The organism is Paraburkholderia sp. J41, assembly GCF_905220235.1.
In the GTDB taxonomy this organism is placed as follows: domain Bacteria; phylum Pseudomonadota; class Gammaproteobacteria; order Burkholderiales; family Burkholderiaceae; genus Paraburkholderia.
Genome location: NZ_CAJMZE010000012.1, coordinates 115,344 through 172,099, shown reverse-complemented (window position 1 = coordinate 172,099; position 56,756 = coordinate 115,344). Strand labels below are relative to the sequence as shown.

The window sequence follows — 56,756 nt, the reverse complement described above, 5'->3', positions numbered from 1 at the left end:
GCATCGCGAAGACGCGCCGCTCGCGCCGCAAATGGCGCTCCAGCGCCTTGAGAGCCTCGGAAGGCGAATTGGGAGTGAGGCCGCCCGGGCGTGCGGAGCGGAACATCACGCGAATCCGTGCTCGCTGGCGTATCGGATCAAGTCGGCGTTCGAATCGAGGTGAAGCTTGCGCATTGCGGCGCGCTTTTGCGTGGCGACCGTCGTCACCGAGCGGTGCAGGCGTTTGGAGATTTCGGTGACGCTGAGGCCGGCCGCGAACAGCCGCACGACTTCGAGTTCGCGCGGCGAAAGCGGGTGGCTGCGTTGGAATTCGGCGGTGGTCGAGCCTTCCTTGGCGAGCCGTTCAGCGATGCGCGCCGAGAGCGCCGTGCCCGCTTCTGTCAGCGCGCGGTGGCAGACATCGCCGAGTGTAGGAATCGGCTCGTCTTTGCCGATAAGCCCGGCTACGCCCAGTTGCGCGAGTTCGTGCAGGATGCCGCCGTTCGTGAGCATCGTGAAAACGACGACCGGTGTGTTCGGATACAGCCGTCGCAAGCGGCTGATGAGGCGCAGGCCGTCTTCGTCCTCGAGGTCGCCTTGCATCGAGAAGTCGGTGACGATGAGGTCGCAGCGCGCGTCACGCAGCGCGTCCATGAGATCCGTGCCGGTGTTCGCCTTCGCGACGACCTTGAAGCGTGGCACGGTGTTCAGATAGTCGCTGATCGCTGTCAGCACGACTGGATGATCGTCAGCCACCACGATCCGCACGTCTTGCGTTGCATTCGTCATGGGCGTGAGCGTCTTGCCTGTAAGCGTAATCTGAAGGGCGCTACCTGGAAACACATCGGTCAAAGCTGCCGACCGCCGTAAGGTTTTTGTTCATTATATGTCAGTGTTTCTTGACGGTTGTCAGCGTTAGCCCTAGCTCTGCTCGGCGTTCGCTTCAGCCGTGGCGGCCGCGCAGTTCGCGTGGAAGCACGACACCATGAAGCGCGTGCGCACGCGGTCGGATTCGCCGCAGACCTGGCTGCACGGGCGCGTGCGCATTTGCACGAAGCGCAACGGCATGACGCGCACGCTGGAACGAAGCGGTGCGGGGGATGGGCCGCGGCGTCCGGCCGGCGCGAGCCGGCTCGCCAGATGAAAGACGATGGCCGCGACGCCCATCATGCCGGTGAGCGTCAACGCGGCGGCGGCCGGCCAGAGCGCGCGATGCGGCGCGCACCAGAGTGCGAACAACGTGGCGCAGAAGCCCATGTAGAAAAGCGGCAGCAGCCATACGCCGGCATGGCTCAAGCGGTCGCAGGCGCGGGCGAGCGCGGTGCGGAACGCGGAAGAAGGGCTTTCGGGGCGGCGGACAGTCATGACGGCTCTTTTCAGCAAGTGACGAAAATCGGAGCGTGCCGGCCGCGTTTTGTTGCGCCAGCACGATCTCAATTTTGTCGGGGCCGCCCTGGCGCCGATATCGAACAATTTCGAGAAAGCGCGCCCGGTGCGTCGAAATCCGCCGACATTCCCCGAGCGCCGAAACGGCCGCGCGGCGCCCCTGCCGTTCTCGCGTCGCACCTGAAAATCGAACTCGATGCCGCCTGCATGGTCCTATCCCCCCAAGGATGGCCGGACGTGGCGTCTCCCTTGGCGATGCCGCGTCGTGAAAGTCGCGGCTGAAATGGGGCATGAACACGGCCGCGCGCGCTATCCTGTGACTTTCGCGCCGCCGGCCCCGCCGGTTTGCGCGCAATCGAAGCCCTTTTCTACAGGAACGCACATGCGCCGACGTCAATTTCTCCTCAGCTCCAGCGCCGCGCTTGCCGCGAGCGGTCTCGCGCTCGCGGGGTGTACGACCACGCCGCTGGGTTCGCAGGACAGCGCCGCGCAGAACGCGGCCAAGCGCCATTCGATCGACGCCGGCGTGGACGCCACGCTCGCGCGCCTCTACAGCACCGTCGAAGGCTCGCGCGAACTCATTTCGAAGGCGAGCGGCGTGCTGGTTTTTCCGCAGGTTCTCGCGGCGGGATTCTGGATCGGCGGGCAGTACGGCACGGGCGCGCTGCGTGTGGACGGCCGCACCACGGGCTACTACAGCACCGTCGCGGGCTCGTTCGGCTTGCAGATCGGCGCGCAGTCGAAGGCCATCATTTTCGCGTTCATGAATCAGGACGCGCTCAACGACTTCACGAACAGCCAGGGCTGGTCGGCGGGCGCGAACGCCACCGTGGCGGTCGTGACCGTGGGCGCGAACGGCAACGTGGATACGTCCACGGCCATGAGTCCTGTCGAAGCGTTCGTGCTGACCAACGCCGGGCTCATGGCCGGCGTGTCGCTCGAAGGCGTGAAGGTCTCGCGCCTCGTCATCTGAGCGGCTCTCGCGGCGGGCCGTGGCGCGCCCGCCGCCGTATGTTGCACCGCATCGTCGCGTGCGCTTTTCGGCGCCTTTCTCCGCTCTTTCCCCGCTTGCTCCCAGTCTGCTCCCCGCCTCTTTCCGCCAGATCCCGCCACACCGTTCACGCCGTGGTTTCCGAATCATTTTGAATGTTGTAGCTTGCGCAATTGACCCCGATGCCACGTCGGCCCGCGCGTGCCGAAACGCGTATTCACGGGGTTAACTATGATTTTGGAAATATTTAAATCTAAACTATACTTGCCCCACGCATGACGATGCGAAGTCGTGCGCCACGAGTCGATCATCGGAAGGGACGGTCATGGCAGAGCGGTCGTTTGTCGAGGAAGTGAAGAAGCTGCGCCTCGGCGCAGGCGAGGTTTTCAGCGGCGAGGGCATTCTCGCCGTCACCAAGGCGCTGCTGGAATCGGGCGTGGCCTACGTGGCCGGCTACCAGGGCGCGCCCATTTCGCACTTGATGGATGTGCTCGCCGACGCGCAGGACATTCTTTCCGAGCACGGCATTCGCTTCGAGAACAGCGCGAGCGAAGCGACGGCCGCGGCCTCGCTGGCCGCTTCGGTCAATTACCCGCTGCGCGGCGCCGTAACCTTCAAGGCGACCGTGGGCACCAACGTGGCTTCGGACGCGCTCGCGAATCTCGCCTCGGGCGGCGTGACGGGCGGCGCGCTCATCATCGTCGGCGAGGATTACGGCGAAGGCTCGTCGATCATGCAGGAGCGCAGCCACGCGTTCGCGATGAAGTCGCAAATCTGGCTGCTCGATCCGCGCCCGAATCTGCCTTGCATCGTGCAGGCCGTGAAGGACGGCTTCGATCTTTCCGAGGCGAGCAGCACGCCGGTAATGCTGCAACTGCGCATTCGCGCATGTCACGTACACGGCCAGTTCGTCGCTTCCGACAATCGCCGGCCGTCGTTCACGATCCAGCAGGCGCTCGATCAGCCGCGACGCGACGTCGACCGCATCGTGCTGCCGCCCGCGAGTTTCCTGCACGAAAAAGAGAAGATTCACGAGCGCTGGCCCGCGGCCGTGAAGTTCATCGAAGATCGTCAGCTCAACGAATTTTTTTCCGCCGATGCGCGCGAGATCGGCATCGCGGTGCAGGGCGGCAGCTACAACACGGTGCTGCGCGCGCTGGAGCGTCTCGGTCTCGCCGACGTCTACGGCGAATCGGCAATTCCGCTGTACGTGATGAACGTCGCGTATCCGCTGATCGATTCCGAGTGGCAGCGTTTTTGCGCCGGCAAACGCGCGGTGCTCGTGATCGAGGAAGGCCAGCCGAATTTCGTCGAGCAAAACGCGAGCGCGATCCTGCGTCAGCAAGGCGTGGACGTCGCGCTGCACGGCAAGGACATGCTGCCGCTCGCGGGCGAGTACAACGCCGCGACGGTGATGAAGGGCTTGCGCACGTTCTTCGAGCGTTACGGCGTACTCGAACCGCAACCGCAGCCGCGCAAGGTGATTCCGGTCGCGGTCGTGGCCGCCGATGCGCCGGCCTCCGCTGCCGCCTTGACGGCGACGCAGGACGAGTTGCCGCCGCTCGACACGAATGTGCATGCACGTCCGCCCGGTTTCTGCACGGGCTGCCCCGAGCGCCCGATTTTCACGGCGATGAAACTCGTCGAGCGCGAGCTCGGCCCGCATCATGTGAGCGCCGACATCGGCTGTCACCTGTTTTCGATTCTGCCGCCGTTCAACCTCGGCGCGACGACGATGGGCTACGGCCTCGGCAGCGCGAGCGCGGCCGCGTTCAACACGAGCGGCAGCAAACGCGCGATCTCGGTGATGGGCGACGGCGGCTTCTGGCACAACGGCCTCACGAGCGGTATCGCGAACGCGGTGTTCAATCGCAGCGACAACCTCACGATCGTGGTCGACAACAGTTATACGTCGGCGACGGGCGGGCAGGACATTCTCTCTTCGAAGGCGCTCAATCCCACGCGCAGCACCGGTCATGAAATCGAGCAGGCGGTGCGCGGCGTGGGCGTGAAATGGGTCAAGACGGTGCGCCGCACCTACGATCTCAAGACGATGATGGGAACGCTGCGCGAAGCGCTCACCACGGGCACGAAAGGCCCGAAGGTGCTGATCGCGCAGAGCGAGTGCATGCTCAACAAACAGCGCCGCGAAAAGCCGAAACAGCGCAAGGCGATGGCGGCGGGCGAGCGCGTGGTGCGCGAACGCTTTGGCGTGGATTCCGATACCTGTACGGGCGATCACTCGTGCATCCGGCTTTCGGGTTGTCCTTCGCTGTCGATCAAGCCGAACCCCGATCCGCTGCGCACCGATCCGGTGGCGAGCGTGCTCGACAGTTGCGTGGGCTGCGGCTTGTGCGGCGAGGTTTCGCATGCGGCGGTGCTGTGCCCGTCGTTCTACCGCGCGCAGATCATCAGTAATCCTACGAAATGGGACAAGCTGAAGCAACGCGTGCGCGACGCCGTGATCGGCTCGCTGCAACGCCGCGACGCGGCAAAGCGCGCACGCTACGCGTTCTGAACGAAGGACTGACGATGACGAAGACACAACCCATCAAGATCGCGATTCTCGCCATGGGCGGCGAGGGCGGCGGCGTGCTTGCCGACTGGATTGTCGATCTCGGCGAGCACAACGGTTATTTCGCGCAAACCACGTCCGTGCCTGGCGTCGCGCAACGCACCGGCGCGACGATCTATTACGTCGAGCTGTTTCCGCGCGAAGAAGGGGAAGCGCGCCCGCCCATTCTCGCGCTCATGCCGCTGCCTGGCGACGTGGACGTGGTGCTTGCCTCCGAGTTGATGGAAGCGGGGCGCGCCGTGCAGCGCGGGCTCGTGAGCGCGGATCGCACGACGCTCGTGGCATCGACGCATCGTGTGTTCTCGATCGCCGAAAAAACCGCGATGGGCGACGGCCGCGTGGACAGCGACGCGCTCGTCGCGCACGCAACCCAAGCCGCGAAGCGCTTCGTGCGCTTCGACATGGCGCAGGCCGCGCAGGATACGGGCAGCGTCATCAGCGCGGTGCTGTTCGGCGCGCTGGCTGGCACCGGCGTGTTGCCGTTCAGCCGCAAGCAGTTCGAGGAAACCATCGAGCGCGGCGGCGTGGGCGTGAAGCCGAGCTTGCGCGCGTTCGATCTCGCGTATGGTCGCGCCGGCGATGCGGGCGAGCCAACCAGCGACTACGCCGCGAAAATGCAACCCGGCGCGCAAGCGGCCGTTGCCGCGCCGCGCGACCCGCAAGTCGCGAAGCTGCTCGAACGGGTGCGCGCGGAATTGCCCGCTGGCGTGCATCATTTTGCCGTCGAAGGCGTGCGCCGACTGATCGACTATCAAGACCCGGCGTATGCCGCGTTCTATCTCGATCGTCTCTGCGCGTTGCGCCGGGCGATTCCCGATGCCGACGACGCGCTGCTGCGCGAAACGGCGCGCCATCTCGCGCTGTGGATGTCGTATGAGGACGTGATTCGCGTGGCCGATCTCAAGACGCGCGGCACGCGTTTCGAGCGTGTGCGCGGCGAAGTGAATGCGCAGGAAAACCAGTTGCTCGCCATCAACGAGTTCATGCACCCGCGTCTCGAAGAAATTTGCGAGACCTTGCCCGCTTCACTCGGGCGCTGGCTCGCGCGGCCGCATTGGGTCAACCGCTTCGTGGGCAGCCGCACGCAAGCGGGCCGCGTGGTGCAGACGAGTTCGCTGCGCGGCTATCTCATGCTTTACGTGATCTCGCGTTTGCGCGGCATGCGCCGCCGCACGCTGCGCTACGAGCTGGAAAACCGGCGCATCGAAGCCTGGCTCGCGCAAATCGTCGATGCGGCGAAACACAATCCCGCGCTCGCCACGGAAGTCGCTCAATGTCAGCGCATGGTGAAGGGCTACAGCGACACGCACGCGCGCGGGCTCAAGAACTACGAGACGGTGATGGCGGCCGTGGTCAAGGCGGGCGCGCAACTCGCGCCGGCCACGTTGCGCGACTTGCGCGACGCCGCGCTTGCCGACGAGCACGGTCACAAGCTGCGCGCGGCGCTCGCGCGGCACGCGTTGGCGTAATCGACGCCGCGCGAACCCTGACAGGAGACAGTTGAATGGCAATGCCGACGTTCCGGCGCAAGCACAAGATCCACTTTTCGGAGTGCGATCCGGCCGGCATCGTGTTTTATCCGCAGTATTTCGTGTTGTTCAACGATTTGATCGAGTCTTGGTTCGATGAAATGCTGCCCGAGGGTTATCACGGCGTGATCGGCGCGCGGCGTATCGGCATGCCGACCGTGCGGCTCGAAGTGGATTTCACGGCCGTGAGCAAGATGGGCGACGAAGTAGGGTTGTCGCTGAACGTCGAGCGCATCGGCGAAAAGTCGCTCACGCTCGCGTGGGCCTGCACGGGCGAGGACGGCGTGCTGCGCATGGCCGCGCGTCAAACCCTCGTGACGACTTCGCTGGACACGCACAAATCCGTTGGGATACCTGACGATATTCGCAGTGCGATTGAAGCGGCCGTGACGGCCGCGGCCAGGCACGGTTGAGCGCGTGCGTGCGTTGAATTACGCGGGCGGCCGATGCAGTTCGATGAGCAGGCGCAGCGTGGCCTTGAGTTCTTCGGCCTTTTCCTGGCCGAGCGGCGCGAGCACCTGCTCCTCGTGCGCTTTTGCCTGCTCCATCAGCGCGGAAACGAGTTTTTGGCCGCGCGGCGTGATGCGCACAAGCGTGACGCGCCGGTCCGCGTCGTGCGGAATGCGCTTGACGTAGCCCTGCGCTTCCATGCGGTCGAGCAGACGCGTGACGGTGGGTTGTTTGGTGACGGAGACTTGCGCGAGACGGCCGATGCTGATGGCCTTGCCGTCGGAGAGTGTGGAAAGCACGCGCCAGTCGGAAATTTCGAAGCCGCTGGCTTGAACGATGACGTGGAATTCGCCGGAAATCAACTGGCTGACCTGGGCGAGCAGCGCGGGTGTGTAGCTATCGACAAAGCTGGAAGTGGCTTGGCTCATACGTGGATATCGCGGGAAGCCGGCGTGAGGCGCGAACTGCGCCCGCCGACCCGCCAACATACCACGGCGCCCGATTTATCGAGAGCTGGCCGTAAGCAAAAAAGGGGTTAACCATGATTATGGATTAATTTATGCCTCAAGATAATCGGATCGAAGACAACCCCACGTGCTGGCGCCCGCGCCACACACCACGATGACGCGCGAACGAAAACGAGGAGTGCAAGATGACGAGCAGTCTCGAACAACTGACTAGCGGGCTGGCCGGCGGCCAGATTCGCGTGGTGGATTTGACGCAAACGCTCTCGCCGGATTTTCCGGCGCTGCAACTCCCGCCGCAGTTCGGGCAGGTGTGGGCGTTCAAGATGGAAAAGATCAGCCAGTACGACGAACAGGGTCCGGGCTGGTACTGGAATAATTTTTCCTGTGGCGAACACACCGGCACGCACTTCGATGCACCTGTACACTGGATTTCCGGGAAGGATCATGCACAAAACTCCGTCGATACGATCGACGTGAAGAACTTTATTGCACCGGCTGTCGTGATAGACGCCAGCGCGGAAATTGCCGCGAACGACGACTGGCTGCTGACGGTGGGCTTTCTGGAAGCATGGGAAGCGAAGCACGGGCGCATCCCGAGCGGCGCGTGGGTGCTGCTGCGCTCCGACTGGTCGAAGCGCACGGACCCGGCGAAGTTCCTTAATTTGCGCGACGACGGCGCGCACACGCCGGGGCCGACGCAGGAAGCGGTGGAATGGCTGATCGGCGAGCGCAACGTGCATGGCTTCGGCGTGGAAACCATCAATACGGACGCGGGGCAGGCGTATGGCTGGCCGATTCCCTACCCATGCCACACGCTGATGCACGGCTCGAACCGTTATGGTCTGCAATGCCTGAAGAATCTCGATCAACTGCCGCCGACGGGCGCGGTGATCGTTTCCGCGCCGCTGAAGATTCAGGCCGGTTCGGGCAGCCCGCTGCGCGTGCTGGCACTCGTGCAGGACTAAGCGCGGCGCACGATCCAGACGTTTTTCGTCTGGATCGGTTTTGCTTCAACCGTTTCAAGGCCGCCTGCCTCGGGCGGCTCGGGGAGCTCAGGCAGCCGCGCCCAGCGCTGCCTGCAAAGTCGCATAAGTTCTTTCGTCGGTGCGCTCGAAGTGCAGCGGCGTCACCGAAACGCGGCCGGAGTTCACCACGGCCGTTTCGCTGTCGGGCCCGTTCTCGCGCGGCCCGCGATTGAAGCGCAGCCAGTGATAGTCGAGGCCGCGCGGGTCGATCTGCGGCACCACGTCGATGCCTTGCACGAGGCCCACGCCCTGGCGCGTGACCGTGAGCGGGCCGGCCGCGCTCGCATCGACATCGGGGAAATTCACGTTCAGGCAGACCGGCGCCTCGTGCGCGACCGAGGCGAGGCGGCGAATCACCTCGGGCGCGAGCGCTCGCGCCGTGTCCCAGCGCACGCGTTCGCGGTCCCGGAAGGTCTGGCTCAACGCGATGGACGGCAGGCCCAGCAGCAGCCCGGTCATGGCCGCGCCCACCGTGCCCGAGAACATCGTTTCGACGCCGAGATTGCCGCCGCGATTGATACCCGAGAGCACGAGCGAAGGCCGCACGTCGCCCATCAGCTGACGCACCGCCATCACCACGCAATCGCCCGGCGTGCCGAGCACGCCGAAACGCCGCTCGCCGCGCCGGCTCACGCGCAACGGCGTGTGCAGGCTGATCGAGTGCGAAGTGCCGCTTTGATCGTGCTCGGGCGCGACGACCCAGACTTCATGCGCGATTTCGGCGGCGACGGCTTCGAGCGTCGCGAGGCCGGGCGCGTCGATGCCGTCGTCGTTGGTGAGAAGCACGCAGGGGAGTTTGTTGCCGGTAGCGGACATGGCGGGCTCTTTCGTCGATGCAAGGTCGGGAAAGCGCCATTATTCCAGAGCGTTGCGCCGGCTGCATCGACGACGGGTATCGTTGCGCATCGCGAGTCGCGAGCGCCGCGCGCGTCGTGCGTGCCCGGTCGTTAAGAATGCGAACGAAATTGGCGTGCCGCGCGCCGCGAGTATGGGGCGATCCCGTGGCTGCGAGGCCACTTCGCGCTGCATCGCGACTTATCCGATATAGACTAGCGTGCCATGGCGCCCGTTACGAGAAACGCACATGAAACCACAAGTTACGCCCGATATTGCCCGCATCCTGTTTATCGTCGCGATTCTTTGCGCGCTGACGACCGGCTCGCTCTATGTGATGCGTCCGTTCATTCCGGGGCTCATCTGGGCCACGACCATCGTCGTCGCGACCTGGCCGGCCATGCTCGCCGTTCAGCGGCGGTGCGGCAACCGGCGCTGGTTCGCCACGCTCGTGATGATCCTCATTCTGCTCGTGGTGATCGTGCTGCCGTTATACGAAGCTATCTCCACGCTGGCCGCGCACGGCGGCGAAATCATGGATGTGATTCGCAAGCTGCCCGACTACGCGCTCACGCCGCCGCCTCAATGGGTGCATGAAATCCCTGTCGTGGGCACGCGCGTTGCCGCCAAATGGCAGGAGTTTTCGGATGCCGGCCCTGGCGGCTTGCTCGCGCAACTCGAACCTTATGTGTCCATCGCGGCGCACTGGCTCATCGGTCACGCGGCTTCGGTGGGCGTGTTCGTCATTCATATGTTCATCACCGTAATCATCACGGGCATTCTCTACGTGAAAGGCGAGCAGGCGGCGAGCTACGTCGTGAGTTTCGCGAGCCGCATCGCGCCCGTGTACGGCGAAGAAGCGGTGCAACTCGCGGGCGCTTCGATTCGCGCGGTGGCGCTGGGCATCGTGGTGACGGCGATACTGCAATCGGCGCTCGGCGGCATCGGGCTTGCCGTGGCGGGCGTGCCTGGCGCGGGCGTGCTCACGGCGTTGATGCTCATGCTGTGCCTCGCGCAGATCGGCCCGGCACTGCCGTTGCTCGGCGGCGTGGTGTTCCTCTTCATGCACGACGCGCGCGTGGCCGGCATTCTGCTCGCGGTGTGGTCGCTGATGGTCATCATGCTCGATAACTTCGTGCGGCCCGTGCTGATCCGCCGTGGCGTCAATCTCTCGATGCTGCTGATTCTTTCGGGCGTGCTGGGCGGCATGTTTGCGTTCGGCATCGTTGGCTTGTTCATCGGCCCGGTGATACTCGCTGTTTCCTCCACGCTGCTTTCCGCATGGATCAGAAGTCCGGCGGGACAATCGGGCGTGCCGCAGGAACCCCACCCGCCGCTCGTCGATCCAGACGTTTGAGATATTGATCGAAACGCGGCGGTTCCGTCGCGGCTTCATAACGCAGCTTGCCTTGGCGTCTCCTTGACGACGCGCTCCGCGAATCGACGTTACGATGATGGCTGGACTTCGTAACGGCATTCGTTAGAGCATTCAGGCGGCTTTCGCGAGCGCCCGGCGCGGACCGGGCTCGCGGGCCGCGCTTCGCTTTCAGGGAGACTCAATGGCTCAGTTCAACTGCGATATTTGCGGCGTGCGGCCCGCTACCGTGCGGGTTGCCGTGTTACAGGACGGCAGACGGCGTTTTCTCGATGTCTGCGATTATCACTACGCGCAACTCACCCGCCATCAACGGACCTTGAGCCCGCTCGAAGCGCTGTTCCGCGCGTCGCAGCAAGCCGACGGCACGGCCGAACCCGCGCCGCAGCAAGCGATGGAAGCCGGCGACGGCGCGATCGTCGAGCGCTATTTCAGCGACGTGGCGCGCGAATTGCTCCAGCGCGCGGCGGAACGCGCGGTGCAGTTCGGCCGGCGCGAAGTGGACACGGAGCATCTGCTTTACGAAATCGCCGGCAACGACGCGGGCGCGGCCATTCTCAAGCGGCTCGGCATTCAACCCGACGACGTGCGCGCCTTCATCGACGCCAACGCGCAAAAGCATGATGTCTCGAACGCGCCCGAGAACGGACGCATCGGCGTGTCGCCGCGTTTGAAGGGCGCACTCGATCGCGCGTTTCTCGTGTCGCGCGAACTCGGGCACAGTTACGTCGCGCCCGAACATCTGCTGTTCGGCCTGACGCAAGTGCCGGAGAGTTTCGCGGGACACTTGCTCGGGCGTTATGGCGTTACGCCGCAAAAAGTGCTGCAAGGTCTCGTGGAAGCGCAAGGCGACAAGCGCGAGCGGCCTGCCGCGAAAGGCCCGAGCGCGACGCCGCAACTCGATCAATACAGCCGCGATCTCACCGCGCTCGCGAGCGAAGGCAAGCTCGATCCCGTGATCGGGCGTTCGAGCGAAATCGAAACCGTGGTGGAAGTGCTGGCGCGCCGCCGCAAGAACAATCCCGTGTTGATCGGCGAGCCGGGCGTGGGCAAAACCGCCATCGCCGAAGGGCTCGCGCAACGCATGCTCAACGGCGACGTGCCCGAGTCGCTGCGCGGGCGGCGGCTCGTCGAATTGAACGTCAACGGCCTCGTGGCGGGCGCGAAATATCGCGGCGAATTCGAGGAGCGCGTGAAAGGCGTGATGGAAGAGATCACGGCGCAGCGCGACAACCTCGTGCTCTTTATCGACGAAGTCCACACGATCGTCGGCGCGGGCACCGGCGGCGGCGAGGGCGGCCTCGATATCGCCAACGTGTTCAAACCCGCAATGGCGCGCGGCGAACTGAATCTGATCGGTGCGACGACGCTTTCCGAGTATCAAAAGTACATCGAGAAAGATGCCGCGCTGGAGCGGCGTTTTCAGCCTGTGTTCGTGGCCGAACCGAGCGTCGATCAAACCATCAACATCTTGCGCGGCCTGCGCGACAAGCTGGAAGTTCATCATCACGTCACCATACGCGACGACGCGCTGGTTGCCGCCGCCGAGCTTTCGGACCGCTACGTGACGGGCCGTTTCCTGCCCGATAAAGCCATCGACCTGATCGATCAGGCGGCGGCGCGCGTGCATCTTTCCGCCACGTCGCGCCCGGCGGCGATTCTCGAACTCGAAGCGGAACTCGCGCAGTTGCGTCGCGAGCAGGATTACGCGGCGACGCGCAAGAATTTCGAGCGCGCGCATACGCTCGACGAACCCATCGCCGACAAGGAAAAGGCGCTCACGCAGGCCACGAGCGAATGGAAAGGCCGGCTCGGTTCCGTGACGTCCGACGTGACCACGGAAGAAGTGGCCGAGATCGTTTCGAAGCTCACGGGCGTGCCGGTGACGCAGTTGACCGCGGAGGAGCGCACGCGCCTGCTCGAAATGGAAAAGCGCTTGCACGAGCGCGTGATCGGTCAGGAGCAGGCGATTGTTGCGGTGAGCGACGCGGTGCGCCGTTCGCGCGCGGGGCTGCGGCGCGGGCGCCGGCCCACGGCCGTGTTTTTATTCCTCGGGCCGACCGGCGTGGGCAAAACCGAACTGGCCAAGGCGCTGGCCGAAGTCGTGTTCGGCGACGAAGACGCGATCGTGCGCATCGACATGAGCGAGTACATGGAGCGCCATGCGGTGTCGCGCTTGATCGGCTCGCCGCCCGGCTATGTGGGCTACGACGAAGGCGGCCAGTTGACCGAGCGCGTGCGCCGCCGCCCCTATTGCGTGATTCTGCTCGACGAGATCGAAAAGGCGCACTCCGACGTTTACAACGTGCTGCTGCAAGTGTTCGACGATGGGCGGCTGACCGACGGCAAGGGACGTGTCGTCGATTTCAGCAATACGATCGTGATCGCGACAAGCAATCTGGGCTCCGATGTGGTGTCGGGGCAGAAGCGCTCGGGACCGGGCTTTCTATCGAGCGCCGATGCGTCGATGCAAAACGCCGTAATGGGCGAGTTGCGTCAGCATTTCCGGCCCGAGTTCCTGAACCGCATCGACGAAATCATCGTATTCCAAGGGCTCAATAGCGAGGAGTTGCGTCTTATCGTTCGATTGCAACTCGAGCAGGTGCAGAGGATGGCGCGTAGTCAGGATATCGAACTAAGTTTCGACGACAGCGTGGTCGATCATCTTGCCGCCGAAGGTTACCGGCCCGAATTCGGCGCCCGCGAGTTGAAGCGTCAGATCCAGCAGACCGTGGAGAACGAACTGGCGAAGGAAATGCTCAAGGGCGACGTGAAGGAGGGCGCGAAAGTCGTGTGCCGTTACGACACGGTGGGCCGGCGCATGACGTTCGCGGTGCAGGAGTCGGGCAAAATCTGACGATTTTCGCGCGCGCCCGGAGGTCTTGCGTTCAACGTACGACTTTCGGGCGCGTGACCGGTTTCACGCCGGGTCTTTCGACGGCATGCCGGATCTTTTCGAGCAGATCGTCTTTCTGGAAGCGAGGGTCGTGAGAAAGACGCGCGCTGACCGTCTCGTAGGCGCGTTGCAGGCGCGTCAGGATTGCTTCGGTATCCGAAGCACTGAGTTCCAGCCGGCGAGCAAACGCAAGCAGCTCCGCCGGCAGCGGAAACGTCTTGCTGCGATTGAGGCTGAGCGCCATGCGTCCGTCGAGATCCGGATAAATATCCGTACACACCACGTCGAATACCGGTGCGAGCCGGCGCGGACCGGTGGGATCGTTATAAAGGATTCCCAGGTTTTTCATATGCGCATCGCCGTCGCGCAGCAGACATGAGAGCGCGATGCGTTCGAACAATTTGCGCTTTTCCGCGGGGTCCGAGCGCGTGTAGATGTCCACCGCTTTCGCGATCATCTCGTAGCTGCCTTGGTATTTGGCCTTGCCCGTCAGCACGCTCATGTCCTCGAAACCGAGCGGCGCGCCGTCTGCCGTGCGGTCGAAGCGCGACATCACGAATAGTTGGCCGTCCTCGGAAAGCCAGAATTCGGGCACTTCGAGCGCCGCCTCCCTGGCCACCGACATGCAGAAGAATTCGTTGCGCGCGAGGCCGGGAAAGTCGTCGCCTTCGGCTTTGACGATGACCGTGCGCAGCGGCAGCGCCGTATGTTCGGCGGGGCGGCCGACCGCTTCGCCCGCGAGCGGCACCACGGCCTTCGGTTGCACACCCGAAATGCCGGAGCCGAGCGCATAGCGGTCGATCAGTCGTTCAAACAGGCGGCCCGACGGCGACGAAAGCAGTTCGTCGAGCCGCTCGCCATCGCCTTCGGGCACGCGCTCGCCGGGCACGGAGTAGGTGAGGCGGCCAATCTGATTGCGGCCCGCGAGAAAGAGCAGGAACAGGTCGCTCGGCGCGCCGTAGCGCGCGAGCCGCTCCTCGATCACGAAGCGCAGATAACCCTCGGGCCGGTTCATCGCGAAGATGCCCATGAGGTCGCCGCTCGCGTAGCTTTGCCGGCGCACCGGCATCGTGAGCGAGACGGCGGCGGAATCGGCCGCGTCGCCGTAATTAAAGACGAAGCGGCTCTCACGCGTGAGCAGACCGCTCGGGCCTTGCGGCGTGTGCACTTCCAACGTGCGAATTTCGCGCAGAAGGCGTTCGAGATCGAGCGGGGCGTCGGCCGTCATTCTTCGTCCCGGAAGATGTCCTTCAGGTCCTCGAAAACCACGGTGTCCATCGGCCTTAGAACGATTTCATAGCCAAGCGCGTTGGCGAGGCGGCACAGTTCGCGAATGCCGACGTTTTCCGCATGCTCGGCGTTTGTCACGGTGCGGCGCGCGACGCCGGCGCGATCCGCGATAGTTTGCTGCGTGAGGTTGCGGTCGCGACGTGTCAAACGCAGGCTCGTGGCAAGACGTTCGACGTTGGAAAGCGGTTCGGGCGAAGGTGATTTGCGCATCATAGTGCGCATTATAGGTCTAAATCCTCAATTTTGCGCAGAATCGTGCGCAAATTTAAGGACGATGTCTCTTTCTCGCGAAGTGAAATGCGCAGAGTAGCGCGCAAACCTGTCTTGTTTGAGCCATTTTGCGCACGATGGTGCGCAATGCCAGCGGTTGGCCCGGTCGAATCAGCTAAAAATAGCGATTGAGGAGACATTATGAAATAACGTCTAATTAAAACGATAGCTCAGTAGGAAGTGAGCGTTTTACGTAAAATTATTTACGAGATACGCAAAAAGGGAAGCGGTTCAGGCACGCTCTTTCCTTCACATCTCGCGCAAAGCGGCCCGCTTCAGCTTTCCCGTTTCCGTGCGCGGCAACGCGTCGATAAACGTAATCAGCCGCGGATATTTATACGCAGCCACTGCGTTCTTAACGAAGTCCTGCAATGCCGTCGCCATCGCTTCGTCGCCATTGAAGCCGGGGCGTAGCACCACGAACGCCTTCACCACCTGGCCGCGCAGTTCGTCGGGCACGCCCGTCACGCCGCACTCGGCCACGGCGGGGTGTTGCATCAGCACGGTCTCGACTTCGGGGCCCGCGATGTTGTACCCCGACGACACGATCATGTCGTCGGCGCGCGCGCAGTAGAAAACGTAGCCGTCCGCGTCGATGGAAACGGCGTCGCCGGGCAGGTTCCAGCCGCCGCGCACGAATTTCGTCTGGCGTTCGTCGGCGAGATAGCGGCAGCCGGTCGGCCCGCGCACCGCGAGGTTGCCCGTCATGCCGGGCGGCACCGGTTGCAGGTCGTCGTCGAGCGCCTGCACGATGTAGCCGGGCACGGCGCGGCCGATCGATCCCGCGCGCACTTCGGCGCCCGCCGACGACACGAAAATATGGATCATCTCCGTGCCGCCGATGCCGTCGATCATCTCGATGCCCGTTGCCTCGCGCCAAAGGTCGCGCGTGGTTGGCGGCAGCGCCTCGCCGGCGGAAACCGTTTGCTTCAGGCTGGATATATCGGAATCCTTAACAAGCGGCGCCATCTGCCGGTAGAAGGTGGGCGCCGTGAACGCGATGGTCGCGCGAAAACGCTCGATGGTTTGCAGCAGCAGCGCGGGCGTGAGCTTTTCGATCAGCACCGTCGATGCGCCCACGCGCAACGGGAAGCAGAGCATGCCGCCCAGCCCGAACGTGAACGCGAGTGGCGGCGTGCCGCAGAACACGTCGTCGGCAACGGGTTTGAGAACGTGGCGCGGAAACAGGTCGCACATGGCGATCACGTCGCGGTGGAAATGCATGCAGCCCTTTGGCGTGCCCGTGGTGCCGCTCGTGAAGGCGATGAGGCACACGTCGTCGCTGGCCGTATCGCATGCGGTGAATTCGGCGGCTTTGTTCGCGGCTAGTGCTTCGAGCGAGCCGGGCGCATCGTCGTGGAAATGGCACGCTTGCTTGAGCGACGCGCAAAAGTATTCGTCGGCGGGGTCCGTGCAGCGCGCGAGTTCGCCGGCAAGGCGCGCGTCGCACAGCGCCGCCGCAATCTGTGCCTTGTCGACGATCTGCTTGAGTTCCTTCGCGCGCAGCAGCGGCATGGTCGGAACCACGACCAGGCCGGCCTTGAGCGCCGCGAGAAATGCCACCGCCATTTGCAGCGTATTCGGCCCGCGCAGCAGCACGCGATTGCCGGGCTGCAAACCGAGGTCCTCGACGAGCGCATGCGCGCTGCGATTGACGAGCGCGAGCAGCTCCGCATACGTGGTTGCGTGCGCGTGCCCGTCGACATCGGACCAGATCGCCGGACGATTGCCGCGACCGTTTGCAATCGCGCCGTCGAGCAACTCGGCTGCGCAATTCATGCGAGCCGGATAGGCGACATCGGGGTTGTCGAGCAGCATCACTGGCCATTGCGCTTCGGGCGGCAGATGATCGCGTGCGAAAGTGTCGACGTGTGCGGTGGGTTGCATGATGTCTCCGGCAGTCCGTTCAAGCAGATCGTTTTAATGCGCTCGTTGCATTGGCAACGGTTTCGACCGATAGTCGAACACGAGTCGATCGCGGCTCAGGTACGGCTCAAGTAGGGATCAAGCGCGGCTCAGGCGCGGATCGTCGGGAATCACGGCCGTGGCCTCGATCTCCACTTTCGCGTCGTCTTCCACGAGCGCGACGACCTGCACGGCGCTCATGGCGATGTCGTAATTGCCGATCAATTCGCGAAATGCGCCGCCGATTTCCTTCAGCGATGCCAGGTACTCCTTTTTATCGGTCACGTACCATGTCATGCGCACGATGTGCTCGGGTTTGCCGCCCGCCGCGCCGAGCACGGCGACGATATTGCGCAGCGCCTGCACGGCCTGCGGGCCGAATTCGCGGCTCGTGAACTGCGCGTTTTCGTCCCAGCCGATCTGGCCGGCGATATACACCTGCGTGCCCGTGGCGGCGACGCCGTTGGCATAGCCGCGCGGCTTGACCCAGCCTGTGGGAAGAAGGGCTTTTTTCATAGTCGTTGGCAGTCCGTATGAGTTGTTCGAGCGCCCGCGCTTACGCGGCGTTGTGGTGTTCCTTGAGCAGATCGCGTCCGACGATCAACTGTTGCACTTCGGTCGCGCCTTCGTAAATGCGCAGCGAGCGGATCTCGCGATACAGCGACTCGACGATATGGCCGCTTTGCACGCCCATGCCGCCCCAAAGCTGCACCGCCGCATCAATCACCTGTTGCGCGCCTTCGCTCGCGTGCCACTTCGCCATGGCCGCTTCGCGCGTCACGCTTTCGCCCTGATCGCGCAGCCACGCCGCGCGATAGACGAGCAGCGCGCTGCTGTCGATGGTGAGCGCCATTTGCGCGAGCTTGGCCTGCGTGAGCTGAAAGTCGCCGAGCGTCTGGCCGAACATGTTGCGCGAAGCGGCGCGCGCGAGTCCTTCCGCGAGCGCGCGCCGTGCGAAACCGAGCGACGCCGCCGCCACCGACGTGCGGAAGATATCGAGCGTGCGCATTGCAATCTTGAAGCCTTCGCCGGGCACGCCCAGCATCTGGCTGCGCTTCACGCGCGCGCCGCTAAAGCGCAGGCGCGCGAGCGGATGCGGTGCGATCACGTCGATACGCTCGGCGATTTCGAGCCCGGGCGTGTCGGCGTCCACGATGAATGCGCTGATGCCGCGCGCGCCCGGCGCCTCGCCGGTGCGCGCGAACACAACGTAGAAGTCGGCGATGCCGCCGTTCGAGATCCACGTTTTTTCGCCGTCGAGAATGTAGTCGTCGCCTTCGGGGTGCGCGGCGAGCGCCATGGCGGCAACGTCGGAACCGGCTTGCGGCTCCGATAGCGCGAAGGCCGCGAGCGCTTCGCCGCTCGCTACGCGCGGCAAATAGCGCGACTTCTGCGCATCCGTTCCCGCGAGCGAGATCGCGCCCGAGCCCAGCCCTTGCATCGCCAGCGCGAAGTCGGCGAGGCCCGAATGTTTCGCGAGCGTTTCGCGCAGCAGGCAAACGGCGCGCGTGTCGATGGTGTCGCCATGGCCGCCGTAAGCGGTGCCGCCCACGCCGTAGCGCAGCCAGCCCGCGTCGCCCAGTTTGCGCACGAGCGCGCGGCAGGTGGCGTCGACGTCATCGTGCGACACGTGCGCGAGATGTTCGCGCGCCCAGGTTTCGATGCCCGCACCCAGCGTGCGATGACGGTCTTCGAAAAACGGCCACGCAAGTGCATCGTGAAGATTGATGCTGGCCTCAGCATTCACGTTCAATTCAGTCTCCCTGAAAAACCGGACGCGACCTGGCCGCGAAGGCTTCATACGCGCGGCCGAAATCGCGCGTTGCCATGCAGATCGCTTGCGCCTGCGCTTCGGATTCGATCGCCTCGTCGATGCTCATGGTCCATTCCTGGTGCAGCATCGTTTTCGTGATGCCGTGCGCGAAGGTCGGCCCGGAAGCGAGATCGGCGGCAAGCTTTTGGGCTTCGGCGAGCAGCGTTTCCGGCTCGCAGATGCGGTTGTAGAAGCCCCATGCATGGCCTTCCTCGCCGCTTGCCGAACGGCCCGTGTAGAGCAGTTCGGCGGCGCGCCCTTGACCGATGACGCGCGGCAGGATCGCGCACGCGCCCATGTCGCAGCCCGCGAGGCCCACGCGCGTGAACAGAAACGCCAGCTTGCTGCGCGCCGTGGCGTAGCGCATGTCGGAGGCCATCGCGAGAATCGCGCCCGCGCCCGCGCACACGCCGTCGACAGCGGCGATGATCGGCTGCGGACAATGGCGCATTGCTTTCACGAGGTCGCCGGTCATGCGCGTGAACATCAGCAGCTCGGGCATCGGCAGGTCGATGAGCGGCGCGATGATGTCGTGTACGTCGCCGCCCGAGCAGAAGTTTTCGCCCGCGCCGTGCAGCACGATGGTTTTGATGTCGGTGGCGTAAGCGAGCTGGCGAAACAGATCGCGTAGTTCTGCATACGATTCGAACGTGAGCGGATTCTTGCGTTCGGGGCGATTGAGCGTGATGGTCGCGACGCGGCCGTCGACGGACCAGCCGAAGTGCTGCGCCTGATAACCGGCGAGCGTCGTGCGGTTGCCTGCGAAAAGCGCCTCGGCGCCGGGTCGTGTCGTCAAGGTGTGTCTCCCAATCAATGCGTGTTCGTGAACGGCTATCGGCCTTCCAGCCCGTGATTCGGCCGTTATTCGAGGCCGCTGCGCAAATGCTGCTTGAGCTTGCCGAGCCGCTCGTGCATCTTCGACTTTTCGTCGAGCGACAAGCCGCCCAGCATTTCCACTACCCATTGCTCGTGCGCGACGGCCATGCGGTCGAAGAGGGCGCGGCCCTCGGGCGTGAGCTTGACGGCGATCGAACGGCGGTCGTCGGGATCGGCGTCGCGCACGACGAGGCCTTCTTTTTCGAGCTGATCGGTAATGCCCGTGACGTTGCCGCCCGTCACCATCAAACGGCGCGAAAGCTCGGTCATGCGCAAGCCTTCGGGGTGGCGCTCGAGCTGCGCCATCAAGTCGAAACGCGGCAGCGTGGTGTCGAATTCGCTGCGCAAACGGCGGCGCAATTCGGCTTGCACGAGGTTGGTGGTCGTGAGCAGACGCAGCCACAAACGCAAGCCCATGTGGCTGTCGGCGCCCGTGCTCATCTCCATGTCGACCACGTTTTCGGCCGGCTTCTCCACGCCCTTGCGCGGCGCTTTGGCCTCCCTGGGCGCTTTGGGCGCGCCGCTTTTGCGCGTGGATGCAGGCGATGTCATGTGATTTCTCCACCGGAAACGGAAATGGACTGCCCCGTGATCGCGGACGATCCCGGCGCGCAGAGCCACAGCACCGCATTGGCGACTTCGCCAGGCGTGACGAAGCGTTGCTGCGGATTGTGGCGCACGAGAATGCTACGCGCCTCGGCTTCGCTGCGCGAGGTCTTGCGCGTGATTTGATCGAGCGACGCCTGGAGCAATTCCGTTTCGGTGTAACCGGGGCATACCGCGTTCACGGTGACGCCTTGCGTAGCCACTTCGAGCGCGAGCGCGCGCGTCATGCCGATCACGCCGTGCTTCGACGCGCAATACGCGGCCACATACGGATAACCCACTTGACCCGCCGTGCTCGCCACGTTGACGATGCGCCCCGCCTTGCGCTTCAACATGGCGGGGAGCACGGCGCGCGTGCAAAGGAACGCGCCCGTGAGATTCACGTCGAGCAGGCGTTTCCACAACGCGAGATCGGTTTGCGCGAACGGCGCGGCCTGCGCCTGGCCCGCGTTGTTCACGAGAATGCCGATTTCCCCGAGCTTTTGCGCCGCTTGCGTGAATGCGAGGTCCACGGCTTCTTCGTTCGTGATGTCCACGCTCACGCAGGCCACGCTCACGCAGGCCACGTTTCCGCCGTTCAGCGCGCTTTTTTGCGCTTCGAGACGTGCGGCGTCGCGGCCCATCAGCGTGACGCGCGCACCGGCTTCGAGCAGCGCGGCCGCCGTCGCCGCGCCGATGCCGCTGCCGCCGCCGGTCACGACGGCGTGGCAATCGTTCAGGATTCCCAGGTTCACGCTCATACCGTGCCTTCGGCGCGTTGCGCGCGTTCGAGCGGAGACAGCCCCGCGGCGGCGGCGGCGGCCGCTCGCTCGCGTTCGATATTGCGTTCGAGCTGCGTTTTCGCGGAGCTGTACTGCACCGGCCATTTCACGTCGAGCCAGCCGATGCGCGCCGCTTCGGTGAGCGTCCACGACGGATTCGCGAGATGCGGCCGCGCCACCGCGCAAAGATCGGCGCGACCCGCCGCGATGATGCCGTTCACGTGATCGGCCTCGGAAATCGCACCCACGGCAATGGTGGCGATGCCCGCTTCGTTACGGATGCGATCCGCGAACGGCGTCTGGAACATGCGGCCGTACACCGGTCGCTCCTCCTTGCTGACCTGGCCCGACGAGACGTCGATCATGTCGGCGCCGGCTTCCTTGAAGGCGCGCGCGATTTCGATGGCGTCGTCGGGCGTGTTGCCGCCTTCGACCCAGTCGTGCGCCGAAATACGCACGGAAATGGGCTTGTCCGCAGGCCAGATCGCACGAATCGTCTTGAAGATTTGCAGCGGATAACGCAGGCGATTTTCCAGCGATCCGCCGTATTCGTCGGTGCGCCGATTGGTGAGCGGCGAGAGGAAACTCGAAAGCAGATAACCGTGCGCGCAATGCAGTTCGAGCCAGTCGAAGCCGGCTTCGACCGCCATGTGCGTGGAGCGCACGAATTGCGCTTCGATCTCGTGCAGTTCGTCGTGACTGGCTTCGTGCGACCACTGGCTCACGCCCGGCAAATACTGTTGCGGCGAAGCGGAAACGAGCGGCCAGTTGCCGTCGTCGAGCGGTTTGTCGATGCCTTGCCATGCCACGCGTGTCGAACCTTTCGCGCCCGAGTGGCCGATCTGGATGCCTATTTTCGCGTCCGACTGCGCATGCACGAAATCGACGATGCGCTTCCATGCCGTCAGATGCTCGGGCGCATACAAGCCGGGGCAGCCCGGCGTGATGCGGCCTTCGGGCGAGACGCAGGTCATCTCGGTCATGACCATCGCCGCGCCGCCCATCGCGCGCGCGCCGAGATGCATGAGGTGATAATCGCCGGCAATGCCGTCATGCGCCGAATATTGCGCCATCGGCGAGACGATCACGCGATTCTTGAGCGTGACGCCGCGCACCGTGTACGGCGTGAACATCGGCGGCACCGCGCGCGCGCCCGCGCCGGCGCGTTCGGCGAGCCATGTTTCGAAGTCCGAAAGATATCGGGAATCGCGGGCGCGCAGGTTTTCGTGCGAGATGCGCTGCGAGCGCGTGAGCAGCGAATACGCGAACTGCTCGGGCTCGAATTGCGTGTAGCGGTCGACGTGCTCGAACCATTCCGTCGAATTGCGCGCGGCGTTCTGAATGCGCAGCACGTCCACGCTGCGCACGCTCGTGTAATGCTGGAGCGCGGCGCGCAGATCGTCCGGATGCGCGTCCATGCTGTTGGCGAGTTCGATGGCGTCCTCGAGCGCGAGCTTGGTGCCGGAGCCGATCGAGAAGTGCGCGGTATGCGCGGCGTCGCCCATCAGCACGACCGGAGTCTGCTTGCCGTCGGCGGCCGTTTTCCAATGCACCCACTCGCGGTTGACGACGCGCGGGAAGCGAATCCATTGTGCCGATCCGCGCAGATGATCCGCATTCGAGCGCAGCGCGTGGCCGTCGAGATAGCGTGCGAAGAGTTTTTCGCAGAACGCGATGCTGTCTTCCTTGCTCATCGTGTCGAGGCCGGCGGCGCGCCACACGTGATCGGGCGTTTCGACAATGAACGTGGACGTGTTGTCGTCGAAGCGATAGGCGTGCGCCTGGAACCAGCCCCATTCGGTCTTTTCGAACGCGAACGTGAAGGCGTCGAACAGCTTCGAAGTGCCGAGCCACACGAAGCGGCAATCGCGCAGATCAATGTCCGGCTGATACGTGGCCGCGTATTTCTGCCGCGTGGCGCTATTGAGGCCGTCGCTCGCGATGATGAGGTCGGCGTTCTGGATGTCGTCGTCGGTGATCTGCGATTCGAACACCAGCTTCACACCAAGCTGCTCGCAGCGCGCCTGAAGAATGTTGAGCAGGCGCTTGCGGCCGATGCCGCAAAAGCCATGACCCGACGAGCGGACCGAGCGCTCGCGAAAATGGATTTCGATGTCGTCCCAATGATTGAACGCGTCGAGAATTTCGTCGGCGCTTTCGGGGTCCGCCGCGCGCAGATTGCCGAGCGTTTGATCCGAGAACACCACGCCCCAGCCGAACGTGTCGTAAGGACGGTTTCTTTCGATGACCGTGACCTCGTAGTCCGGGTGACGGCGCTTCATCAACAGGCCAAAGTACAGGCCGGCCGGCCCACCACCCATGCAAACAATGCGCATGCTCGCTCCCTTGATCGATCCGTGGGCTCAATGTATGCCGATTTACTTTAGGTGTCAAGTAAATGACCGGCGGGGCGGGAACACCCTGGTGCGGCGTGTCGATAGCGGGCACCGCTTACCGTGTATTACGCCGCCGCCCTCGCATGCGCGCACGCGATAAACTGTTCGCACAAAACGACAGCTTCTCGCTGCTTTTACCGATGCCTTTCACGCGGCAAACAGGCGGCCGCAGGCGCGCAATTGATCAGTGATCCTACGATTCGTTTCGCGTCGCACTGCCTTTCCCTTCAATCGTAAGGTTCGAAACGAGCGGGAGTCGTCATAGATGAACGAAGCGGCAAAGCGGTCGATCGAAATCGACTTTTTCCGGGGTTTTGCGCTCATTGCCATCGCACTCGATCACATTCCGTCGAGCGTGCTTTCGCATGCGATGCTGCATACGTTTGCTTACTGCGATTCGGCGGAAGTGTTCGTGTTCGTGAGCGGCTACGTGTGCGCCGCGAGCTGGCTCGCGCTGGCCGCGCGCAAAGGCGAGGGCGCGGCGAACCGCCGTTTCTGGCGGCGCGGGCGTGAAATCTACGCGGCTTATCTCTTCACGGCCGCGCTCATGTTGCTTTCCGGCGCGGCGGCCGTGTTGTTGCGCGTCGATTCGCCATTGGTGGGCGAGTCGGGTTTTTTGCGCTTTTCCGCGCACCCGTTCACGACGCTCGCGAACATCGCGGTGTTTCGCGAACAGCCGTATCTTGCCGGCGTTTTGCCGATGTACATCGTGCTGGTGCTGGCATTGCCCACGGCGATGCCGTTTGCGCGCCGCTCGCCCGATGTCGTGCTGTTCGGCAGTTTCGGACTGTGGTTGGGAGGATGCTGGCTCGCTAGCTGGCTGCCTGTCGCGCCGGGTTCCGTCTGGCCGTTCAATCCCTTCGCGTGGCAGGCGATGTTCGTGCTCGGCTTGCTCTGCCGGCTCTATCCCGTCACGCGCGCGTTTCAGGTTTCACTGCAAGGCCGCGCGCTGACGCTGCTGGCCTTTGCGATTGTCGTGACCTTCGCCGCCGTGCGTTTGTTTTTCGATCTGGAGCCGCAGCCCGGCTACATGAAACAGAATCTTGCGAGCGTGCGCATCGTGAGCTTCGCGGCCGTGGCGTGGCTTGCCGCGCAAGCCGTGCGAAAGGGCTGGATCGCGCAGCTTGCGCAGCGGCTTCCGGCCATTGTCAACGTGGGACAGCAAGGGCTGGCGTGTTTCGTGGGCGGCGCGGTGGTTTCGAATCTGATCGACACGCTGCTGCGCGCCTTGCACGCGAACAACTGGCTGCCCGCGCGGCTTGCCGGCGATGCGCTCGCGATTGCCGCATTGCTCACGCTCGCAGGCAGCCTGCGCTGGTGGAAATCCGTCCGGCCGCGCGTGGCGCTCACGTGATTTCCAAAGGTGAGCGTTTGCGGGAGGTCCGGCATCGAAGGCAAACCAAAGCCGCCAAAAACGCCGGGAAATGACGTCGTTACCGAATTCGCGAAGCGTTCGCCGAAGTTCGCCGAATCGTCGAAGGTGAGACTTTGCGGGATCAACCCAGTTCGCGCACGTCGGACGTGGGTGCGGAGCCGAACGCTTCGCTCAGCGCGTAATCGACCACTTGCCGCGCCGCGGCTTCCGGCGACGACAATTGGCCGTCTTCCTTGAGCTTTTCGAAGCGCTCGCGCAACGGGAAATGATTCGCCTGGGTCGAGCGGATCGTCGCTTGCATGCCGGTGTCGATCACGCCGGGCGCGAGACTGCAAATGCGCACGTTCGTGGGCGCATCGAGCGCGACGGCGCGTGCGTGATGATCGAGCGCGGCCTTCGTCGCGCAGTAGACGCTCCAGCCCGCGTAGGCATTGCGCGCGGCGCCGCTCGAAATATGCACGATGCGGCGCGATGCGTTCGCGCTCAGCGCGGGCGTGGCGGCGAGTGCGTTCGCGAGCATCAGCGGCGTCGCGACGTTGAGCGTGACCGCGCGCGCGATGGCGCTCGCGTCTTGCGCGCCGAGCGGGGCGATCGGCTCGACCGTGCCTGCATTGTTGACGAGCACCACACAGTCAGCGCCTTCGATGAAGGCTTCGAATGCGCCGCTCGCGAGCCATTGTTCCAGCGCGAGAGGATCGGCAAGATCGACGACGGCTTCGGAAAAATGTGCCGCATGCGCCGAGGCAAGCGCCGCGTTCGTGCCGCGCCCGAGACCCAGCACGTCGATGTCACGTTGCAGCAGCAGTTCGGCGATCGCCGCGCCGAGTCCGCGCGTATGACCGGTGACGAGGGCGCGAATGGCGGTGCGCGAGGCGGAAGAGGAGGTCGTCATGATGGGATGGGAGCCTGGGTCGCGCGCTCGTGCGCGCACGGTTTGTCGCGGAAGATAGGGGAATATGCCATGCGAAGTGTGTTTTATACACATCAACGCAGCATGAAACTGCCCAAAAACGGCCGTGAGACCGGAGTTTGCCGGTTGGATCGGCCGCGATTCGGTATCATAGCGTCCCATCCCATATGGAAGAGAGCTGGACGTGAAAGCCGCATCGCAACAACGCCGTACCCTGAGCTTCAAGGAAGGTCTTCTTGAGATCAAGAAGAGCATGGGCGGAAGCTCGGCTCCGCAGTCCGAAGAACAAGCGCAAAAGACGCAGGGCAAGCCTGCGCAAAAGGGCGGGAGTAGCGCGAAGAACCACAGCGGTGCAAAGGGTCACAGCGGCTCGCAGGCGCCCAGGGGGCCGCGTGCGCCGCGAGAAGGCGCATCGGCGGGCGGCGAAGGCCGCGGTTCGCGTCAGGGCCGTCCGCAGGGCAATCGCGGCGAGAATAATCGTGGCGAACGCGGTGGTGAACGCGGCGGCGAGCGCGGTGGTGAACGTGGTGCCGACCGCGCGCAGCAGCCGGGCGAACAGCGCGCGCGTGCTCAGCGCGACGCACGCGGCCAGAAGCCGGGCGAGCAGCGCCAGGGGCAGGAACGCCGCCGTCCGCAGCGTCAGCAGCCGTCCATGGCGAATTTGAGCGAAGCGGAAAAGGCGCGCATCGAACGCAATCGCCAGCTCAACACGGTGTGGAACGTATTTGCGAAGCACTATCCGGCGTTTCGCGACCGTTTGCCGCTCAAGATCGGTGTGGCCGAGGATCTCGTGGCGAAGCATCCGGAATACGAGCGCACGCTGATCGTCGCGGTGCTCAAGCGTCACGTGAATCATCCGCGCTATCACGAGCACGTCGCCGCGGGCGGTGCGCGTTTCGAACTCGACGGCAATGCGTCGGAAGGTCCGGGCATCGAACCGTCGCACATCGGGCGCGCGAATGCCGCGCTGGCGCGCCAGAAGGCGAAGGTCGATGCGCAAGCGAAGGCCCGCGAGGAAGGCAAGACGCCGGCGGAAACCAAGGCGCAAACCGAAGCCGCCGCGCCCGCGCAAACCGGGCAGCCCGCCGCGCCCGCGCAGGCGGAAGCGCAAACCGAAGCGCAAACCGAAGCGCAAACCGAAGCGCAAACCGAAGCGCAAACCGAAGCGCAAACCGAAGCGCAAACCGAAGCGCAAACCGAAGCGCCGGCCGGGAACGCGGCAGCCGCCGAAGCCGTGTCCGCATCGGCTTCCGAAACCGGCGAAGCGCCCGCCACGGGCGAATAATCGGTCGATCACGAATCGAACGCGGCGCAGCGCAGTCACGCTGCGCCGCGTTTTTCTTTTGCGTTTTCGTTTCTACACAGTTTGTTGCCTACGCGTGCATGCAGGCGCGCGGTGCGCCGGCGCATGAGCCCGCGCCTTCGAGAGCTCGCTATCGCTCGCCGGCCGAAGCCGCGTTCTGCGCGCGTGCCGCCGATGCCGCCGCCGCGCCGAACGCCGCCGCAGCCGACGACGACGCAGCCTGACTCGTGGCGGCATTGCTTGCGAGCGTTTCGTCGTCGGCGTTGCGCGAGCGGGCGCCCGGCGCGTCGAGCACGCGGCTGAATTCCACGGCGCGCAGGCGGATTTTTTCTGCGTAGGCGGTCGATCCGCCGTAGTTCTTCATCGCCGCGTCGAGATTGCCGCCCGCCGCGCGTTGGTAGCCGTACAGAATCGACGAACCGACTTCGATATTGAACTCGGGGTCGGTGAGATCCTTGCCGTGGCGAAGCAGATTGCGATGCGCCGAAGGCACGACCTGCATGAGCCCGGTTGCGCCGTTCGCGCCGCGCGCCTTCTCGCGAAACCGCGATTCGATCGAGATGATCGCGAGCAAAACCGCAGGCGGCAGCGAGTATTTTTCGGCGGCGTTCGTCACGGCCAGGGAAATGCGCGTGGCTTTTTCCTTCGCCACGCCGAACTTCTTGACGAGCAAGGCGTTGACGATGGCGCTGTTCGGGCCGCTCGCGGGAGTGACGGGAATCGTGGAAATCGTGGAAATCGCGGGAACCACGGAAATCGGCGCAATCGCGGCCGGCTCGGCGGCGGACGCGCTGACGGAATCGCTCGCGGCTGTCTGCAACGCCCCGGCGGACGCGAGGCACGGCAGCAGGGCGAGCAGGCAAAGGAGCTGCCGCATGGCCGGTCTAACGGGGAACAAGTGGAAGGCGCAAGTATAACCGGCCTCAAAAATACCGAGGCCGGTTTTGGCCCATGCACTTTTTACCCACTTTTTACCCGTTTCCGCCCGGCTAAACGGCGCAACCGGCAGTACGCCCGCGGCAAACTAACCCGGAGTTGAGGCGATCAGCTCTTTTGCACCGACGCCTTCCAGATTTCGTCGATGCTCGCGGCCAGCGCGTCGTTGAACTGCGCGTCGGTCATGGACTTCGTGAGGTCGTTGATCAGCGCGCGAGAAAAGCTCGCGATCATGCCGTGATTCTTCGCGAGCCGCGCGCATGCGTCGCTGCGCGAATAACCGCCCGAAAGCGCCACCACGCGCACCACGCGCGGGTGGTCGATGAGCGGCTTGTAGAAGTCGGGCGTGTCGGGAATCGTGAGCTTGATCATCACGTCATGCGAGGCGGGCAGGGCGTCGAGGCCCCTCATCAGCTCGTCGCGCAGGATCGATTCGGCCTTCGCCTTGTCCGGCGCCTTGATCGACACTTCGGGCTCCAGAATGGGCACGAGGCCGGCCGCCGAGATCTGCTCGCCGATGGCGAACTGCTGCGCCGCGATCGACGCAATGCCCGACGACGAAGCGCGCTCGATCGTCGAACGCATTTTGGTGCCGAAAATGCCCGCATTGCGCGCACGTTCGAGCAGCGCGTCGAGCGCGGGAATCGGCTTCATGAGGCGCACGCCGTCGGCTTCGGCTTCGAGGCCCTTGTCGACCTTGAGGAACGGCACCACGCCGCGGTCTTCCCACAGGAACGCGGGCACGGGCTTGCCTTGCGCCTGGCCGTCCATGGTCGCTTCGAACAGGATCGCGCCGATCACTTTCTCGCCCGTGAATGCCGGCGCGCTGATGATGCGCACGCGCATTTCGTGGATCAGGCGGAACATTTCGGCGTCGCCGTCGTACTCGCTTTCGGCAATGCCGTACTGGCGCAGCGCGCCGGGCGTCGATCCTCCGCTCTGGTCGAGCGCCGCGATGAAGCCCGGTTTATCGCGCATCTGCGCAAGCATCTTGTCGTTTGCCATGGTCATATCTCCGCATTGGAAGCGCCCGTTCCCGCGTTTTTCGCACGTCGGGGCGCGGTTACTCGAATCCGGTGTCGGCTATCCGACGAGTGTACTGGCCGCGCGGGCGCGCTTGTGTGGGAGCGGCCGCGCTGCGCGCTGAAGAAGCGGAACCTGTTTGCGTAGCAAGCGCGATGCCAGCCCCGGCGGTTCGAGCGACGCGTTACACGATAAACGCGGCTTGTGACGAGCGATCGCTGGCGAGCAAGGTGGAAAGCCGGCGCAGCGCGGCCTGCAATTGCGCCCGATCGCCGGTTGCGCCGAGCGAGATGCGAATGGCGTCGGCGGTCGGGTCGCCGTGCTCGAACGCCGTGGATGGTGCGACGGCGAGCCCTTCCGTGCTGGCCGCCGCCGCGAGATCGCGCGCATGCCAATAGCGCGGCAGCGCGTACCAGAGATGAATGCCCGCGCCCGCGGACACGCCGAGCGTTTGCGCCGCGATGCGCTGGCGTTCGCGCGCTTCGGTTTTCACGCCCGCGAAAATCTGTTCGGCGACGCCGTCCTCGATCCAGTGCGTCGCGAGCGCGTTGGTGAGCGGCGCGGCCATCAGCGAGAACGCGCGCAATGCGGCGAGCAGGCGCGCGTGCGCGGCGGTGTCGGGCAGCGCGAGATAGGCGGTGCGCAGGCCGGGCGAGAGCGTTTTGGAGAGCGTCGCGAGGTAGCAGACCTGCTGCGGCGCGAGGCGCGCGAGCGGCGCGGGCGCACCCGGCGCGGCGAAGCGCCAGTACGGATCGTCCTCGACGATGCGAGCGCCGCAACGTTCGGCCACGCGCAGGATTTGCAGCCGGCGCGACTCGGGCATGGTCGCGGTGGTGGGGTTTTGCAGCGTGGGATTCAGATAGACGAGGCGCGCGCCGTGTTTGCGGCAGGCGGCTTCGAGCGCGTCCGGGCGCATGCCGTCGGCGTCGGTGGCGACGGCTTGCACGCTGCGGCCCAGTTGCGCGGCGGCGTGCGGCAAGCCGGGGTAGAGCAGCGGCTCGGCGAGGATGGTTTCGCCGGGTTGCGTGAACGCGAGAATCAGTGCCGCGAGCGCCGCCTGCGCGCCGGGGCACACCGCCACCCGGTCCGGCGCCACGTTGCCCAGCATCGGCTGAAGCCATTTCGCGCCCGCCGCGCAGTCGGCGCGGCCTCCGCCGCCCACGTGATACGTCATCAGCAAATCGGCGTCGCTGCGCATCAGCACGTGCGACGTGCCTTCGCGCAGCAGCGCATCCATCGCCAGCCCCACGGGCGGCGGCGGAATGTTCATGCTCAGGTCCACGCGTTGAAGCAGTTCCGCGCGCGGCGCGGCGATGAAGGTGCCGAGCGGTCCGCGCGCCTCGATCAGCCCGCGCCGCCGCGCTTCGTTGAAGCCGCGCGTGACGGTGGTGAGATCGACATCGAGCAGCGTGGCGAGCGCGCGCTGCGCGGGCACGCGCTCGCCCGGCGCAAGCGTGCCCTGCGCGACGGCGGATTCGATGAAGTCGACCAGCCGCAAGTATCGCGGGCCGTTGCCCGCCGCCATCGCCAAGGCCCAGACGGCGGCTTCGGCGGCCGTGCCGGGAGAGGAGTCGTGTGTCATCGTGTCGCAGATGTATGCATTATGTCTTACTCTAGCATGCGTGCATGAAGCGCGTAAATCCATACATATAGGCGATGTATGGCTCAGATCAAAAGCACGTAGGGATGGATTTGCGCGACGGTCAACCTCGGAACCCGACATGCGCTATCCCGATCCTTCAACCCTACCCACCCCACGGTCCGCCGAAGGCGATCCCCCGTTCTCACTCGCCGGCCGCTTCGCGCGCCGCGCTTCGCAAGGCGCGGTCGCCGTCGCCTCGGCCGCGCTGCTCGGCGGCTGTGATCTCACGCACATGGCGCTGCTCGCGCCGAAAGGCGACATCGGCGCACAGGAAAAGCAGCTCATCCTGATCGCGCTCGGTCTCATGCTGCTCGTCGTGATTCCGGTGATCGTGCTCACGCTGTTCTTCGCGTGGCGCTACCGCGAGTCGAACACGAGCGCGACCTACGCGCCGCGCTGGTCCCATTCCACGGCGATCGAAGTGGTGGTGTGGTCGATCCCCTGCGTGATCGTCGTCACGCTCGCCGTGCTGATCTGGAACACCACGCACGCGCTCGACCCGTACCGCCCGCTCGAATCGCAAACGAAGCCGGTGCGCGTGGACGTGGTCGCGCTCAACTGGAAGTGGCTGTTCATCTACCCGGATTACGGCGTGGCTTCGGTGAACCAGCTCGCGATTCCCGTGGGCACGCCCGTGGAATTCAACCTCACCGCCGAGTCGCTGATGAACTCGTTTTTCATCCCGCAACTGGGCACGCAGGTCTACGCGATGTCGGGCATGCAGACGAAGCTCCATCTGATCGCGGACGAGCCCGGCGTATACGCGGGCCGTTCGGCGGCGTTCAGCGGCCCCGGTTTCTCGGACATGCGCTTCGACACGCTCGCCACGAGCCGCGCCGACTTCGACGCGTGGATCGCGCGCGCCAAGGCGTCGCCCGCGATGCTGAGCCGCGCGGCGTACGAACGGCTTGCGCAGCCTGGCGAAAAAGCGCCGGTGGCGCTCTATTCGAACGTCGCGCCGGGCCTCTTCGAAGGCGTCGTCGACAAATACATGCGCGACGTTCACGGCAACCCGATTTGCGGCACAGGCGCGCCCATGACGTCGATGACGGCCATCGGCGCGCCGGCTCTCACACACGATCGTAGCGGCGCGCGCGCGTCCGCCATCCTGGCAGCGGAGTAAATCACATCATGTTCGGAAAACTCACGCTCGACGCCGTACCCTGGCACGAGCCGATCATCATGGGCACCGGCGCCGTCGTGGCGCTCGGCGGCCTCGCCTTGCTCGCCGCGATCACGTTCGCGGGGAAGTGGGGTTATCTGTGGCGCGAGTGGATCACCTCGGTGGATCACAAGCGCATCGGCGTCATGTACATCGTGCTCGCCATCGTCATGCTGCTGCGCGGTTTCGCCGACGCGATCATGATGCGCGCGCAGCAAGCCATCGCTTACGGCGACTCGGCCGGCTATCTGCCGCCGCACCACTACGACCAGATCTTCACGGCGCATGGCGTCATCATGATCTTCTTCGTGGCGACGCCGCTCATTCTCGGCCTGATGAACGTGGTGGTGCCGCTGCAACTGGGCGCGCGCGACGTGGCCTATCCGTTCGTCAACTCGCTGAGCTTCTGGCTTTCCGTGGTGGGCGCGGTGCTGGTGATGGTGTCGATGTTCGTGGGCGATTTCGCGGCGACGGGCTGGGTGGCGTATCCGCCGCTTTCCGAGCTGGGCTATAGCCCGACGGTGGGCATGGACTACTACATATGGTCCTTGCAGTTGTCGGGTCTCGGCACCACGCTCTCGGGCATCAACTTCATCGTGACGATCCTGCGCATGCGCGCGCCGGGCATGGACATGATGAAGATGCCCGTGTTCGTATGGACGGCCTTCATCACCAACATCCTGATCGTCGCGGTGTTTCCGGTGCTGACGGGCACGCTCGCGCTGCTCACGATGGACCGCTATCTCGGCATGCATTTCTTCACGAACGAGCTGGGCGGCAACGCGATGATGTATATCAATCTCATCTGGGTGTGGGGCCACCCCGAGGTGTACATCCTGATTCTTCCCGCGTTCGGCGCGTTCTCGGAGATCATCGCCACGTTTTCCGGCAAGCCGCTGTTCGGCTACAAGTCGATGGTGTACGCCACGTCCTCGATCGGCATTCTGTCGTTCTTCGTGTGGCTCCATCACTTCTTCACGATGGGCTCGGGCGCGAACGTCAACGCGTTCTTCGGCATCATGACCACGGTCATTTCGATTCCGACCGGCGTGAAGCTGTTCAACTGGCTGTTCACGATGTATCGGGGCCGCATTCGCTACCACAGCGCGACGCTCTGGACCATCGGCTTCATGGTGACGTTTGCCGTGGGCGGCATGACGGGCGTGCTGCTCGCGGTGCCGGGCGCCGACTTCGTGCTGCACAACTCGCTGTTCCTCGTCGCGCACTTCCATAACGTGATTATCGGCGGCGTGGTGTTCGGCTGTCTCGCGGGCATCAGCTTCTGGTTTCCCAAGGCGTTCGGCTTCACGCTCAACGAGTTCTGGGGCAAGGTTTCATTCTGGTGCTGGCTGATCGGCTACTGGCTCGCGTTCACGCCGCTCTACATCCTCGGCTTCGAAGGCATGACGCGCCGCATGAATCACTACGAGGTCGCCGCGTGGCATCCGTGGCTCGTGGTGGCGCTCGTGGGCGCCGTGTTCGTCGGCCTCGGCATTCTCGCGCTGATCGTGCAGATCGTCGTGAGCATTCGCGACCGCGAAGCGAACCGCGACCTCACCGGCGACCCGTGGGGCGCGCGCAGCCTCGAATGGTCGACGTCCTCGCCCGCGCCGTTCTACAACTTCGCCCACTTGCCCGTCATCACCTCGATGGAGCAGCACTGGGACGACAAGGAAGCGGGCCGCGCCTACGTGCAGCCGCGCGCCTACGAGGACATCCACATGCCGCGCAACACGGGCGCGGGCTTCGTCATCGCGGCGTTCAGCCTCGTTTTCGGTTTCGCGATCGTGTGGCACATGTGGTTGTTCGCGGCGCTGGGCTTGATCGGCATGATCGGCACGTTCATCGCGCGCAGCTACGACCAGGACACCGACTACTGGGTGCCGGCCGCCGAAGTCGAGCGCATCGAAAACGCGCGTTTCAAACAGCTTGGCCTGCATCGTTCGGAGCGGCCCGCACGACCCGAGCAAATCGAGGAGATGGCTTAACCATGGCTCACGCTATTACTCACGGTCATGACGGCGCTCACGCGCATGGCCACGACGATTCCACGAAGACCACGCTCGGCTTCTGGATCTACCTGATGAGCGACTGCCTGATCTTCGCCACGCTGTTCGCCACGTTCGGCGTGCTCGCGAACGCGACGGCGGGCGGTCCGGGCGCGAAGGAACTGTTCGAGCTGCCCTACGTGCTCGGCGAAACGCTGCTGCTGCTCGCGAGCAGCGTGACCTTCGGCATGGCGATGCTGAACCTGCACGCGGGCCGGCGCGCGCAGGTCGTCACGTGGCTGGCGATCACGTTCCTGTTCGGCGCGGGCTTCGTGGCGATGGAAGTCAACGAGTTCGCCAAGCTCGTCGCGGACGGCGCGGGCCCCGGCACGAGCGCGTATCTCTCGGCGTATTTCACGCTGGTCGGCACGCACGGCTTGCACGTCACCGCGGGCCTGCTGTGGATCGCGATCATGATGCACCAGACCTCGAAGTTCGGCCTGACTGGCACGGTGCGCCGCCGCCTCGCGTGTCTCAGCCTTTTCTGGCACTTTCTCGATCTCGTGTGGATCTGTGTGTTTACGTTCGTTTATCTGCGAGGTGTGCTGTGAGCCATTCCCACGTTTCTCATGCGCCAGGTCACGACGCCTCGCACGGCAGCTTCAAGGGCTACATGATCGGCACGGTGCTTTCGCTCGTGTTGACGCTCGCCTCGTTCGGCGTGGCGATGGCGCATCTCGTCGCGCCCGGCGCGGCGCTCGCGCTCATCGTCGTGTTGTGTATCGCGCAGCTCGTCGTGCAATTGTTTTATTTCCTGCACCTGGGCGCGGCGCGCGACCAGCGCTCGAACACGGCGATCTTCGTCTGCACGGCGTTCCTGATCGCGGTGATCGTCGGGCTTTCGCTGTGGGTGATCCATAACGCGAACGTCAACATGATGCCCACGCATCTCTCCGCCGATCGCGCGATGGCGCACGATTGAACCCTGAATTACGGGCCAAAAGCGCGCCGGTGTCCGGGTCAGGCACAGCGCATGCGGTAGGGAAAGCGTCGCGACACACCGTCGCTTTTTACCTGGAGTGTGACCATGAATAAGGACCAAGTGAAGGGTACGGCCGAGAAGGTGAAGGGCAAGGTCAACGAGGCCGTGGGCCGCGCAACCGACAACCCCGCGCGTGAACTGAAGGGCGATTTGCAGCAGGACGCCGGCCAGGCACGCAAGAACGTCGGCGACATGAAGGAAGCCGCCAAGGACTCCGTCAAGCGCCACTAAGCCTGATGGATCGTTGATGGCACGCGGCGCCGCCGTCTCGCAAGGGGCGGCGGCGCCGTGCTGCCTGCAAGGCCCGTTGGCGGCAAAACGGGTATGCTGCCCGCATCCCGCGATCCCCGCGCGGCAATCTTCATGCGGAGTTCATCCATGTCTTCTTCCCGGGCACCTGCCGCCGTGCGCGAAATCTGGTTGATCCGTCACGGCGAAACCGCCTGGAGTCTTTCCGGTCAACATACGGGCCGCACCGACATCGCGCTCACCGACAACGGCCGCGAACAGGCGCGTGCGCTCGCGCCCGTGCTCGCGGGCCAGCATTTCGACGTGGTGTTGAGCAGCCCGATGTCGCGCGCGACCGAAACGTGCCGGCTTGCCGGTCTCGGCGACCGCATGACGATCACGGCCGACCTGCACGAATGGGATTACGGCATTTACGAAGGCCGCACCACCGCCGATATTCAAAAGACCGATCCCGCGTGGAGCGTCTGGCAATCGCCGATTCCGCAAGGCGAGGATCTCGCGCGCATCGAACGGCGCGCGGGCAGCGTGGTGGAGGCGCTGCTCGCGTTGCACGGACGCGTCGCGCTGTTCTCGCATGCGCATTTTTTACGCGCGTTGGGCGGTTATTGGGCTTCGGGAGCGGCGGCGCTCGGCGAGCATCTTTACCTGGAAACCGCTTCGGTGAGCGTGCTCGGTTTCGATCATGAAGCGCGCGCGATCCGCCGCTGGAATTCGATTTCGCGATCACGCTGAGCATCGCTTCGGTTAAGCACGCTTCACAAGCGGAAGGCGCGCCGCCGCGCAACGCGGACCAGCGCGTTTTTACATGCGGGAATTGCTTCGGATGACTTAGCATTGCCGCGCGCTCGCGCGCGCATTCCGTGCATCCGTGCCTTCGAGCAAACCCGCGCTCATCGTCGCTTCGGCGCGCGATCCCACCAAACCGGGCTACTCGCCACTCTCACGTTCTCCCCAAATCGCGAGCCGCGCGCGCCGCCGCTGCTGCGCCGCACCATCGCGTCTCCACGTTTTCCCTGACAGAAATCGCCGTTGACAAGCCGGGTCCAGACTCCTATCTTTGGCATCACAAATGTGATTCGAAAGCACATTTGTGATTTGAAAGCCGGACAAGACGACACTCAGCGAAATAACGAAAACCAGGAGACAACGCATGTTCAAAGGAAAAGCGGGGCTGCGGCGGGCCGTGACGGTCGTGGCCGTGGCGGTGGCGGCATTCGGCGCGATGTCGGCGGCGCAGGCGAAGGGGCTCAAGATCGGCTTCAGCCAGGTGACGCTGCAATCGCCGTTCTACGTGCAGTTGAAGGAAGGCGCGCAGGCCGCGGCGGCGGCCGACGGCGACGAGCTGATCTTTCTCGACGCCAACGGCGACGTGAACAAGCAGAACAACGACATCCAGGATTTGCTCACGCGCAAGGTCAACGTGCTGATCGTCGATCCCGTGAATCCCGACGCCATCGCGCCTTCGCTCGACGCCGCGAAGCGCGCGAAGGTGCCCGTCATCACCGTCGATCGCGCGGTACACGGCCAGGTCGCCGCGTATATCGGCCGCGACAACGTGAAGATGGGCGAGCTGTCCGGCAAGGCGCTCGTGGCGGCGCTCAAGGCGAAGGGCGTGACGAGCGGCAAGATCGTCGAAATTCAGGGCGACGCGGGCGGCACGGTCATGATGGATCGCCGCAAGGGCTTCCATCAGGCGCTCGCGGGCACCGGCTTCAAGGTGGTCGAAGGCCCGTACAGCGAGTACATCCGCGCCAATGCCGTGACGGCGATGCAGGACTTGCTGCAAGCGAATCCCGACATGAAAGCCGTGTTCGCGCACAACGACGACATGGCGCTCGGCGCGATGCAGGTGCTCCAGGAAGCCAATCGCAAGGACGTGCTGGTGGCGGGCGTGGACGGGCTTTCCGAGGCGCTCAACGCGATCGAGAGCGGCAACCAGTACGTGTCGACTTCGCTCAACGACCCGCGTTATCTGGGCGACATCACGATCCAGACGGCGCGCCAGGTCGTGGCGGGCAAGAAAGTCCCGGCATTCGTCGACGCCGGCACGCAGGTGGTGACGAAGGCGAACGTGAAGCAGGTCAATCACAGCGGCCTGTTCGGCGAATACCGCCCGAAGGTCTACTGAAAATCGCGTCGGCCGCGCCTCTCGCGCGGCGCGTTCCCCCGCGAGCCGGAGCGCTTCGAATCCGGCTTCGCGGGCTCCTTTTCCAGTCAAAGCGCAAGGAAACTATCGTGCGAGCAGCAGTCATGCATCGACCCGGCGATATCCGGATTGAAGAAGTGGAAAAGCCCGTCGCGCGTGAAGGTCACGCCCTGGTGCGGGTGGCCGCGTGCGGCGTTTGCGGGTCGGATATCCCGCGCATGTTGAGCAAGGGCGCGCACGTCATGCCGCTCATCTGCGGCCACGAATTCTCGGGCTTCGTCGAGGCGCTGGGCGCGGGCGTGAGCGGGCTGGCCGTGGGCGATCTGGTCACGGTGCCGCCGCTGATTCCGTGTCTGAAATGCGATCAGTGCCTGCGCGGGCACCCGTCGCGTTGTCTCGACTACGACTATTTCGGCAGCCGCCGTGACGGCGCTTACGCCGAGTTCGTGAGCGTGCCGCTCACCAATCTCGTGAAAGTGCCGCAGGGCATGGACCCGACCGCCGCGTCGCTCGTCGATCCGGCCGCCATTGCGATCCATGCGATCTGGCAAGCCGATTTCCGCGCGGGGCAAACGGGCGCCGTGGTCGGTTGCGGCCCGATCGGCCTGTTCGCGATTCAGTGGATGAAGCTGATGGGCGCGAAAGACATCGTCGCCATCGACATCTCCGAGGACAAGCTCGAGATGGCGCGCACGGCGGGCGCGACGCACACGCTGCTTTCCGGCCAGCCCGACGACGCGCTGCCGCGCTGTCACCTCATCATCGAGGCGGCCGGCCATCCTTCGTCGATCAACCAGTCGGTGCAGCTCGCGGCCGCGGGCGGCCACGTGGTGTTCATCGGCATTCCCACTTCCGACGTGCCCGTGACCATGAAGACGTTCTCGCATTTCCTGCGTCAGGAAGTGTCGCTGCACGGCGCGTGGAATTCGTTCTCGGCGCCGTTCCCCGGCGACGAATGGCGCGCCGCCATCGACAAGCTCAACGACGGCTCGCTGCGCTGGGACTTCATGATTACCCACGACTTGCCGCTCGAATCGCTGCCCGAGATGTTCCAGCATTTCGCCGAAAAGAAGGGCGCGGCGAAAGTCGTGTTCCGTCCGTCCCGCACACCTGCGTAATATGCCAATGACAAGCCGCGCATAAGCGGCGCCAACGGTGTGGCCGGCTCGGCCGGAAAACAGGAGGAGACAGGATGTCGTTATTGCTTGGGCTGGATTTCGGCACCGGCGGGGTGCGCGCGGGCCTCTACGACGCCCGCGCGCACAAGCTGCTGCGCGTGACCGAGGCGCGCTACGCCACGACGTATCCGCGCCTCGGCTGGGCGGAGCAGTCGCCGCTCGCGTGGTGGCAGGCGGCGGGCGAGGCGTGCCGCGAGCTGATGGCGCTCGCGGGCCATCCGGCCATTGCGGGCGTGTGCGTGGCGACCACGTCGTCGACGGTGGTGGCCGCGCAGGAGGACGGCACGCCGCTGCGCCCCGCGCTGCTGTGGATGGATTGCCGCGCGGGCGAGGAGGCCAACGGCACGCGCGCCGTGCGTCACCCGATGATGAGCGAAGGCGGCGACGCCGTGGAATGGCTCGTGCCGAAGGCCATCTGGCTGGCGCGCCACGAACCCGAGGTGTACGCGCGCGCGGCGCGCATTTGCGAAGCCGTCGATCTCGTGAATTACTGGCTCACGGGCCGCTGGGTCGCGTCGCAGCTCAACGCGACCTGCAAGTGGAATTACGATTCGGTGAATCAAACCTTTCCGGTCGATCTCTACGAGCGGCTGGGCGTGCCCGATCTCGCGCGGAAGCTGCCGCCCGAAGTGGTGCGCGTGGGCGGCCGCGTGGGCGCCCTCACGGCGGCGGCCGCCGCGCATCTTGGCGTGAGCGGCGCGCCCGTGGTGGCGCAAGGCGGCATCGACGCGCACATGGCCATGCTGAGCGCCGGCGCGACGCAGCCCGGCGACATGCTGTTCATCGGCGGCACGTCCATCGTGCAGCTCATGCACATTCCCGAGCGCGTGGACGTGCCGGGCATGTGGGGGCCGTATCCGAACGCGCTGATCGACGGGCCGTGGCTGCTCGAAGGCGGGCAGGTGTCGGCGGGCTCGATCCTGCACTGGCTCGCGCACCAGATGTTCGGTCTCGACGACGCCGGTCATCAGGCGCTGATCCGCGAAGCCTCGCAGATGGAGCCGGGCGCCACCGGCCTGCTCGTGCTCGATTACTGGATGGGCAACCGCACGCCGTATCGCTCGTCGGAATTGCGCGGCGCGATTCTCGGCCTCTCGCTCAACCACGACCGCAAGGACGTGTACCGCGCGTCGCTCGAAGCCATCGCGCTCGGTTCGGCGAACGTGCTGCATACGCTGTGCCAGTCGGGCATCGGCGTGCGGCGCGTGATCGCGGCGGGCGGCTTCCAGAAAAATCCGCTCTGGCTGCGCGCCACCATCGACGCGACCGGGGTTCCGTTCGACGTCGTGGCGCACGACAATCTCACGCTGATCGGCGCGGCGGCTTCGGCCGCGTGCGCCGCGGGCGAATGCGCGCAACTGCGCGAAGCGGTGGAAAGCTTCGCGGCGCACGGCGAGCGCATGAACCCCGACATGGAAGCGTTCGAGCAATATCAGCGGCTGCTCGAACGTTATCGCGAGGCGACCGATGCCGTCGGTCCGATCGTCTCGCGCCGGCCGCTGGAATTCGATCGCATCAGGACGGCTGCATGAACCAGGCTTCCAGCAACGACGCCTTGCCCGCGCGCCTCGGCACCGACGCCCAGCGCGAGGAATTGATGGCGCAAGTCGCCAAGCTCTATTACGACCTCGAAAAAACCCAGAACGACATCGCGAAGGAAACCGGGCTCACGCGCTGGCAAGTCGCGCGTCTTTTGCGCGAGGCGCGCGAAGTGGGCATCGTGCGCATCGAGATCATTCCGCGCACGCCGCGCCTGCCGCATCTCGAAGCGCAGGTGCAGCGCCGCTTCAATCTGCGCGAAGCCATCGTGCTCGCCACCAGCGGCGACGAGGACGTGCAGCTCAACGTCGTCACGCAGGCGGCGGGGCGTTATCTCGCGGCGTTGCAGCCGCCGCTCGTGGGCGTGTCCTGGGGCCGCACGATGATGAAGATGGCGCAATGGCTGCCGCCGCGCTGGAACGACGGCGTGCATGTGGTGCTGCTCAACGGCGCCATCAATATCCGCAACGTGGCCGAGCAGACCAACAACGTGGCCGAGCGCTTCGCGCATGCGGGCAACGGTCACGCCACCTTGCTGCCGGTGCCCGCGATGCTCGGCAGCGAACGCACGCGCGAAGCCATCGAGCAGGATCACATCATCGCCGACGTGCTGCGCCTCGCCGAGGAAACGCCCGTGGCGTGCTTCAGTCTGGGCGAGCTTTCCGAGCGCTCGGTGCTGGTCGAATCGGGTTACGTGGATGCCGCGATCATGCGCGATCTCGCGAAACGCGGGGCCGTGGGCGATATCCTGGGCCGCTTCATCGACGAACGCGGCGAGATCGTCGCGCCCGAAATCGACAATCGCACCATCGGCCTGCGCCCCGAGAAACTGCGCGACAAGCGCTATTCGATCGGCGTATGCGTGGGCGAGGGCAAGCATCGCGTGGCGCGCGCGGCGGTGCGCGCGGGCTACGTGAACGTGCTCGCCACCGACGAAGCCACGGCGAACTTTCTCATGGAGCACGGCGATGAGTGATTACGTACTCGACGTCAGCCACGTCGCGAAGCGCTTTCCGCCCAACGTGGTCGCGCTCGTCGACGCCTCGCTGCAAGTGCGCCCCGGCGAAGTGCATTGCCTGCTGGGCGCGAACGGCGCGGGCAAGAGCACGCTGCTCAAGATCGTCGCGGGCGTGCATCGTCCCGATACGGGCGCGATGGAGATCGACGGCAGGCGCGTCGATCTGCGCAGCCCGCACGAGGCGAGCGCGAACGGCATCGCCATGATCTACCAGGAACTCGACCTGATTGCGCAGATGACGGTCGAAGAAAACCTGCTGCTCGGGCACACGCCGCGCCGCTTCGGCATCGTTGCGCGCAAGCAGCGGCGCGCGCTCGCGGCCGCGGCGCTCGCCCGCGTGGGCGCCATGTTCCCGCTCACGGCGCGCGTGGAAACGCTGTCCATCGCCAATCAGCAGCTCGCGGCGATCGCGCGCGCGCTCACGGCTTCGGCGCGCATCGTCGTGATGGACGAGCCTTCCGCCGCGCTCAACGAAACGGAACTCGAAAAGGTCTTTCAGGTGATTCGCGAAATCACGGCCGACGGCGTGGCCGTGCTTTACGTGAGCCATCGCCTGAACGAGATTCGCGAGATCGGCGACCGCGTGACGGTGCTGCGTTCGGGCCGCACGGTGGACACCTTCGACGTGGCCGCTGTCGACGAAGCCGCGCTCGTGAGCGCCGTGGTCGGCGACAGTCATGCGCTGCTCGAACGCGGCGAATTCGCGCCGCCCGAAGAGGCGTTGGCGCTGCGCGTGAAGCGGCTCGACGGCCCCGCCGGCTTGTCGATCCGCGATCTGGAAGTCAGGCGCGGCGAAGTGGTCGGGCTTGCGGGCCTGAACGGCGCGGGGCGCACCACGCTGCTCAAGGCGCTGTTCGGCGTGACGCGCGCCAGCGGCGACGTGGAGCTGTTCGGCGCGCCGTATCGCCCTCGTCACGCGAAGGATGCGATCCGGCGCGGCGTGGGCCTCGTGCCCGAAAACCGCAAGACCGAAGGGCTGGTGCTCGACGCTCCGATCTATCGCAACGCGACGCTCGCACGCATCCGGCGGCAACGCTGGCTTTCGCACCGGCGCATGAAGGCGCAAGCGCAGCCCGTGCTGAAGCAGTTGCAAACGCGCTTTGGGTCGGTGGCGCAGCCTGTGCGGCAGCTTTCGGGCGGCAATCAGCAGAAGGTCGTGGTGGCCAAGTGGATTCTCGACGGCGCGCAGTTGCTGCTGCTCGACGAACCGAGCCGCGGCCTCGACATCGGCGCGAAAGCGGACCTGTACCGGCTCGCGCGCGGTCTCGCGCAGGAGGGCGCGGCCATTCTCGTGGCCAGCAGCGAACTGGAGGAACTCTACGCGAACTGCAACCGCATATGGGTGATTCACGAAGGCAGGAACACCGTCTGTTTCGATCCGGCCGTGGCAACGAGCCGCGAGATCCAGCAGGCGACCATCACCGGAAGAAGGACCTGAACATGGATACGACTTCGAAGGACATCATGCCGCCGGGCGGCGAGTCGCAGCGCCGCATCGGCACGCGCACGCTGATCGACTGGGCGTTGCGCTACAACTTCATTCTGATTTTTCTGCTCGCGGTCGGTATCGCCACGTCGCTGTCGAGCGACTTTCTCACCTTCGGCAACATCGCCAATCTGTTCCAGCAGGCGGCCGTGGTGGGCATCGTCGCCGTGGGCATGACGTTCGTGATTCTCACCGCGAACATCGACCTTTCGGTGGGCAGCCTTTCGGCGTTCGCGGGCATCGTCGTGGCCGTGCTGCTGCAAGGCGGCATGTCGCCGTGGCTCGCGGTGCCCATCTCGCTCGGCCTCGGTCTCGCGGCGGGCGCGTTGATGGGCGGCATCGCCGTGTATGGCAAGGTGCCGAGCTTCATCATCACGCTCGCGGGTCTGGTCTCGTTTCGCGGCGCGACGTTCCTGCTTTCCGACGGCTCGCCGATCGGCGGCCTGCCCGAAGGCTTTAGCGCGATCGGCTCGGCCATGGTGCCGCTCGTTCCCGGCACGACGCTCATGTTTCCGGTGATGGGCCTGCTGTTCATCGGCGTGGCGATCGTCGCCGGACTCGTGCTGCGCTACACCGTGTTCGGCGAATACGTGCTGGCGACGGGCGGCAACGTGGAGGCCGCGCGGCTCTCCGGCGTGCCGGTGCGCGCCGTGTCGATCGCCGTGTTCGCCATTTCGGGCCTGCTCGCGGCGTTCGGCGGCATTCTGCTCACCTCGCGCCTGCACATTGGCCAGCCCACGTCGGCGCAAGGCATGGAACTCGACGCCATCGCCGCCGTGGTGCTGGGCGGCACGAGCCTCTTCGGCGGGCGCGGCGGCATGCTCGGCACCGCCGTGGCCGTGATGCTGCTGCAAGTGCTGCGCAACATCTTCAATCTGGTGGGACTCGGCTCGTTCTATCAGATGACCATCACCGGCGTGATCATCGTGCTCGCCATTTTGCTCAACCGACTCATCGACCATTACGCGGGGCGCACATGACCGCCAGAGATCGCATGGATCGCCGACGCGCCACGGCGCCGACGCCTTCCGCTTCCATCGAGATTGTTTCGGACCACGAATCACATCGCGAACTACATCCGCCGCGCAACGCGGGCATGCCGCTCGCGCTCGACGCGGTGCTGCTGCCGCAAGTGAACGCGCCCGCCGCGCAGCGGCGCAGCGACTCGCTCGGCGCGCGCCGCTCGGTCAAGAAAGTGTGGCAGGCCGCGTGGCAGGTGAGGGCGATTCAATGCATCGATCTCACGACGCTTGCCGGCGACGACACGCCGGGCCGCGTGCGCCGCTTGTGCGCGAAAGCGCGCCGCCCGTTGCGCGACGACATCGTGAGCGCGCTCGGCCTCGAAGACGCGCCGCCGACCACCGGGGCGGTTTGCGTTTATCCGACGATGGTGCGCACGGCCGTGCAGGCGCTCGAAGGCTCGGGCATTCCGGTCGCTTCGGTGGCGACGGGTTTTCCGGCGGGGCTCACGCCGCTCAAGCAGCGCCTGGAGGAGATTCGCTATGCCGTGAGCGAAGGCGCCCGCGAGATCGACATCGTCATCACGCGCGAATACGTGCTGTTGCAAAACTGGAACGCGCTTTACGACGAAGTGCGCCAGATGCGCGAAGCATGCGGCGAGGCGCATCTGAAGGCGATTCTCGCCACCGGCGACCTCAAGACGCTGCGCAACGTGTACCGCGCGAGCATGGTCGCGATGATGGCGGGCGCCGACTTCATCAAGACTTCCACGGGCAAGGAAGAGGTGAACGCCACGCTGCCCGTGAGCCTCGTGATGTGCCGCGCGATACGCGACTACGAAGCGCTTGCCGGTTTCAAGGTGGGATTCAAACCGGCGGGCGGCTTGCGCACCGCGAAGGAAGCCGTGAACTGGCTCGTGCTCATGAAGGAAGAACTGGGCCATGCCTGGCTCGACCCGGCGTTGTTCCGCATCGGCGCAAGCTCGCTGCTCGCCGATCTCGAACGCCAGCTCGAACATTTCGTGACCGGGCATTATTCGGCGCTGCATCGTCACAGCATGGCCTGACGCGTCCCCCACGCGCATTGCTTAAGTATTGACAGGACACTTGCATGAACCATTCATCAGCAATCCTAAAGGATATCTTGGCCACCATGGATTACGGTCCAGCGCCGGAAAGCGCCGATATCGTCCTCGCCTGGCTCGACCGGCATGAGCGGCGCTTCCCGCACTTCATCGACGGCGAGTTCGCCGCGCCCGCGCAGGACGCGTGGTTCGAAGTGCGCAATCCCGCCGACGAAACGCTGCTCGCGCACGTGGCGCAAGGCAGCGCCGCCGACGTGGACGCCGCCGTGAGCGCCGCGCGCCGCGCGTTCGCCGGCTGGTCGGCCACGCCGGGCCACGAACGCGCGCGCCTGCTTTACGCGATCGCGCGCCACGTGCAGAAGCACGCGCGCTTTCTCGCCGTGCTCGAAACGCTCGACAACGGCAAGCCGATTCGCGAATCGCGCGATATCGACGTGCCGCTCGTCGCGCGCCACTTCTATCATCACGCTGGCTGGGCGGAATTGCTCGCGAGCGAATTTCCGCGCCACGAAGCGCTGGGCGTGTGCGGGCAAATCATCCCGTGGAATTTCCCCCTGCTGATGCTCGCGTGGAAGATCGCGCCCGCGCTCGCGGCGGGCAACACCGTGGTGCTCAAGCCCGCCGAGTTCACGCCGCTCACGGCGCTCGCGTTCGCGGAAATCTGCCGCGAAGTGGGCGTGCCGGCGGGCGTGGTCAACGTGGTGACGGGCGACGGCGAAACGGGCGCCGCGCTCGTGCAGCACGCCGACGTCGACAAGATCGCGTTCACGGGCTCCACGGAAGTGGGTCGCGCGATTCGCCGCGCGACGGCGGGCACGCGCAAGAAGCTCTCGCTCGAACTGGGCGGCAAGTCGCCGTTCGTGGTGTTCGAGGACGCCGATCTGGACGCGGCCGTGGAAGGCGTGGTGGATTCGGTGTGGTTCAACCAGGGCCAGGTGTGCTGCGCGGGCTCGCGCATTCTCGTGCAGGAAGGCGTGGCGCAGGCGTTCCACCACAAGCTCAGGACGCGCATGAGCAGCCTGCGCGTGGGCGATCCGCTCGACAAGTCCACCGATGTGGGCGCGATTGTCGCGCGCGTGCAGCTCGAACGCATCGGCGCGCTCGTGGAGCGCGGCATCGCAGAGGGCGCAAGCTGCTATCAGGCGCCATACGCGGCGCGCGAAACGGGCTTCTTCTATCCGCCGACGCTCGTCACCGAGGTGGAAACGTCGTCGGTGCTCGTGCGCGAGGAAATCTTCGGGCCGGTGGTGACGTCGAGTACGTTTCGGACTCCCGACGAAGCCGTGGCGCTCGCCAACGACACGCGCTACGGGCTCGCCGCTTCGGTATGGTCCGAGAACATGACGCGCGCGCTGGCCGTGGCCGCCGCCGCCAAGGCGGGCGTGGTATGGGTCAACAGCGCGAATCAGTTCGACGCGGCGGCGGGCTTCGGCGGCTATCGCGAGAGCGGTTACGGCCGCGAGGGCGGGCGCGAAGGCATGCTCGAATATCTCGTGGAAACGGCTGCGCGCGGCGCGCAGATTCATGCCGCTTCCACGCCCGCGCCGATTCCCTCGCCCGCGCCCGAGGCGCCGTTCGCGAGCGACGGCGTCGATCGCACGGCCAAGCTGTATATCGGCGGCAAGCAGACGCGGCCGGATTCGGGTTACAGCTACGCCGTGCGCGACGCGCAAGGCAAGACGCTCGGCTTCGCGCCGCTCGGCGGCCGCAAGGACGTGCGCAACGCCGTGGAGGCGGCGCGCAAGGCCGCAGCGTGGTCGTCGATGACGGGCCATGCGCGCGCCCAGGTCGTCTACTATCTGGCCGAAAATCTCGCGGCGCGCAAGGACGCGTTCACGTCGCTGCTGGCCGCGCACACGTCGTGCAGCGCCGCCGATGCGGCCGCCGAAGTCGAGCGCAGCGTGCGCGCGCTGTTTCGCTACGCCGCGCTCGCCGATAAGGTCGACGGCCGCGTGCATTCCACCGTCACGCGCAACGTCACGCTCGCGATGAACGAGCCGTGGGGCGTGATCGGCATCGTCTGCCCGGACGCCGCGCCGCTCGCCGGATTGATCGCGTTGATGGCGCCCGCCATCGCGCTCGGCAATCGCGTGGTGGCGGTGACCTCGCGCGCGCATCCGCTCGTGGCCGCCGACGTGTATGCGCTGCTCGAAACGAGCGACGTGCCGGGCGGCGTCGTCAATCTGGTCGGCGGGCCGGCGGCCGAACTCACGCGCGCGCTCGCGGGCCATCAAGACGTGGACGCGCTCTGGTATGCGGGCGAGGCGGCCGGCCTCGCGGCGGCGCAAGCGGAATCGGCGGGCAATCTCAAGCCGGTGTGGGCAAGCGCCTTCGACGCCGCGCACGACGTGCCGGCGGGCAGCGAAGAGTTCGCGCGGCGCGCGTTGCAGGTGAAAAACATCTGGGTGCCGTATGGCGATTGAGAACGCGCGCGGCGCCGTGCGCGCGGTCATCTTCGACATGGACGGCTTGCTGCTCGACACCGAAGGCATTTACACGGACGTCACGCAAGCCATCGCGGGCCGCTTCGACAAAGTGTTCGGCTGGGACGTGAAGCAGAACACGATCGGGCGCGGCGCGCGCGAACTTGCCGAATACGTGGTGGACGCGCTCGCGCTGCCGATCACGGCCGACGAATTTCTCGCCGAGCGCGAGCCGCTGTTGCGCGCGCAATTCGCGGCCGCGCCCGCGAAGCCGCATGCGGCGGCGCTCGTGCGTCATCTCGCGGCGCACGGCGTGCCCATTGCGGTGGGCACGAGTTCGACGCGCGCGTACTTCGACCTGAAAACGTCGCGGCATCGCGAGTGGTTTGCGCTGTTCGACGCGATCGTGACCGCCGACGATCCCGAGGTTCACGCGGCCAAGCCCGCGCCCGACATCTTTCTCGTCGCGGCGCGGCGGTTGGGCGTGGCGCCGCACGAAGCGCTCGTGCTCGAAGATTCGCCGTTCGGCGTGATGGCCGCGCGCGCGGCGGGCATGCGCGTGATCGCCGTGCCCGACCCCGCGATGGACCGCGAGCGTTACGCGAGCGCGGACGCCGTTCTCGATGCGCTCGACCGTTTCGATCCGGCCGCGTGGGGCTTGCCCGCGCGCTGAGGCGAGACCGCCGTTTGCGCGTGCCGCGCGAGCGTGAAGAGATCGACCGTGGCGAGCAGCGTGCCGGCTTGCGCCTGCAACGAAGCCACTGCCGAGCCCGATTGCTCCACGAGCGCGACGTTCTGCTGCGTCGCGCGTTCGAGGTGGTCGATCATGTCGCGCACTTCGCCGATCTGCTGCGTCTGCGCGCGGCAGGCATCGTTGATCTCGCCCATGATCGACATCACGTCGCCGGAAGAGGTCACGACCTTCGCGATGGTCGCGCCCGCCGCATCCACTTCGCGCGTGCCTTCGTTCACGCGCGAAACGCTGTCTTCCACCAGCGACTTCACTTCGCTGGCCGCTTCGGCGCTGTGCTGCGCGAGCTTGCGCACCTCGCTCGCGACCACGGCGAAGCCGCGTCCGTGCGAGCCCGCGCGAGCCGCTTCCACGGCGGCGTTGAGCGCGAGAATATTGGTCTGGAACGCGATGGAATTGATCACCGCGATGATCTCGCCGATGCGCGCCGACGAGGTGCGAATGCCGTGCATCGACTCGGTCACGCGGCCCACCGCCAGACCGCCGTCGCTCGCCGTGGTGGACGCCTGTTTCGAAAGCGCGTCGGCGTGTTTCGCGTTGCCCGCGTTGGCGGCCACGCTCGCGTCGAACTCGCTGAGCGCGCTGTTGGCCTGCTCGAGCGCGCTGGCCTGGCGCCCCGTGCGCTCGCCGAGATCGGCATTGCCCTGCGCGATCTCGTGGCTCGCTTCGCTCACGCCTTCGGCGGCGCCGCGCACCTGCGCGACGATTTCCGCGAGCGTGTCGCGCATGCGGGCGACGGTTGCCATGACGCTGGCCGTGTCGTTCTCCTGCAACGCCACGTCGCGCGCGAGGTCGCCGCCGCGAATGGCTTCGGCGAAAGCGATCAGATCGCGCGGATCGGCGCCCAGCGTGCGGCCGATGTTTCGGACGACGAACCATGCGGTGCCCGTGCCCAGCGCGCAGGCGATGGCCGCGAGCAGCCCCATGAAGAGGTTGAAGTCGGCGCTGATTCGCCGCGCTTCGGCGCCTTGCTTTTCGCTGCGCGCCTCTTCGAAGTCGATCAGCGCGTTGATGCCGGCGAGCCATTCGATGAACGCGGGGCGCGCTTCGTCGAGCAGGACGCGGCGCGCGCCTTCGGTGTCGCCGCTGCGCTGACGCGCAATGATGTCGCCGACGAGCGGCATGGTGCGTTCGCGCGCCGCGTTGATGCGCGCGTAAATCGCGCGCTCGGCGGGCACGATGCCCGCGTTGGCCGCGAACAGCCGGTCGAGCGGTTGTGCCGAGCGTTCGTAGTCGCCGGCGAGTTGCTGGATATGATCGACCACGCCGGGCAGGTCGGCGGGACTCACGAGCAGCACGTCGCGCACGGCGATCGAGCGGTCGTGTACGCTGCCGCGGAAATTGATGGCGTAGCGTTCTTTCACGCCATTGACGTCGATGATGTCGTCGAGGCGCATGCGGATGTTGCGCACCTGATAAAGCGAAACGGCCGCGAGAGCGACGAGCGCGAGCAGCAGCACGCCGAATCCGCCGATGAGTTGTCCACGCACTGAAAAACGACGCATCGAAATCATGACTACCCCGACTTGAATTTTGTTGTTCGCGCATGCCTGCCGTCATAGGGCCGCATGCGAATGACTGGCTGACACCGACTAACGCGCTTCAGCGCCGATTTATTCCCGATTTTCAAGGCGGCTTTTAAAAGACCGGCTATTGCGCGATGAATGCAGCATTGCCTGGCGGCGCGCGTCTGGCTATTTGAACTTGCCAATCCCGCCGATAGCCGCGCTTTAAGACGCTTTAAACGAATAACAGCCGTTTAGCAGGTAGAATTTATCGTCAAGCCCTTGCCCGGAATTCCCCCGCATGGATGAAACAATCGAACGGCTCTCGCAGGGCCTCGCCGACGCGGACAGCCTCGAATCGCTCGTTCGCCCCATTCTGGAAATGCTCGAAGTGCTCACCGGGCTCGAATCGACTTATCTCACGTCCGTCGATTTCAGCCGCGAAGTGCAGACGGTCGTCTATGCGCTCAATACGGGCGCGAACGGCGTGCCCGAAGGCTTGCAGGTGCCGTGGTTCGACACCTTGTGCAAGCGCTGCCTCGAAAGCGGGCGGCAAGTCGTGAACAACGTTCGCGAAATCTGGGGCGATTCGCGCGCGGCGGCCGAACTCGGCATTCAGACTTATACGAGCGTGCCGGTTTGCGCCGGCAACGGCGCGGTGATCGGCACGTTATGCGGAATCAGCCGCGACAGCCGCGAAGTCAGCTCGCGCGCCCGCAGTGCGCTCAACGTGTTCGCCAAGCTGATCTCCGAACATCTCGAACGCGAGCAACTGCTCGAGCAATTGCGCCTCACGAACGAACATCTGCAACGCCAGGCGCGTGTCGACGAAGCGAGCGGGCTGCCCAACCGCAAGGCGCTGATCGAGGAGCTGGGCCGGCGGCTCGCGGAGGCGTCGCGCGACGGCGCCTATGTGACGGTCTGCATGCTCGATCTCGACGGCATCAAGGAGATCAAGGTTCGGCTCGGTTACGAGGCCGCCGACCAGTTTCTGCGCGCCTGCGCGAGCCGGCTCGCGCAAGCGGGCGGCACGCACGGCTTGCTCGCGCGTATGGATTGGGACCAGTTCGCGGTCGTGGCGCGCGGTCCCGCCGATTTCGACGCGGCCACGCAGCAGGCGGCCGCGCTGGCCGAGCGCATGCGCGGCGCGGTCAACGGCGAATACGCGTTTCGCGAAGGCGCGGCGCGCTACCAGGGCGCTTGCGCGGGCAGCGTGGCGGTGCGGTTTCTCGGCGTCCAGCAGGCCATGGAGGTCGCCGAGCAGGAAATGCAGAAGGTGCGGCGCGAACGGCGCGGGGCGGTCGAATTGCGCGGGCTCTGGCAGTTCGCGTGACGGCCGGAACAGCGCTTCGCGCCGCGCTTGCCACCGTGCTTGCCACCTTGCTCGCCGCCGTGCCTGCCACCGCGCTCGCCGCCGCGCTTGCCACCTCGCTCGCCGCCGTGCCTGCCGCCTCGCTCGCCGCCGCGCTGCGTTCTTCGCCGCCTCAACGCCTCGCCATCGCGCGCCGATGCAGCGCCGGAAGCCGCGTCGAAAGCAGCATGCAGCCCCACAGCACGATCACGAGCGCGAACATCGCCGTTCTGAACGCCGCCGGGTAATCGGCCGGCGCCGGATGCGCGCCGAGCCGCGCGAAGAACACGCCGCCGAAGGTGGCCGCGCCCACGGCCGCGCCGATCTGCAACATCGCCGTGACCATGCCCGACGCCACGCCCGCGCGCGCCGGCTCCACTTCCGCGAGCACGATGCGCACGACCGAGGGCAGCACCAGCCCCTGGCCGATGCCCATCGCTGCAAGCCCCAGATAGAAGCCCGCACCGGGCGCGCTCGTGCGCGCGAGCGCGGCGGCCGTGCTCAGGCCGATGGCGATCATCGCGAAGCCGAGCGTGAGCACGCGATAGCTGCCGAAACGCGCGACGAGGCGCGGCATCAGCAGCGGACTGCCGAGAAAGCCCAGCCCGAACGGCAGGATCGCGAGGCCGCACACGAGCGGCGACCATTGCAGCGCGCCTTGCAGAAAGATGCCGTAGCTGAGAAAGAACGCGCTCAGCATATAGAACAGGAACGCGAGCGTGAGCCCGAGCGCGACCACGGGATTGCGAAACAGCCGCACGTCGAGCAGCGGGTCGCGGCCCGCTTCGAGCGTGCGCCGCTCCACGCGCAGCAGCAGCGCGAGCACGGGCAGCGAGAGCGCGAGGCACGCGAGCATCCATGCGGGCCAGCCGGTTTCGCGGCCTTGCGTGAGCGGATACACGAGCATCAGCAGAAATAGCGAGAGCAGTGCGGAGCCGGGCAAGTCGATGCGCGCGCGATGCTGCGGGCGGCTTTCGGGAATGAAGCGCCAGCTTCCGAGCAGCGCGAGCGCGCCGATCGGCAGATTCACGAGAAAAATCGCGCGCCAGCCCAGCCCGAACGGATGCAGGCTGATGAGCGCGCCGCCGCCCAACTGGCCGATCACGGCGGCCACGCCGAACACGAAGCCGTAGAAGCTCATCACCCGAATCTGCTCGTGCGGCGTGAACACGCTGCGGATCGTCGCGAGCACTTGCGGCGCGAGCACGGCGGCGAACAAGCCCTGGAGGATGCGTCCCCCGACCAGCACGCCGCCGCTCGGCGCAAGACCGCAGACGGCGGAGGCGATCACGAATCCCGCCATGCCGATCATGAACATGCGCCTGCGGCCGTAGAGGTCGCCGAGCCGTCCGCCCGTGATTTGCGCGACGGCGTTCGCGCACGCATACGCCGACACCACGAGCTGCAATTGCGCGCTGCTCGCGCCGAGGCCGCCGTGAATCGCCGGGAGCGCGAGGTTGACGATGAAATAGTCGAGCGGCGGGAGGATCGCGCCCACGAGCAGGACCACGAGCGCCCAGCCGTGGTGGCTGCTCGTGTCGGAAGGCGCGGCGGCGTGTTGCGCGGGCGCGGCGGGCGCGGCCGCCGGTACGGTGTTGTCGGTCATGCGGAAACCTTGCGTCGAAGCCCGGGGGAGCCGGGCCGAGATTGCATTGTCCACGGCATGCCGTCAGCGGAAAAGCGGGAAATGCTGGTAACATCCATCGACTTAACCGATGGATAGAGGGGCGGCATCATGCGCGGTTTCGAACTCGACCAGTTGCGAACCTTCACCGTGGTCGCGGAGGTGGGCAGTCTCACCGCGGCGGCGCCCGCGCTGCACCTCTCGCAATCGACGGTGAGCGAGCAGATGCGCAAGCTCGAAGCGCGCGCGGGCGTGCCGCTGTTCGTGCGCAGCAAGCGCGGCGTGGCGGCCACGCCGGCCGGCTTGCGGCTGCTCGACCAGGCGCGGCGCATCGTGGCGCTCAACGAAGCCGCGTTCGACGAGGCGCGCGGGCAGTCGATCCGGGGCGAATTGCGCGTCGGCATCAGCGAGTATTTCCGCACTCACGAAGTGGCGGGCATGCTCGCGCGGCTGCGCGAATGCTATCCGCAATTGAGCCTGCACGTGAGTTCGGCGAAAAGCGGCGAGATCGAGCTGGCGCTCGCGCGCGGGCAAATTGATATCGGCGTGGTGATGCATATCGAAGGCGCACGCGTGCGTCCCGCGCCCAGCGACACGCGTTGGGTGCTGCGGCGCGAATCGCTGCATTGGGTTGCGTCGCCGGCGCTCGCGGAGTCGCTGCCGCAGCCGCTGCCGCTCGTGCTGCTGCCCGACGACTGCGTGGCGCACCAGGTGGCCGTGAGCGCGCTCGAGGATCAGCGCATTCCCTATGTGATGGTACACAGCGCCTCGGGCGTGGCGGGGCTGCAATCGTTGCTGGCCGCGGGGCTGGGCGTGGGTTGCCTGTGCGCGTCGGCGATTGGCGAAGGGCTCGTGAAGCTGGGCGCGCGCCATCAACTGCCCGCGCTCACTCAGGCCGTGTTTTCGCTCACGCCGCCTGCTTCCGGCGAAAGCGAAACCGTCGCGCAGGCGCGCGAGATTCTTGCGCGGCAATTGCTGGTTTGATTCGCGGGTTTAACTCGCTGGTCTAATCGCGGGTTTAACTCGCGGATTTAACTCGCCGATTTAACTCGCCGATTTAACTCGCGCTGCTGCGGTTCGATAACGCCGCTCGCACTTCAACTTCACGAACGTCGCGCCACGCGGGCTCGTGAAAATCGCCTTCGATGTCCCGCCGCGCGCCGCCTAGCGCCGGCCCAGGCTCACGAGATACGCGCTGAACATGTCCGTCATGGCGTTCGCGTAGGCTTCGATTTCCTCGGCCGTGCGCGGCTTGCCCGAAAAGTGCTTGCCCACGCTGCTGAACGTGGCCGCGATCAGGTCGCCCGCCAGCGCGCGTTGGGGCGCCGCCGCCTCGGGAAGCATTTCCAGCATGAACGTATCGACGATAGGGTCGATGGCCGAGCGCGCCTCGCGTGCCTCGGGCGTGTCGCGATAGAGCGGCGCGGCGTCGTTGAGCGCCACGCGCATTTTCGCTTCCTCGCACTCCGATTTGATGAACGCGTGAATGAAGATGCGCATCCGTTCGAGCGGCGGCCTGCTCGTATCGGACAGCACGCCGCCCAGCATTTCGCCGGTTTGCCGCCATTCGTCGCTTTGCAACTGAAACAGAATGGCCGCCTTGTTGGGAAAGTATTGATAAACCGACCCAACGCTCACACCGGCTTTTTCCGCCACGCGCGCCGTCGTGAAGCGTTGCGCGCCTTCTTTCTTCAAGACCTGGGCGGCCGCTTGCAAAATGGCGGCCACGAGTTCGGTGGAGCGCGCCTGCTGCGGCGCTTTGCGCGAGGCGATCTGAGGGCTTCGGCGTGTAGCCATGGTCGTGAAGTGTCGTTAACGAAGGGCGAAAAAAAGGGAAAAGCGAAGGGCGAAAAGCGAAGGGCGAAAAACGACTGGTAGTGTAGTGGCGTTCGCACTCGCGCTCAAGCAATTGGCGCCGGTCTTGCCGCAAACGTGAATAGCGGCGCGCGAGAGCATGCGTGAGCCGCGCCTTTTCGCCCGCAAATGCAGGCCCGACGGCGCCCGGCGCGCATTTCGGATCGCGCCCGCGAATGCGAATAGAAAACGCGATGCATTCATCGTATTCTTCAATGCAACGCAACGTGCTTGCCTCAGCCTGAATTCCCGAGTTGCGCGATGCGATGTCGAGCCCGCACCGGCATCGCTCCATTTAAAACGGATTCCTAACGATTATGTCGACCTCAACGCAACGCGATTCGTCGCGGGCGCGGCTACGTCTGCTCGCCGCGGCTCTATCGCGGCGGCGCATTGCCGCAAGCGCCGTACACGTACTTTCAAAGCGCGTCTAAAGCGAATTTAAAGCGAATTCAAAGCGCGCCTTCGTTTGATTCATTCGATCTGGAAAACTTCATCATGAGCACACTCATCACATCGCCGGTCGGTCCGCTGCTGCAACGCCTGTTCGACGAAGCCGACGCCGCCACCAGCCCCGAACTCGCGAAGATGCCGCGTGAAGAACGCGCGCGCCTGCTGCGCAGCAAGACCGGGTATCGGGAGTTTTACGGCAAGCTGAAAGACCTCTGGCTGCCCGTTTCCAGGGAAACGGGCGTGTTGCTGTACACGCTGGCGCGCAGCACGCGCGCGCGAACGGTGATCGAATTCGGCACCTCGTTCGGCATTTCCACGCTGCATCTCGCTGCGGCGTTGCGCGACAACGGCGGCGGCCGCATCATCACGACGGAGTTCGAGGCGGGCAAGGTGGCGCGGGCGCGCGCGCACTTTGCCGAAGGCGGTGTCGGCGATCTCGTGGAAATTCGCGAAGGCGACGCACTCGAGACGCTGAGCGCCGACTTGCCGGAAACAATCGACTTGCTGCTGCTGGACGGCGCGAAAGCGCTCTACGACGACGTGCTGAATCTTGTCGAAAGCCGCTTGCGGCCGGGCGCGTTGATCGTCGCCGACAATGCCGATTTCAGCCCCGAATATCTCGCGCGCATGCGCTCGCACGATTCCGGCTATCTCTCGACCGCCGTGGGCGACGACGTCGAATTGTCGATCCGCATTCGTTGACTTGAGGCTTCTTTCGATCGAGGGCGCCGCTCGGCGCTTACGGCAGGCCGCGTGCATCGGCTCCCAACGGCGATTTGTCGGCGAAAGCGCGAGGCGGGTGCCTCGCGCCGTTTTACGCGCAACCGATCGGCCTTTGCAAGGCGGCGAATCGAACCTGACGCACGGTGCCATGCGCAAGTTCACCGAGGCGCAAGCGTTCTTGATGACGCACGCGATTACCGCGTGTCGCGCGCTGCCGGTCGATAAGGGATCCTGACTGAATTGAAGCATCAGTATTGAAACATCAGTAGGCTTCAACCCAATGCCCCGGCACCCACGCCCAGTGGTTGCCTTCCCAGCGATAGTGGCCCTTGACCCAGTGATAGCCCGGCGCGGGCGGCGGCGGGGCCACTTCCACGCGCGGCGCGGGCTGCGGCGGCCGCGCGGGTTCGACCACGCACGCCGAAAGCAGCGCCGAGCCGGTCAGCAGGGTGGCGAGAAGTATCGGCTTCATTTTCACGGTGTTATTCCTCCTTGATTGTGGATTTGTGATTGGCGTGTCGTTGTTTCGCCGGGTCTCTTCGCGCCGCATCCGTTTCGCGTGTTTGTCACGTCTTGATCAAACCCGTCATGGGCTGCGATGCGCCCGCTTGCGCGAATAGCGCCGCGTGCGTGCGTTGCGGATCGAGCCTGAGCGTTTCGGCCGCCGCGCCCGCGATCAGCGCATCGAGCGAAGCGGTGGGCTTGAGGTCGCGGCCTTCGTAAAGGTCGGCGTTGCGCAGGCCCGGCCAGTCGGCGATCATGCGTCCGCCGGCCACCGCGCCGCCCGCCAGCATCGCCACGGAGCCCTGTCCGTGGTCGGTGCCGCCCGTGCCGTTGGCCGCCGCCGTGCGCCCGAACTCGGTTGCGACCAGCACCGTGGTGCTGCCCCACGCGGGGCCAAGGCCGTCGCGCAGCGCCGCGAGCAGGGTGTCGAGCGCTTTCAGTTGATTCGAAAGCCGCGCGTTCTGCGCGCTGTGCGTGTCCCAGCCGCCGGTTTCGATCATGGCGATGCGCGGGCCGTCCGGGCGCGCGAGAAATTGCGCGGCGAGCTTGCCCACACCGGCCGGGTCCTGCTTTGCGTGCGCGTCGCCGGCAAGCCCGCGCGCATTCATCGCCGAAGCCCACAGTCCGCGCAACTGCGCGTCGCCGTCGTAGAGCGCGGAAACGCGCGTAAGCAGATCGTCGGAGGCGGCGGGCAGCGCGGAGGGCGCGTAGGAGGTGGCGCGCGCGGCGCCGCGCAGCGCGAGCGGCATGGTCGGCGCGAACGCGATGGCGTTTTCCTGCGTCGATCCGACTTGCGCCACGAGCCGGTTGAGCCAGCCGTCCTTGACCTGATACGGCGCGCGTCCGCCCGTTTCGAGCACGTTCTGGCCGTCGAAATGCGAGCGGTCGCGATACGGCGAGGCAATCGCGTGTACGAACAGCGCCTCGCCCGAGCGATACATCTGCGCCGTTTGCGCAAGCGCCGGATGCAGCGCGAACGTGCCGTCGAGCTTTGCGGCGCGGCTCGTGTCGATGGCGAGCGCGCCGCGCAATCCCGCGTAGGCGGGATCGGCGTAGGGCACGACGATGTTGAGACCGTCGGCGGCGCCACGCTGGATCACGAA

The 56,756-nt window shown here is 65.5% G+C and carries 51 protein-coding genes (2 of these 51 cut by a window edge); 27 read left to right on the top strand and 24 right to left on the bottom strand.

Features of this window, described 5'->3' with window-relative positions; translation table 11 throughout:
• The 3 genes from U5805_RS15215 to U5805_RS15205 all read right to left on the bottom strand — a co-directional run.
• Positions 1-106, bottom strand: the 5' portion of a protein-coding gene (locus tag U5805_RS15215; RefSeq protein ID WP_322104305.1) for an ATP-binding protein. 3,197 nt of this gene lie to the left of the window's left edge; the window shows 106 of its 3,303 coding nt (coding positions 1-106); it begins with the start codon at positions 104-106; its stop codon lies beyond the left edge, outside the window.
• Positions 106-768, bottom strand: coding sequence for a response regulator transcription factor (locus U5805_RS15210; RefSeq protein WP_322104304.1), 663 nt, complete (start codon positions 766-768; stop codon positions 106-108). Before U5805_RS15210 ends, U5805_RS15215 begins: the two co-directional genes overlap by 1 nt.
• Positions 769-900: 132 nt before the next feature.
• Positions 901-1,344 (bottom strand): hypothetical protein, encoded by a 444-nt coding sequence (locus tag U5805_RS15205; protein WP_322104303.1) that lies wholly within the window; start codon positions 1,342-1,344, stop codon positions 901-903.
• A gap of 403 nt (positions 1,345-1,747) precedes the next feature.
• Between U5805_RS15205 and U5805_RS15200 the strand changes: the two genes are divergently transcribed.
• The 4 genes from U5805_RS15200 to U5805_RS15185 all read left to right on the top strand — a co-directional run bounded on the left by U5805_RS15200 (position 1,748) and on the right by U5805_RS15185 (position 6,873).
• Positions 1,748-2,338 (top strand): YSC84-related protein, encoded by a 591-nt coding sequence (locus U5805_RS15200; RefSeq protein ID WP_322104302.1) that lies wholly within the window; start codon positions 1,748-1,750, stop codon positions 2,336-2,338.
• 343 nt (positions 2,339-2,681) lie between these two features.
• Positions 2,682-4,874, top strand: coding sequence for an indolepyruvate ferredoxin oxidoreductase subunit alpha (locus U5805_RS15195; RefSeq protein WP_322104301.1), 2,193 nt, complete (start codon positions 2,682-2,684; stop codon positions 4,872-4,874).
• 14 nt (positions 4,875-4,888) lie between these two features.
• Positions 4,889-6,400, top strand: coding sequence for an indolepyruvate oxidoreductase subunit beta family protein (locus U5805_RS15190; RefSeq protein ID WP_322104300.1), 1,512 nt, complete (start codon positions 4,889-4,891; stop codon positions 6,398-6,400).
• A 35-nt stretch (positions 6,401-6,435) separates the two neighbouring features.
• Positions 6,436-6,873: a thioesterase family protein gene (locus tag U5805_RS15185; RefSeq protein ID WP_322104299.1), complete on the top strand. Its 438-nt coding sequence runs from the start codon at positions 6,436-6,438 to the stop codon at positions 6,871-6,873.
• 18 nt (positions 6,874-6,891) lie between these two features.
• Here U5805_RS15185 and U5805_RS15180 read toward each other — a convergent pair whose 3' ends face one another.
• A complete protein-coding gene (locus tag U5805_RS15180) occupies positions 6,892-7,338 on the bottom strand; it encodes a MarR family transcriptional regulator (protein ID WP_322104298.1) in 447 nt (148 codons plus the stop codon).
• 224 nt (positions 7,339-7,562) lie between these two features.
• Between U5805_RS15180 and U5805_RS15175 the strand changes: the two genes are divergently transcribed.
• Positions 7,563-8,342 carry a cyclase family protein gene (locus tag U5805_RS15175; RefSeq protein WP_322104297.1) on the top strand — a complete coding sequence of 260 codons (780 nt, stop codon included), beginning with the start codon at positions 7,563-7,565 and terminating at the stop codon, positions 8,340-8,342.
• 87 nt (positions 8,343-8,429) lie between these two features.
• Here U5805_RS15175 and surE read toward each other — a convergent pair whose 3' ends face one another.
• The gene (gene surE, locus U5805_RS15170; RefSeq protein WP_322104296.1) at positions 8,430-9,218 is read right to left on the bottom strand and encodes a 5'/3'-nucleotidase SurE; all 789 of its coding nucleotides are present in this window, start codon (positions 9,216-9,218) and stop codon (positions 8,430-8,432) included.
• 268 nt (positions 9,219-9,486) lie between these two features.
• On the opposite strand from surE, the gene ydiK reads away from it, so the two are divergent.
• On the top strand, positions 9,487-10,593 hold the full coding sequence (ydiK, locus tag U5805_RS15165; protein WP_322104295.1) for an AI-2E family transporter YdiK: 1,107 nt from the start codon (positions 9,487-9,489) through the stop codon (positions 10,591-10,593).
• Positions 10,594-10,795: 202 nt separating this feature from the next.
• A complete protein-coding gene (locus U5805_RS15160) occupies positions 10,796-13,468 on the top strand; it encodes an ATP-dependent Clp protease ATP-binding subunit (protein ID WP_322104294.1) in 2,673 nt (890 codons plus the stop codon).
• 31 nt (positions 13,469-13,499) lie between these two features.
• On the opposite strand, the gene U5805_RS15155 is transcribed toward U5805_RS15160, so the two are convergent.
• The 9 genes from U5805_RS15155 to U5805_RS15115 all read right to left on the bottom strand — a co-directional run bounded on the left by U5805_RS15155 (position 13,500) and on the right by U5805_RS15115 (position 23,364).
• Positions 13,500-14,735 carry a type II toxin-antitoxin system HipA family toxin gene (locus tag U5805_RS15155; protein WP_322104293.1) on the bottom strand — a complete coding sequence of 412 codons (1,236 nt, stop codon included), beginning with the start codon at positions 14,733-14,735 and terminating at the stop codon, positions 13,500-13,502.
• Positions 14,732-15,007 (bottom strand): helix-turn-helix transcriptional regulator, encoded by a 276-nt coding sequence (locus tag U5805_RS15150; protein WP_322104292.1) that lies wholly within the window; start codon positions 15,005-15,007, stop codon positions 14,732-14,734. The genes U5805_RS15155 and U5805_RS15150 overlap by 4 nt, the downstream gene beginning before the upstream one ends.
• A gap of 309 nt (positions 15,008-15,316) precedes the next feature.
• Positions 15,317-16,954 (bottom strand): AMP-binding protein, encoded by a 1,638-nt coding sequence (locus tag U5805_RS15145; RefSeq protein ID WP_322104291.1) that lies wholly within the window; start codon positions 16,952-16,954, stop codon positions 15,317-15,319.
• A gap of 117 nt (positions 16,955-17,071) precedes the next feature.
• Entirely contained in the window at positions 17,072-17,488 is a 417-nt protein-coding gene (locus U5805_RS15140; RefSeq protein ID WP_322104290.1) for a RidA family protein, read from the bottom strand.
• A gap of 40 nt (positions 17,489-17,528) precedes the next feature.
• Positions 17,529-18,719, bottom strand: a complete 1,191-nt coding sequence (locus U5805_RS15135) for an acyl-CoA dehydrogenase family protein (protein ID WP_322104335.1) — start codon at positions 18,717-18,719, stop codon at positions 17,529-17,531.
• A 7-nt stretch (positions 18,720-18,726) separates the two neighbouring features.
• On the bottom strand, positions 18,727-19,581 hold the full coding sequence (locus U5805_RS15130; protein ID WP_322104289.1) for an enoyl-CoA hydratase family protein: 855 nt from the start codon (positions 19,579-19,581) through the stop codon (positions 18,727-18,729).
• A 65-nt stretch (positions 19,582-19,646) separates the two neighbouring features.
• Positions 19,647-20,213 (bottom strand): MarR family transcriptional regulator, encoded by a 567-nt coding sequence (locus U5805_RS15125; protein WP_322104288.1) that lies wholly within the window; start codon positions 20,211-20,213, stop codon positions 19,647-19,649.
• Positions 20,210-21,007, bottom strand: a complete 798-nt coding sequence (locus U5805_RS15120) for an SDR family NAD(P)-dependent oxidoreductase (RefSeq protein WP_322104287.1) — start codon at positions 21,005-21,007, stop codon at positions 20,210-20,212. The genes U5805_RS15125 and U5805_RS15120 overlap by 4 nt, the downstream gene beginning before the upstream one ends.
• Positions 21,004-23,364 carry a bifunctional salicylyl-CoA 5-hydroxylase/oxidoreductase gene (locus U5805_RS15115; RefSeq protein ID WP_322104286.1) on the bottom strand — a complete coding sequence of 787 codons (2,361 nt, stop codon included), beginning with the start codon at positions 23,362-23,364 and terminating at the stop codon, positions 21,004-21,006. The genes U5805_RS15120 and U5805_RS15115 overlap by 4 nt, the downstream gene beginning before the upstream one ends.
• Before the next feature lie 325 nt (positions 23,365-23,689).
• Here U5805_RS15115 and opgC point away from each other — a divergent pair, with 325 nt between their 5' ends.
• Entirely contained in the window at positions 23,690-24,778 is a 1,089-nt protein-coding gene (opgC, locus tag U5805_RS15110; RefSeq protein ID WP_322104285.1) for an OpgC domain-containing protein, read from the top strand.
• A gap of 142 nt (positions 24,779-24,920) precedes the next feature.
• Here the strand turns inward: opgC and U5805_RS15105 are convergent, their stop codons facing one another.
• Together U5805_RS15105 and U5805_RS15100 are read right to left on the bottom strand one after the other, a co-directional pair.
• Positions 24,921-25,691: an SDR family oxidoreductase gene (locus U5805_RS15105; protein ID WP_322104284.1), complete on the bottom strand. Its 771-nt coding sequence runs from the start codon at positions 25,689-25,691 to the stop codon at positions 24,921-24,923.
• Positions 25,692-25,857: 166 nt separating this feature from the next.
• Entirely contained in the window at positions 25,858-26,511 is a 654-nt protein-coding gene (locus U5805_RS15100) for a hypothetical protein (protein ID WP_322104337.1), read from the bottom strand.
• Here U5805_RS15100 and U5805_RS15095 point away from each other — a divergent pair.
• Positions 26,422-26,994 carry a ProQ/FINO family protein gene (locus U5805_RS15095; RefSeq protein ID WP_322104283.1) on the top strand — a complete coding sequence of 191 codons (573 nt, stop codon included), beginning with the start codon at positions 26,422-26,424 and terminating at the stop codon, positions 26,992-26,994. The genes U5805_RS15100 and U5805_RS15095 overlap by 90 nt on opposite strands.
• 148 nt (positions 26,995-27,142) lie before the next feature.
• On the opposite strand, the gene U5805_RS15090 is transcribed toward U5805_RS15095, so the two are convergent.
• The 3 genes from U5805_RS15090 to U5805_RS15080 all read right to left on the bottom strand — a co-directional run bounded on the left by U5805_RS15090 (position 27,143) and on the right by U5805_RS15080 (position 30,553).
• On the bottom strand, positions 27,143-27,889 hold the full coding sequence (locus U5805_RS15090; protein ID WP_322104282.1) for a transglycosylase SLT domain-containing protein: 747 nt from the start codon (positions 27,887-27,889) through the stop codon (positions 27,143-27,145).
• 167 nt (positions 27,890-28,056) lie between these two features.
• Positions 28,057-28,953 carry a fructose bisphosphate aldolase gene (locus U5805_RS15085; protein WP_322104281.1) on the bottom strand — a complete coding sequence of 299 codons (897 nt, stop codon included), beginning with the start codon at positions 28,951-28,953 and terminating at the stop codon, positions 28,057-28,059.
• A gap of 202 nt (positions 28,954-29,155) precedes the next feature.
• On the bottom strand, positions 29,156-30,553 hold the full coding sequence (locus tag U5805_RS15080; protein ID WP_322104280.1) for a PLP-dependent aminotransferase family protein: 1,398 nt from the start codon (positions 30,551-30,553) through the stop codon (positions 29,156-29,158).
• 139 nt (positions 30,554-30,692) lie between these two features.
• Here U5805_RS15080 and cyoA point away from each other — a divergent pair, with 139 nt between their 5' ends.
• From cyoA to U5805_RS15005, 15 genes are all read left to right on the top strand, one after another.
• Positions 30,693-31,736 carry a ubiquinol oxidase subunit II gene (cyoA, locus tag U5805_RS15075; RefSeq protein WP_322104279.1) on the top strand — a complete coding sequence of 348 codons (1,044 nt, stop codon included), beginning with the start codon at positions 30,693-30,695 and terminating at the stop codon, positions 31,734-31,736.
• 8 nt (positions 31,737-31,744) lie between these two features.
• The gene (gene cyoB / locus U5805_RS15070; RefSeq protein WP_322104278.1) at positions 31,745-33,763 is read left to right on the top strand and encodes a cytochrome o ubiquinol oxidase subunit I; all 2,019 of its coding nucleotides are present in this window, start codon (positions 31,745-31,747) and stop codon (positions 33,761-33,763) included.
• Between the two features lie 2 nt (positions 33,764-33,765).
• Positions 33,766-34,374 (top strand): cytochrome o ubiquinol oxidase subunit III, encoded by a 609-nt coding sequence (gene cyoC, locus U5805_RS15065; protein WP_322104277.1) that lies wholly within the window; start codon positions 33,766-33,768, stop codon positions 34,372-34,374.
• On the top strand, positions 34,371-34,745 hold the full coding sequence (gene cyoD, locus U5805_RS15060) for a cytochrome o ubiquinol oxidase subunit IV (protein ID WP_322104276.1): 375 nt from the start codon (positions 34,371-34,373) through the stop codon (positions 34,743-34,745). The genes cyoC and cyoD overlap by 4 nt, the downstream gene beginning before the upstream one ends.
• A 105-nt stretch (positions 34,746-34,850) precedes the next feature.
• Positions 34,851-35,036: a CsbD family protein gene (locus U5805_RS15055; protein WP_322104275.1), complete on the top strand. Its 186-nt coding sequence runs from the start codon at positions 34,851-34,853 to the stop codon at positions 35,034-35,036.
• Positions 35,037-35,183: 147 nt separating this feature from the next.
• Positions 35,184-35,786, top strand: coding sequence for a histidine phosphatase family protein (locus U5805_RS15050; RefSeq protein ID WP_322104274.1), 603 nt, complete (start codon positions 35,184-35,186; stop codon positions 35,784-35,786).
• A 418-nt stretch (positions 35,787-36,204) separates the two neighbouring features.
• Entirely contained in the window at positions 36,205-37,182 is a 978-nt protein-coding gene (locus U5805_RS15045; protein ID WP_322104273.1) for a substrate-binding domain-containing protein, read from the top strand.
• A 107-nt stretch (positions 37,183-37,289) separates the two neighbouring features.
• Positions 37,290-38,318 carry a galactitol-1-phosphate 5-dehydrogenase gene (locus U5805_RS15040; RefSeq protein WP_322104272.1) on the top strand — a complete coding sequence of 343 codons (1,029 nt, stop codon included), beginning with the start codon at positions 37,290-37,292 and terminating at the stop codon, positions 38,316-38,318.
• 74 nt (positions 38,319-38,392) lie between these two features.
• Positions 38,393-39,910 (top strand): FGGY-family carbohydrate kinase, encoded by a 1,518-nt coding sequence (locus tag U5805_RS15035; protein ID WP_322104271.1) that lies wholly within the window; start codon positions 38,393-38,395, stop codon positions 39,908-39,910.
• The gene (locus U5805_RS15030; RefSeq protein ID WP_322104270.1) at positions 39,907-40,893 is read left to right on the top strand and encodes a sugar-binding transcriptional regulator; all 987 of its coding nucleotides are present in this window, start codon (positions 39,907-39,909) and stop codon (positions 40,891-40,893) included. Before U5805_RS15035 ends, U5805_RS15030 begins: the two co-directional genes overlap by 4 nt.
• On the top strand, positions 40,886-42,373 hold the full coding sequence (locus U5805_RS15025; RefSeq protein WP_322104269.1) for a sugar ABC transporter ATP-binding protein: 1,488 nt from the start codon (positions 40,886-40,888) through the stop codon (positions 42,371-42,373). Before U5805_RS15030 ends, U5805_RS15025 begins: the two co-directional genes overlap by 8 nt.
• A 2-nt stretch (positions 42,374-42,375) precedes the next feature.
• A complete protein-coding gene (locus U5805_RS15020; protein ID WP_322104268.1) occupies positions 42,376-43,401 on the top strand; it encodes an ABC transporter permease in 1,026 nt (341 codons plus the stop codon).
• Positions 43,402-43,517: 116 nt separating this feature from the next.
• Complete coding sequence (gene deoC, locus U5805_RS15015; protein WP_322104334.1) at positions 43,518-44,447, top strand: deoxyribose-phosphate aldolase; 930 nt, start codon at positions 43,518-43,520, stop codon at positions 44,445-44,447.
• An 86-nt stretch (positions 44,448-44,533) separates the two neighbouring features.
• Positions 44,534-46,888, top strand: coding sequence for an aldehyde dehydrogenase family protein (locus tag U5805_RS15010; protein ID WP_322104267.1), 2,355 nt, complete (start codon positions 44,534-44,536; stop codon positions 46,886-46,888).
• A complete protein-coding gene (locus U5805_RS15005; protein ID WP_322104266.1) occupies positions 46,878-47,561 on the top strand; it encodes an HAD-IA family hydrolase in 684 nt (227 codons plus the stop codon). The genes U5805_RS15010 and U5805_RS15005 overlap by 11 nt, the downstream gene beginning before the upstream one ends.
• On the opposite strand, the gene U5805_RS15000 is transcribed toward U5805_RS15005, so the two are convergent.
• A complete protein-coding gene (locus U5805_RS15000; RefSeq protein ID WP_322104265.1) occupies positions 47,486-49,144 on the bottom strand; it encodes a methyl-accepting chemotaxis protein in 1,659 nt (552 codons plus the stop codon). The two genes, U5805_RS15005 and U5805_RS15000, sit on opposite strands and share 76 nt — an antisense overlap.
• A 301-nt stretch (positions 49,145-49,445) precedes the next feature.
• Between U5805_RS15000 and U5805_RS14995 the strand changes: the two genes are divergently transcribed.
• Entirely contained in the window at positions 49,446-50,477 is a 1,032-nt protein-coding gene (locus U5805_RS14995; RefSeq protein WP_322104264.1) for a GGDEF domain-containing protein, read from the top strand.
• 151 nt (positions 50,478-50,628) lie between these two features.
• On the opposite strand, the gene U5805_RS14990 is transcribed toward U5805_RS14995, so the two are convergent.
• Positions 50,629-52,101, bottom strand: coding sequence for an MFS transporter (locus U5805_RS14990; protein ID WP_322104263.1), 1,473 nt, complete (start codon positions 52,099-52,101; stop codon positions 50,629-50,631).
• 129 nt (positions 52,102-52,230) lie between these two features.
• Here U5805_RS14990 and U5805_RS14985 point away from each other — a divergent pair, with 129 nt between their 5' ends.
• Positions 52,231-53,103, top strand: a complete 873-nt coding sequence (locus U5805_RS14985) for a LysR family transcriptional regulator (RefSeq protein ID WP_322104262.1) — start codon at positions 52,231-52,233, stop codon at positions 53,101-53,103.
• A gap of 180 nt (positions 53,104-53,283) precedes the next feature.
• On the opposite strand, the gene U5805_RS14980 is transcribed toward U5805_RS14985, so the two are convergent.
• The gene (locus U5805_RS14980; protein ID WP_322104261.1) at positions 53,284-53,916 is read right to left on the bottom strand and encodes a TetR family transcriptional regulator; all 633 of its coding nucleotides are present in this window, start codon (positions 53,914-53,916) and stop codon (positions 53,284-53,286) included.
• Between the two features lie 555 nt (positions 53,917-54,471).
• Between U5805_RS14980 and U5805_RS14975 the strand changes: the two genes are divergently transcribed.
• Entirely contained in the window at positions 54,472-55,128 is a 657-nt protein-coding gene (locus tag U5805_RS14975; protein WP_322104260.1) for an O-methyltransferase, read from the top strand.
• A 283-nt stretch (positions 55,129-55,411) separates the two neighbouring features.
• Here U5805_RS14975 and U5805_RS14970 read toward each other — a convergent pair whose 3' ends face one another.
• Together U5805_RS14970 and U5805_RS14965 are read right to left on the bottom strand one after the other, a co-directional pair.
• Positions 55,412-55,621: a YXWGXW repeat-containing protein gene (locus U5805_RS14970; protein ID WP_415914601.1), complete on the bottom strand. Its 210-nt coding sequence runs from the start codon at positions 55,619-55,621 to the stop codon at positions 55,412-55,414.
• Positions 55,622-55,715: 94 nt separating this feature from the next.
• Positions 55,716-56,756, bottom strand: the 3' portion of a protein-coding gene (locus tag U5805_RS14965) for a DUF1501 domain-containing protein (protein ID WP_322104258.1). The gene runs 108 nt beyond the window's last position; 1,041 of the gene's 1,149 nt are visible here — the last part of the coding sequence; its start codon lies off the right edge, out of view — the gene reads right to left on this strand; the stop codon is at positions 55,716-55,718.

Excerpts from the sequence above, each read along its gene's own strand:
- U5805_RS15210 (WP_322104304.1), bottom strand. The coding sequence starts at position 768 with ATGACGAATGCAACGCAAGACGTGCGGATCGTGGTGGCTGACGATCAT.
- U5805_RS15205 (WP_322104303.1), bottom strand. The coding sequence starts at position 1,344 with ATGACTGTCCGCCGCCCCGAAAGCCCTTCTTCCGCGTTCCGCACCGCG.
- U5805_RS15200 (WP_322104302.1), top strand. The coding sequence starts at position 1,748 with ATGCGCCGACGTCAATTTCTCCTCAGCTCCAGCGCCGCGCTTGCCGCG.
- U5805_RS15195 (WP_322104301.1), top strand. The coding sequence starts at position 2,682 with ATGGCAGAGCGGTCGTTTGTCGAGGAAGTGAAGAAGCTGCGCCTCGGC.
- U5805_RS15190 (WP_322104300.1), top strand. The coding sequence starts at position 4,889 with ATGACGAAGACACAACCCATCAAGATCGCGATTCTCGCCATGGGCGGC.
- U5805_RS15185 (WP_322104299.1), top strand. The coding sequence starts at position 6,436 with ATGGCAATGCCGACGTTCCGGCGCAAGCACAAGATCCACTTTTCGGAG.
- U5805_RS15180 (WP_322104298.1), bottom strand. The coding sequence starts at position 7,338 with ATGAGCCAAGCCACTTCCAGCTTTGTCGATAGCTACACACCCGCGCTG.
- U5805_RS15175 (WP_322104297.1), top strand. The coding sequence starts at position 7,563 with ATGACGAGCAGTCTCGAACAACTGACTAGCGGGCTGGCCGGCGGCCAG.
- surE (WP_322104296.1), bottom strand. The coding sequence starts at position 9,218 with ATGTCCGCTACCGGCAACAAACTCCCCTGCGTGCTTCTCACCAACGAC.
- ydiK (WP_322104295.1), top strand. The coding sequence starts at position 9,487 with ATGAAACCACAAGTTACGCCCGATATTGCCCGCATCCTGTTTATCGTC.
- U5805_RS15160 (WP_322104294.1), top strand. The coding sequence starts at position 10,796 with ATGGCTCAGTTCAACTGCGATATTTGCGGCGTGCGGCCCGCTACCGTG.
- U5805_RS15155 (WP_322104293.1), bottom strand. The coding sequence starts at position 14,735 with ATGACGGCCGACGCCCCGCTCGATCTCGAACGCCTTCTGCGCGAAATT.
- U5805_RS15150 (WP_322104292.1), bottom strand. The coding sequence starts at position 15,007 with ATGCGCAAATCACCTTCGCCCGAACCGCTTTCCAACGTCGAACGTCTT.
- U5805_RS15145 (WP_322104291.1), bottom strand. The coding sequence starts at position 16,954 with ATGCAACCCACCGCACACGTCGACACTTTCGCACGCGATCATCTGCCG.
- U5805_RS15140 (WP_322104290.1), bottom strand. The coding sequence starts at position 17,488 with ATGAAAAAAGCCCTTCTTCCCACAGGCTGGGTCAAGCCGCGCGGCTAT.
- U5805_RS15125 (WP_322104288.1), bottom strand. The coding sequence starts at position 20,213 with ATGACATCGCCTGCATCCACGCGCAAAAGCGGCGCGCCCAAAGCGCCC.
- U5805_RS15120 (WP_322104287.1), bottom strand. The coding sequence starts at position 21,007 with ATGAGCGTGAACCTGGGAATCCTGAACGATTGCCACGCCGTCGTGACC.
- U5805_RS15115 (WP_322104286.1), bottom strand. The coding sequence starts at position 23,364 with ATGCGCATTGTTTGCATGGGTGGTGGGCCGGCCGGCCTGTACTTTGGC.
- opgC (WP_322104285.1), top strand. The coding sequence starts at position 23,690 with ATGAACGAAGCGGCAAAGCGGTCGATCGAAATCGACTTTTTCCGGGGT.
- U5805_RS15105 (WP_322104284.1), bottom strand. The coding sequence starts at position 25,691 with ATGACGACCTCCTCTTCCGCCTCGCGCACCGCCATTCGCGCCCTCGTC.
- U5805_RS15100 (WP_322104337.1), bottom strand. The coding sequence starts at position 26,511 with ATGCTTCGCCACGAGATCCTCGGCCACACCGATCTTGAGCGGCAAACG.
- U5805_RS15090 (WP_322104282.1), bottom strand. The coding sequence starts at position 27,889 with ATGCGGCAGCTCCTTTGCCTGCTCGCCCTGCTGCCGTGCCTCGCGTCC.
- U5805_RS15085 (WP_322104281.1), bottom strand. The coding sequence starts at position 28,953 with ATGGCAAACGACAAGATGCTTGCGCAGATGCGCGATAAACCGGGCTTC.
- U5805_RS15080 (WP_322104280.1), bottom strand. The coding sequence starts at position 30,553 with ATGACACACGACTCCTCTCCCGGCACGGCCGCCGAAGCCGCCGTCTGG.
- cyoA (WP_322104279.1), top strand. The coding sequence starts at position 30,693 with ATGCGCTATCCCGATCCTTCAACCCTACCCACCCCACGGTCCGCCGAA.
- cyoB (WP_322104278.1), top strand. The coding sequence starts at position 31,745 with ATGTTCGGAAAACTCACGCTCGACGCCGTACCCTGGCACGAGCCGATC.
- cyoC (WP_322104277.1), top strand. The coding sequence starts at position 33,766 with ATGGCTCACGCTATTACTCACGGTCATGACGGCGCTCACGCGCATGGC.
- U5805_RS15055 (WP_322104275.1), top strand. The coding sequence starts at position 34,851 with ATGAATAAGGACCAAGTGAAGGGTACGGCCGAGAAGGTGAAGGGCAAG.
- U5805_RS15050 (WP_322104274.1), top strand. The coding sequence starts at position 35,184 with ATGTCTTCTTCCCGGGCACCTGCCGCCGTGCGCGAAATCTGGTTGATC.
- U5805_RS15045 (WP_322104273.1), top strand. The coding sequence starts at position 36,205 with ATGTTCAAAGGAAAAGCGGGGCTGCGGCGGGCCGTGACGGTCGTGGCC.
- U5805_RS15035 (WP_322104271.1), top strand. The coding sequence starts at position 38,393 with ATGTCGTTATTGCTTGGGCTGGATTTCGGCACCGGCGGGGTGCGCGCG.
- U5805_RS15030 (WP_322104270.1), top strand. The coding sequence starts at position 39,907 with ATGAACCAGGCTTCCAGCAACGACGCCTTGCCCGCGCGCCTCGGCACC.
- U5805_RS15025 (WP_322104269.1), top strand. The coding sequence starts at position 40,886 with ATGAGTGATTACGTACTCGACGTCAGCCACGTCGCGAAGCGCTTTCCG.
- U5805_RS15020 (WP_322104268.1), top strand. The coding sequence starts at position 42,376 with ATGGATACGACTTCGAAGGACATCATGCCGCCGGGCGGCGAGTCGCAG.
- deoC (WP_322104334.1), top strand. The coding sequence starts at position 43,518 with ATGCCGCTCGCGCTCGACGCGGTGCTGCTGCCGCAAGTGAACGCGCCC.
- U5805_RS15010 (WP_322104267.1), top strand. The coding sequence starts at position 44,534 with ATGGATTACGGTCCAGCGCCGGAAAGCGCCGATATCGTCCTCGCCTGG.
- U5805_RS15005 (WP_322104266.1), top strand. The coding sequence starts at position 46,878 with ATGGCGATTGAGAACGCGCGCGGCGCCGTGCGCGCGGTCATCTTCGAC.
- U5805_RS15000 (WP_322104265.1), bottom strand. The coding sequence starts at position 49,144 with ATGCGTCGTTTTTCAGTGCGTGGACAACTCATCGGCGGATTCGGCGTG.
- U5805_RS14995 (WP_322104264.1), top strand. The coding sequence starts at position 49,446 with ATGGATGAAACAATCGAACGGCTCTCGCAGGGCCTCGCCGACGCGGAC.
- U5805_RS14990 (WP_322104263.1), bottom strand. The coding sequence starts at position 52,101 with ATGACCGACAACACCGTACCGGCGGCCGCGCCCGCCGCGCCCGCGCAA.
- U5805_RS14985 (WP_322104262.1), top strand. The coding sequence starts at position 52,231 with ATGCGCGGTTTCGAACTCGACCAGTTGCGAACCTTCACCGTGGTCGCG.
- U5805_RS14980 (WP_322104261.1), bottom strand. The coding sequence starts at position 53,916 with ATGGCTACACGCCGAAGCCCTCAGATCGCCTCGCGCAAAGCGCCGCAG.
- U5805_RS14975 (WP_322104260.1), top strand. The coding sequence starts at position 54,472 with ATGAGCACACTCATCACATCGCCGGTCGGTCCGCTGCTGCAACGCCTG.
- U5805_RS14970 (WP_415914601.1), bottom strand. The coding sequence starts at position 55,621 with ATGAAGCCGATACTTCTCGCCACCCTGCTGACCGGCTCGGCGCTGCTT.